Annotated in this window: 46 protein-coding genes and 4 pseudogenes (2 of these 50 running past the window's edge); 35 read left to right on the top strand and 15 right to left on the bottom strand. The window is 40.2% G+C overall.

From position 1 onward, the window contains the following. The 14 genes and pseudogenes from NSTCB13_RS08795 to NSTCB13_RS08730 form a co-directional block, all read right to left on the bottom strand. Positions 1-85, bottom strand: partial view of an aliphatic sulfonate ABC transporter substrate-binding protein gene (locus tag NSTCB13_RS08795; protein WP_448272035.1) — the start only. 923 nt of this gene lie to the left of the window's left edge; the window shows 85 of its 1,008 coding nt (coding positions 1-85); it begins with the start codon at positions 83-85; its stop codon lies off the left edge, out of view. Positions 86-541: 456 nt separating this feature from the next. Next, positions 542-1,405, bottom strand: coding sequence for a TauD/TfdA dioxygenase family protein (locus tag NSTCB13_RS08790; protein WP_448272034.1), 864 nt, complete (start codon positions 1,403-1,405; stop codon positions 542-544). Positions 1,406-1,442: 37 nt separating this feature from the next. After that, complete coding sequence (locus NSTCB13_RS08785) at positions 1,443-2,552, bottom strand: aliphatic sulfonate ABC transporter substrate-binding protein (protein ID WP_448272033.1); 1,110 nt, start codon at positions 2,550-2,552, stop codon at positions 1,443-1,445. Between the two features lie 356 nt (positions 2,553-2,908). Then, a complete protein-coding gene (locus tag NSTCB13_RS08780) occupies positions 2,909-3,910 on the bottom strand; it encodes an aliphatic sulfonate ABC transporter substrate-binding protein (RefSeq protein ID WP_448272032.1) in 1,002 nt (333 codons plus the stop codon). Between the two features lie 479 nt (positions 3,911-4,389). After that, a complete protein-coding gene (locus tag NSTCB13_RS08775; protein WP_448272030.1) occupies positions 4,390-4,698 on the bottom strand; it encodes a hypothetical protein in 309 nt (102 codons plus the stop codon). Further along, on the bottom strand, positions 4,655-5,212 hold the full coding sequence (locus NSTCB13_RS08770) for a class I SAM-dependent methyltransferase (protein WP_448272028.1): 558 nt from the start codon (positions 5,210-5,212) through the stop codon (positions 4,655-4,657). The genes NSTCB13_RS08775 and NSTCB13_RS08770 overlap by 44 nt, the downstream gene beginning before the upstream one ends. A gap of 96 nt (positions 5,213-5,308) precedes the next feature. Further along, a complete protein-coding gene (locus NSTCB13_RS08765; RefSeq protein WP_448272026.1) occupies positions 5,309-6,490 on the bottom strand; it encodes an acyl-CoA dehydrogenase family protein in 1,182 nt (393 codons plus the stop codon). A 265-nt stretch (positions 6,491-6,755) separates the two neighbouring features. After that, positions 6,756-8,238, bottom strand: a pseudogene (locus tag NSTCB13_RS08760) (amidohydrolase family protein). Between the two features lie 116 nt (positions 8,239-8,354). Then, positions 8,355-9,845: an amidohydrolase family protein gene (locus NSTCB13_RS08755; RefSeq protein ID WP_448272025.1), complete on the bottom strand. Its 1,491-nt coding sequence runs from the start codon at positions 9,843-9,845 to the stop codon at positions 8,355-8,357. 57 nt (positions 9,846-9,902) lie between these two features. Then, positions 9,903-10,058, bottom strand: a complete 156-nt coding sequence (locus tag NSTCB13_RS08750; protein WP_445629198.1) for a hypothetical protein — start codon at positions 10,056-10,058, stop codon at positions 9,903-9,905. Positions 10,059-10,114: 56 nt separating this feature from the next. Continuing rightward, complete coding sequence (locus tag NSTCB13_RS08745) at positions 10,115-11,170, bottom strand: ABC transporter substrate-binding protein (protein WP_445629197.1); 1,056 nt, start codon at positions 11,168-11,170, stop codon at positions 10,115-10,117. Between the two features lie 19 nt (positions 11,171-11,189). Next, the gene (locus NSTCB13_RS08740) at positions 11,190-11,519 is read right to left on the bottom strand and encodes a 4Fe-4S dicluster domain-containing protein (protein ID WP_104905538.1); all 330 of its coding nucleotides are present in this window, start codon (positions 11,517-11,519) and stop codon (positions 11,190-11,192) included. After that, the gene (locus NSTCB13_RS08735) at positions 11,516-13,183 is read right to left on the bottom strand and encodes an FAD-dependent oxidoreductase (protein WP_448272024.1); all 1,668 of its coding nucleotides are present in this window, start codon (positions 13,181-13,183) and stop codon (positions 11,516-11,518) included. The genes NSTCB13_RS08740 and NSTCB13_RS08735 overlap by 4 nt, the downstream gene beginning before the upstream one ends. A 510-nt stretch (positions 13,184-13,693) precedes the next feature. Further along, positions 13,694-15,506 (bottom strand): annotated as a pseudogene (locus NSTCB13_RS08730) (iron uptake porin). A 1,365-nt stretch (positions 15,507-16,871) separates the two neighbouring features. Between NSTCB13_RS08730 and ssuD the strand changes: the two are divergent. The 6 genes from ssuD (at position 16,872) to NSTCB13_RS08700 (ending at position 22,701) form a co-directional block, all read left to right on the top strand. After that, positions 16,872-18,020, top strand: a complete 1,149-nt coding sequence (gene ssuD / locus NSTCB13_RS08725) for an FMNH2-dependent alkanesulfonate monooxygenase (RefSeq protein WP_445629193.1) — start codon at positions 16,872-16,874, stop codon at positions 18,018-18,020. A 101-nt stretch (positions 18,021-18,121) separates the two neighbouring features. Beyond that, positions 18,122-18,949 carry an aliphatic sulfonate ABC transporter permease SsuC gene (gene ssuC, locus NSTCB13_RS08720; RefSeq protein WP_448272023.1) on the top strand — a complete coding sequence of 276 codons (828 nt, stop codon included), beginning with the start codon at positions 18,122-18,124 and terminating at the stop codon, positions 18,947-18,949. Between the two features lie 116 nt (positions 18,950-19,065). Beyond that, positions 19,066-19,836, top strand: a complete 771-nt coding sequence (locus NSTCB13_RS08715) for an ATP-binding cassette domain-containing protein (protein ID WP_445629191.1) — start codon at positions 19,066-19,068, stop codon at positions 19,834-19,836. A gap of 249 nt (positions 19,837-20,085) precedes the next feature. Further along, positions 20,086-20,589: a GNAT family N-acetyltransferase gene (locus tag NSTCB13_RS08710; RefSeq protein WP_445629190.1), complete on the top strand. Its 504-nt coding sequence runs from the start codon at positions 20,086-20,088 to the stop codon at positions 20,587-20,589. Between the two features lie 120 nt (positions 20,590-20,709). Then, a complete protein-coding gene (locus NSTCB13_RS08705; RefSeq protein WP_445629189.1) occupies positions 20,710-21,657 on the top strand; it encodes a D-2-hydroxyacid dehydrogenase in 948 nt (315 codons plus the stop codon). Between the two features lie 93 nt (positions 21,658-21,750). Further along, complete coding sequence (locus tag NSTCB13_RS08700) at positions 21,751-22,701, top strand: D-2-hydroxyacid dehydrogenase (protein WP_445629188.1); 951 nt, start codon at positions 21,751-21,753, stop codon at positions 22,699-22,701. A 202-nt stretch (positions 22,702-22,903) separates the two neighbouring features. Here NSTCB13_RS08700 and NSTCB13_RS08695 read toward each other — a convergent pair whose 3' ends face one another. Next, on the bottom strand, positions 22,904-24,103 hold the full coding sequence (locus tag NSTCB13_RS08695) for an acyl-CoA dehydrogenase family protein (protein WP_448272022.1): 1,200 nt from the start codon (positions 24,101-24,103) through the stop codon (positions 22,904-22,906). Positions 24,104-24,321: 218 nt separating this feature from the next. Here NSTCB13_RS08695 and NSTCB13_RS08690 point away from each other — a divergent pair, with 218 nt between their 5' ends. From NSTCB13_RS08690 to NSTCB13_RS08550, 29 genes and pseudogenes are all read left to right on the top strand, one after another. Then, positions 24,322-24,510 (top strand): hypothetical protein, encoded by a 189-nt coding sequence (locus NSTCB13_RS08690; RefSeq protein WP_448272021.1) that lies wholly within the window; start codon positions 24,322-24,324, stop codon positions 24,508-24,510. 1,953 nt (positions 24,511-26,463) lie between these two features. Next, on the top strand, positions 26,464-29,574 hold the full coding sequence (locus NSTCB13_RS08685) for a peptidase domain-containing ABC transporter (RefSeq protein ID WP_448272020.1): 3,111 nt from the start codon (positions 26,464-26,466) through the stop codon (positions 29,572-29,574). A 155-nt stretch (positions 29,575-29,729) separates the two neighbouring features. Next, on the top strand, positions 29,730-31,274 hold the full coding sequence (locus NSTCB13_RS08680; protein ID WP_448272019.1) for an HlyD family efflux transporter periplasmic adaptor subunit: 1,545 nt from the start codon (positions 29,730-29,732) through the stop codon (positions 31,272-31,274). Positions 31,275-31,449: 175 nt separating this feature from the next. Continuing rightward, on the top strand, positions 31,450-32,238 hold the full coding sequence (locus NSTCB13_RS08675; RefSeq protein WP_448272018.1) for a peptidylprolyl isomerase: 789 nt from the start codon (positions 31,450-31,452) through the stop codon (positions 32,236-32,238). A gap of 436 nt (positions 32,239-32,674) precedes the next feature. Next, entirely contained in the window at positions 32,675-32,923 is a 249-nt protein-coding gene (locus NSTCB13_RS08670; protein WP_448272017.1) for a hypothetical protein, read from the top strand. Between the two features lie 532 nt (positions 32,924-33,455). Further along, positions 33,456-33,683, top strand: coding sequence for a tetratricopeptide repeat protein (locus tag NSTCB13_RS08665; RefSeq protein WP_448272016.1), 228 nt, complete (start codon positions 33,456-33,458; stop codon positions 33,681-33,683). Next, complete coding sequence (locus tag NSTCB13_RS08660) at positions 33,649-36,549, top strand: tetratricopeptide repeat protein (protein WP_448272015.1); 2,901 nt, start codon at positions 33,649-33,651, stop codon at positions 36,547-36,549. Before NSTCB13_RS08665 ends, NSTCB13_RS08660 begins: the two co-directional genes overlap by 35 nt. A 71-nt stretch (positions 36,550-36,620) precedes the next feature. Further along, positions 36,621-37,034, top strand: coding sequence for a Nif11-like leader peptide family RiPP precursor (locus NSTCB13_RS08655; RefSeq protein ID WP_448272013.1), 414 nt, complete (start codon positions 36,621-36,623; stop codon positions 37,032-37,034). A 242-nt stretch (positions 37,035-37,276) separates the two neighbouring features. Then, a pseudogene (locus NSTCB13_RS08650) lies at positions 37,277-38,540 on the top strand (nif11-class peptide radical SAM maturase 3). Between the two features lie 6 nt (positions 38,541-38,546). After that, complete coding sequence (locus NSTCB13_RS08645) at positions 38,547-38,717, top strand: hypothetical protein (RefSeq protein ID WP_322670007.1); 171 nt, start codon at positions 38,547-38,549, stop codon at positions 38,715-38,717. Between the two features lie 108 nt (positions 38,718-38,825). After that, positions 38,826-39,317: a hypothetical protein gene (locus NSTCB13_RS08640; RefSeq protein ID WP_448272012.1), complete on the top strand. Its 492-nt coding sequence runs from the start codon at positions 38,826-38,828 to the stop codon at positions 39,315-39,317. Continuing rightward, positions 39,253-40,107, top strand: coding sequence for a calcium-binding protein (locus NSTCB13_RS08635; protein WP_448272010.1), 855 nt, complete (start codon positions 39,253-39,255; stop codon positions 40,105-40,107). The genes NSTCB13_RS08640 and NSTCB13_RS08635 overlap by 65 nt, the downstream gene beginning before the upstream one ends. Before the next feature lie 387 nt (positions 40,108-40,494). Then, complete coding sequence (locus NSTCB13_RS08630) at positions 40,495-42,492, top strand: tetratricopeptide repeat protein (protein WP_448272009.1); 1,998 nt, start codon at positions 40,495-40,497, stop codon at positions 42,490-42,492. Between the two features lie 50 nt (positions 42,493-42,542). Continuing rightward, positions 42,543-44,102 carry a tetratricopeptide repeat protein gene (locus NSTCB13_RS08625; RefSeq protein WP_448272008.1) on the top strand — a complete coding sequence of 520 codons (1,560 nt, stop codon included), beginning with the start codon at positions 42,543-42,545 and terminating at the stop codon, positions 44,100-44,102. Continuing rightward, positions 44,086-45,087 carry a glycosyltransferase family 2 protein gene (locus NSTCB13_RS08620; protein WP_448272007.1) on the top strand — a complete coding sequence of 334 codons (1,002 nt, stop codon included), beginning with the start codon at positions 44,086-44,088 and terminating at the stop codon, positions 45,085-45,087. Before NSTCB13_RS08625 ends, NSTCB13_RS08620 begins: the two co-directional genes overlap by 17 nt. A 3-nt stretch (positions 45,088-45,090) precedes the next feature. Next, a complete protein-coding gene (locus tag NSTCB13_RS08615) occupies positions 45,091-46,119 on the top strand; it encodes an NAD-dependent epimerase/dehydratase family protein (RefSeq protein WP_448272006.1) in 1,029 nt (342 codons plus the stop codon). A 19-nt stretch (positions 46,120-46,138) separates the two neighbouring features. Then, on the top strand, positions 46,139-47,404 hold the full coding sequence (locus NSTCB13_RS08610) for a methyltransferase domain-containing protein (RefSeq protein WP_448272005.1): 1,266 nt from the start codon (positions 46,139-46,141) through the stop codon (positions 47,402-47,404). Between the two features lie 39 nt (positions 47,405-47,443). After that, complete coding sequence (locus NSTCB13_RS08605; protein ID WP_448272004.1) at positions 47,444-47,938, top strand: sugar phosphate nucleotidyltransferase; 495 nt, start codon at positions 47,444-47,446, stop codon at positions 47,936-47,938. Position 47,939: 1 nt separating this feature from the next. Further along, positions 47,940-48,242: a hypothetical protein gene (locus NSTCB13_RS08600; RefSeq protein WP_448272003.1), complete on the top strand. Its 303-nt coding sequence runs from the start codon at positions 47,940-47,942 to the stop codon at positions 48,240-48,242. 11 nt (positions 48,243-48,253) lie between these two features. Next, the gene (locus NSTCB13_RS08595) at positions 48,254-48,892 is read left to right on the top strand and encodes a PIG-L deacetylase family protein (protein ID WP_448272002.1); all 639 of its coding nucleotides are present in this window, start codon (positions 48,254-48,256) and stop codon (positions 48,890-48,892) included. Positions 48,893-48,937: 45 nt separating this feature from the next. After that, the gene (gene rfbC / locus NSTCB13_RS08590) at positions 48,938-49,495 is read left to right on the top strand and encodes a dTDP-4-dehydrorhamnose 3,5-epimerase (RefSeq protein ID WP_445629171.1); all 558 of its coding nucleotides are present in this window, start codon (positions 48,938-48,940) and stop codon (positions 49,493-49,495) included. Between the two features lie 155 nt (positions 49,496-49,650). Further along, positions 49,651-50,535: a hypothetical protein gene (locus NSTCB13_RS08585; RefSeq protein ID WP_448272001.1), complete on the top strand. Its 885-nt coding sequence runs from the start codon at positions 49,651-49,653 to the stop codon at positions 50,533-50,535. Between the two features lie 35 nt (positions 50,536-50,570). Beyond that, the gene (locus NSTCB13_RS08580) at positions 50,571-50,879 is read left to right on the top strand and encodes an NAD-dependent epimerase/dehydratase family protein (RefSeq protein WP_448271999.1); all 309 of its coding nucleotides are present in this window, start codon (positions 50,571-50,573) and stop codon (positions 50,877-50,879) included. Further along, entirely contained in the window at positions 50,851-51,489 is a 639-nt protein-coding gene (locus NSTCB13_RS08575; protein WP_448271998.1) for an NAD-dependent epimerase/dehydratase family protein, read from the top strand. The genes NSTCB13_RS08580 and NSTCB13_RS08575 overlap by 29 nt, the downstream gene beginning before the upstream one ends. 168 nt (positions 51,490-51,657) lie before the next feature. After that, entirely contained in the window at positions 51,658-53,007 is a 1,350-nt protein-coding gene (locus tag NSTCB13_RS08570; protein WP_448271997.1) for a DUF4910 domain-containing protein, read from the top strand. Between the two features lie 396 nt (positions 53,008-53,403). Next, positions 53,404-53,571: a CopG family transcriptional regulator gene (locus NSTCB13_RS08565; protein ID WP_322662451.1), complete on the top strand. Its 168-nt coding sequence runs from the start codon at positions 53,404-53,406 to the stop codon at positions 53,569-53,571. A 665-nt stretch (positions 53,572-54,236) separates the two neighbouring features. Continuing rightward, a complete protein-coding gene (locus tag NSTCB13_RS08560; protein ID WP_448271996.1) occupies positions 54,237-55,895 on the top strand; it encodes a ShlB/FhaC/HecB family hemolysin secretion/activation protein in 1,659 nt (552 codons plus the stop codon). Between the two features lie 209 nt (positions 55,896-56,104). Further along, entirely contained in the window at positions 56,105-56,722 is a 618-nt protein-coding gene (locus NSTCB13_RS08555) for a Uma2 family endonuclease (protein ID WP_448271995.1), read from the top strand. A gap of 105 nt (positions 56,723-56,827) precedes the next feature. Continuing rightward, positions 56,828-57,671 (top strand): annotated as a pseudogene (locus NSTCB13_RS08550) (two-partner secretion domain-containing protein); it runs 1,632 nt beyond the window's last position.

Raw genomic sequence — 57,671 nt, 5'->3', positions numbered from 1 at the left:
CTGTTTTACTTTGAGATAGTGTATTAATTGGCGATAGTTGGTTTTGAGTATTTTTAGTTTCTTGATTACAACCAACTATGCTCATTGGTATAGTGATGCAAGCAGTAATTAATAAAGATATATGTTTAAGCTCAATTTTACATTTGGCTTCTATAAATTTAGTATTTAGGCTAGATTCACATACTATCTTAGTATTTTTGACTTTTGAGTGCAGAGGTTTATTGCTAGACAAATTTAGCCTTTGCAAAGATTTGAAAAGCCCCATAATATTTTTCTAGTTAAATTTAATAATTTTCGGATTAGCGCTTTTAATGAGTGCTAATAACTTTCATTTTCAGTCTAGAGTTTATCAAGTTTGGTCTAAAAATAAAGTATTCATGAACACTTGTTTTTAAACAAAAAATATTTTTTACTATTTTTGATTTACAAGTATAGAGTATGATATTTAGACAAGTTTTATTGGTCAAAAGTCCAGAATAACTTTTGACCAATAAAAGGTATATTTAAACGCCCATTAGCTTAATCTTCTGAGCTATAAATCCTAAAAGGGACGACTACCTGCAAGGCTAACCCGCTTTAATACTCGTCGCTCATTCGGATTGAATGCTTGACGGTAATGTAAGGTAGCTTGATTATCCCAATAGACAATATCGCCTACAGACCATTTGTGTTGGTAGTAGAACTTGGGTTGATTTAGATGTTGCCTCAATTGTTCAATCAGTTTAGATCCTTCTTCCGGCTCTAACCCGACAATTTCCACTTCTGTAGCAGCATCTAAATAAAGATGCTTTTTCCCACTCTCTGGATGGGTTCTAACTAAAGGATGGGGAAAGATCGGACTGATTAAAGGAATAGTTTTGTCTAAACGATACAAAGACCGGGGTGCATTCCGATCTCGCAAAAATGGGTTGTAGGTAATTAACTGTAAATCTGCAATCCGTTCTTTAGTGGCTTCATCTAATGCCTCATAAGCTAAATTGGTATTTAACCAATAAGTATCTCCACCATGAGTTGGTATTTCCAACGCATAAAGAAGCGACCCACTAGATGGGGTAGGAGTCCATTTGTGATCGGAATGGAAAGTAAGTTCTCCAGTACCGGTATAGCCACCATCGACATTGGAAATCGGAATCACCACCGGAGTTTCTCCTGGTTTAGAAGCCAATACTGGAGTTTCATCAGATGGTACAAAGAGTGCGCCAAAGTATAAAGAAAAGTTCAAAAGTTGTTCATCAGAGAGCTTTTGGTCTTTGAAGATCAAGATGTGGCGATCGCGCAGAGCTGCTTTAAGTTGTAATATGACTTCAGGTGCGATCGCTTGACTGGCATCAAGATTGGTAACTATCGCTCCCAAAGGAGCATCAATAGACCTAATTTTAACCTTTGTCAAAGTCGAGGTAGACATAATATTCTCCTGAATTTTAGTTTCTTCTTGGGGATAACTACTTATTCGCTAGAACCTCTGAAGGAGTAATTTTGGCGTACTCTTCAGGTGTCAAAAAACCGTCTCTAACATTTACCTTCTTGGGGATAAGCCCTAAGCTATACCACTTATCTGCAACTTCCTGTTGCTTAGTAATAGTTTTATCAGTGATTGGTAGCAACCCATAGTCATATTTTTTATGCATTATTTCTAGAGTTGGTGGATCTAGTTGAGTTACAGGAGCAAGCAGTTGTGCTACTTCTTTGGGATGATCCTTAGTCCAGATTTCTGCCTTTTCTAGTTCCTCTAGAAACACTTTGATAACATCAGGATGAGCCTGATAAAATTGGCGTGAAGTTGAATAAAAGTTGCCAGTATCCCGCAACTTCCCACCATCTGCTAAAACACGAGCTATTTTATTTTGTACATTTCTGGTAGCAAATGGCTCCCAAATATACCAAGCATCCACCTTGTTCTGACTAAATGCCGCATTTGCATCAGGCGGCGCTAAAAAAACTGATTGGACATCGCTCAGTTTTAGTCCGGCATCTTCTAAGGCTTTAACTAATAAGTAGTGACCGATAGAAGCTTTCTGGAAAGCTACTTTTTTACCTTTCAAATCGGCAACACTTTTAACAGGAGAGTTTACAGGAACTAAAAGTGAAATGGCTTTACCACTGGGGCGTGTAGTAGCTAGATAAACAAGAGGCGCTCCGGCTGCTTGTGAAAATACAGGAGGCGATTCGGCTGTAGATGCGATATCCAGTCCGTTTGCATTTAGGGCTTCTAGCTGTTGTGGTCCAGCCGCAAACTCAGGCCACTGTACTTTAAAACCCAGAGGCTCTAATCGCTTTTCTAAGGAACCCTGTTTTTCTAAAACTGCTAAAGCAGAAAGTTGTTTTGAACGTACAATCCGTACTACTTGCTTGTCAGTTGACTTCTGTGTAGTGCTAGATGCAGCTACAGATTCAGGGGAAGCTGCTGATGATTGCTGAGTGTTATTCTTGGCTTCACCACAACTCGATAAGACTGTTGATAGCATTAAGCAGTAGCCCAAAGCAAACAACAACGAACGACGCGTTGTTCTCTGGTTTTTTCTGAATTCAAACTTTCCTTTTGAAGCTGGCATAGGTTGTTTTCTTTATTCCTCGATCGGTGGTCAGAACAATTATGATTAATTACGGTCTAAATAACCAAAAAAACTCTTGTTTATTAATATAGTTGAAAATGATACTAATTAAATATTTTTAGCTATCAATATCTATCAATAAATCATGGAATTACTTGACATCAAGCTATTATCATCCTTTATTTTACATTATGCAAAGCTATTATAAGTAAAAGATTTTTTTGCACGAAACTATTGATTGGAAACAGCTATAGCAGACTGGAAAATAATTATCAAATACATCGAAAAAACAAACCAGTGCTAGGCCTAAATTTCCGATTGATTGTATTCTGACTTATGACTTATTTTTTAATAAATCAACTCTTAGGTTTCCATACTGCATCTTTGATTTGAAAATTTTTAGGAATCAGCTTTTGACTGTAGACAAGTTCAACTACCTGCTGTTGTTCAGCAACAAATTCATCAGTTATATCAAACACCCCTAAGATAGGTCGCCTTTCTAAAGCCCATTTCCAGACTCCTGGTTCTTGTCTAGTTTGCGCTGCCAACAAATTAGCAACTTCATTAGGGTTAGCTTTAGCCCATTCTTCTACTTTTCTTTGTTCTTCCAAAATTATCTTCACTAAGTCAGGGTGATTTTCAGCAAAATTGCGTGTAGCGATATAGTAGGCTCTTTGGGGAGCGACATCAGAACCTTTGGCTAGAACTCGTATTTCATTTGCTCGCTCTTTCCGAGCATAAAACGGATCGCTAGTAGGTAAAACATCAACCCTAGCACTTTCAAAAGCAACCTGACTTTCTGGAATAGTCAGGTAAACAGGTTGAATATCATTGAGAGTTAATCCAACACTTGCTATAGCTTTCAAAAGCAAATATTGCAGAGCAGTTCCTTTTTGGATCGCAACTTTCTTACCCTTGAGTTCCGCAAGAGTTTTGATTGGTGAATCCTTACGGACAATAACTGCTTGAGCGCCTGCGTTAGAACCAGTTGCAGCAACATAGACAATGGGATTATCACCAGCTTGAGCAAAAATTGGTGGTAAATTCCCAACGTTGCCAATATCAACACTGTTTGCAGCCATTGCTTCCATCATTGGCGGGCCGCCCCGAAATTCTATCCACTTGATAGCAATGCCATCAGCAGCAAAGCGCTTTTCCAAATAACCCTGAGCTTTGAGTAGGTTCAGACCAGGTGTACCACTCTGATGACCAATATTAATTACCTCTATTTTTTTTGAGCTTGCAGTAGTTAGTCCAACTTGCGGACTATTGTTTTGAGTGCTTAGAGAGTTACAGCCTGTAACTAACAAGAAAGTCGTAAATGCTAGCAAAAAATAACGAGCTATATTCGCAGGCAACCATGACTTTCTGTAGCTTATGAACATGATTCAATGTAATTTCTTGAGGTAAGTGGATATTTTTATTTTTTATTTTGTTAGACTGAATTTTTGGGAGGATTCAAATTTAAAAAATGATTATGTATTAATACAGTAGATGATTGGTTTTTAAAGACGCGATGAATCGCGTCTCTACAAGGGGATTGAAATTACCCGATCTGTATGGTTTATAGATATCTTGACCAATTTTGTAAAACCATTTTTATCATATTTAGGCATCATAAATAAGATTTTTTTAATAAATAAAAATATTTTTTGGAATGTTTAAAATAAAAAAGAGAGTGGGTATTACCCACCCTATAACGACTCGAGGAACTGAGAATTTAAGAGTTGAAAGGGCAAAATTTAGGAAGTGGAGTGAGTAGTGCCCACTCCAAGGGGGTGCTAGTGGAAGATTGAAACTTGTGAGTGAAACTCTGTCTTATTCGCGTTCAATTTTGCTAGTGCTTCCAAGCGATCAAAATTGTAGCTTTGAGTTCTTCTGTAAAATGTCCAGACGGCTCAACTGCTAGTAGCGCTTCTCTAAGATCCTTTTCAAATGCTGGAGCGTTATCGCCATAGAAAATTTTCAGAGAGAAGGCTGTAGTGTATAAATAACCTAGATAGCTATCGAGAGTCCAAGATTTTTCAAATAGCACTTCATAGTTTTCTTGACGAGCAAAAGCCGAATTGCCAATTACGACTTCATGAGGAGGATCGACTGGCTTACGAGTGCCTTGTCCTCGTTGTCCCAGTCCGGCGTTCTTCACCTAACCATTTCTTTACTACTCCAACAGCAGCTTGTTTCCAAGGTAAATTGCTTTCCCAAGGGTTATCACCAGTCTGAAGCAATGCTAATCCACCATCATCAGTTAGCAATTCATACAGGCGTTCAAGCACTAATTCGCGTTCCATCCAGTGGAAGGCTCTACCAATAGTGGTTAACTTAAATTTCCCTAAACTAGAGTCAATGAATTCTGCTCCTTGTTGTAACCAAGTGATATTATTTGCTCCGACTGCTGCTGCTTGCCGTTTAGCTTCTGCAATCATGTCGGGATCGGGATCGATCGCTACAACTTCTTCAAATTTGGTTCGCAGAGGAATTGAAATTAACCCTGGGCCAGTACCTAAATCAAGGAGTCGTCCTTGACCATTGAGATGAAATATTTCGGTTAGTTTATCGAATACAATCGGTGGGTATTTGGTTCTATATTGAGCGTAACCTTCTGCGGCTCCCTCAAATAAACTTGGGTCATAAGTGGGAAGTGTTTTTAGTTGAGTCATATCAATTTTGGATTTTAGATTTTAGATTTTGGATTTTGTAGAGACGCGATTCATCGCGTCTTTGGTGAATGTGGGAGATAACAGAACAAATGACACCTAAGAATATTGCGTAATAACTGGTAGCCGATCGTTGAGTACCCAATCACCGATCGCACGCAATTTGTAATCCACAGGATCGTGTAGGGTAAAGGTTCGTAAATCTCGCCAGTAACGATCAAACCCGTATTTGGTTGCTGTGGCGCGAGTTCCAGTAACTTCAAAGATGCGGTTGGTAATATCTATACCTACACGGGTCGCTAATGTCTTGGCTGCGGAAACTGCGATCGCAACTTCTCCTCTCTCTTGATGAGTCAGTTCTACATCCTTATCCCACGCTGCTTGTACTTTCTCTGCGGCTTGGTCAGCTAGAGCGATCGCAGCTTGAATTTCAACCCAAAAGTCTCCGTAATGATGCAGAATATATGGGTCTTGAGTAGCACTATCTACTCCTGATGTAATCCACGGTTGAGTAGTAGTTTTAGTATATTCACGAGCAGCAGCAAAAGCTCCTTTAGTAATTCCTAGATAAACGTTGGTTTTTGTTAGCTGGGCAATAATCCCAAGAAAAGTTGAGAAGGCACTATCATGGGGATTTGGCGGCCCCAAAATCTCATCTTTCTCTACTAAGACATTGTTAAATGTATAACTACCGCTATCAGTGCGGCGTTGCCCAATATTATCCCAATCTTGATTAGAAACTAACCCTTCCCTGTCTTTGGGAATTATAAATATGAAAGGCAATTCTACGCCATCTTCCAAAGCAGAGAATACCCGATAATCTGCAACAGAAATACCTGTACCAAAGCTTTTAACACCATTAACCCGAAAATTCTCGCCTTCTGGGTTAATCTTCAGCCTAGTATCTTTTGTATTGATAGCATTTGCCCAAAATAAGTTATTTTTAGCAGTTTCTCTATAATATTTTTCCTTTTGGGCTGGTGTGCCGGAAACGTGACCCAAAGCCGTTAAATTGAGATGATTACCATATAATTGACCAATTGAACCATCTGCTTTTGACAGTTTTCTGACAATTTTTAAAGCATCAATCCAAGTTGCACCAATGCCACCATATTGCTTGGGTACAATCAGTGGCAACAAACCACTTTCACGCAGTTTATTAATTTCCTCTTCTGGAACTCCAGCTTTAGCATCCCGTTCAACTGCGGATTGAGCAAGTTCCTTAGATAGAGAAGTTGCTAGGTCAATGTAATCCTTTGGTTTTGTAATATCTAGCACCATAATTAAATCACCTTTTGTAATTCGTAATTCGTAATTCGTAATTAAGGCAAACACAATTACTACAAACAGTTTTTAATTCGTTGCTCTATGAATGTGAGACAAAATATCCTTTCTCAATGCAGAATTTAGAGAAATGTAGAGTGGGCCTTGCCCACGCTACAAGTGAACAGAGGAAATGGAACATGGAACGTTGTAATTGTCCTTTGTCATTAGTCCTTTGTCTTTTGCAAATGACTAATGACTAATGACTAATGACTAATGACAGTTATTTTTTAGCCGCTAGATATTCGTTGGCGGCTTTCTCAACACCTGTACCCTTAAAGAAGTCTTGATTGAGACTGGTGTACAACTCTAAGGGATGGATTGAGAGGAAGTAGCGGAGGTCTTCTTCGGTAATGATTTCGCGTTCTGCCATTGAGTAAGCGTTGGCAGTAACGGCGGTGATATCAGGTACATCCCAGTGGCCGGAATCTGAACCCAAGAAGGCTTTAACGCGATCGCCAAAGGGATTAGCGGCACGATTAAAAGCTTGAGCTACACGGGTATCATCTGATTCTGTACCGAAGTAGAAATGATTCAAGAAGCGATCGCGCACATCTTCTGGCTTCTCTATTCCCGCTAGTTCAAATTCGTCGAGTTCCCCTGGATCTTCTGGCGCTAATAGTTGATGGTGGAATCCTAAACCATCACCAATTTTATCTAAGCGTCCATCTACTAGTTCGCCACCGTAGCGAGTATACAACTCTACTAATGCTTCCTTGTCGATAATCGCAGGATTGTTATTTGACAACAGATGTTGTTTGTTGCGGGTTTCCCAGTGCCAAATAATATCAGCATATAAACTAGCACCCCAAGCTGAACCACCTTCTAAGAAAGCGAACTTTAATTGTGGGAAGCGGCGAGTAACTCCACCAAAGAACAGCGATTTGCATAATGCTTCTGCTGCAAAGGCAAAGTGATTGATGTGATTATATTGGGCGTTGGTGACAGAACGCTGAGTTGTCCAACCTTGGCTAGAAGCGTGAGTTGTGGGTACAACTTTCAATTCTTGGCACTTAGCCCAGAATGGATCGTAATCATACTGGCTATCTAAGCCAAAGTTATCAATCCAAACTACTTCGTTAGCGACTTCTTTGCCGTATTTTTCAAAGGCAGGAATTGGACGACGAACATAACCGGGAATTTGAATTGCTTTGAGTCCCAGAACATTCACCGCATATTCTAACTCTTCAATTCCTTCTTCGGGAGTGTGCAGGGGAATGGCGGCGATGGGTGTTAAGCGATCGCTATAAGGGCGGAAAATATCAGCATGGTAAGTGTTAATTGCCCGACAAACAGCCCGCCGCATTTCTTCGTTGCCGATATTCGGGGCCATTGTTGCCAAATTGGGATACACAACGGCAAAGTCTGTACCTGCTTCTTGCAAGCGTTCGTGCAGCAACTTGGGCAAGCTAATAGTAGCCAAATTCAAAGTATTTTTGGTCGGACGACCCCCACCAGTTAGGGCGATTAGTGCGATAAGCAAAACGTTCTTCCCAACTTTGCTTGTACCACTTAAAACGGGAAGATCCTGGTAAATTTTCTTGGAAACGTTCGACAAGTGCAGTTCCACCAACTTGTTCTAAATAATCCAAGACTGCTGGTTCAAATTCTTGGGTATGTACATCAGTGTCAATGATTGGATAACCAAGTTTTTCCCGAATCTGAGCAGACCTGGTTTTTTGTGGACGGTCTAAAGCAATCGTCATGATAGTTTACCCTAAATTATTCAAATTTTTTATGGGCATTGAGATTAGGGGAGAGGTTACAGGTGACAGGGTATAGATTATTTCCTATAACCTGTCACCTCTAACCTGTCACCTCTTTACTCCCTAGCCCCTTTCCCAGCCAAAAATTCATCTGCGGTTTTCTCCACAGCCGTACCTTTGAAGAAGTCACGATTCAGGCTGGTGTACAACTCCAAGGGATGAATTGACAGGAAGTATTGCAAATCTTCTTCGGTGATAATCTTGCGTTCTACCATTGAATACGTATTAGCAGCGATCGCAGTAATATCAGGTACATCCCAATGACCAGAATCGGAACCTAAGAAGGCTTTGACGCGATCGCCATAAGGATTAGCTTTCCGGTTAAAAGCTTGAGCTACACGGGTATCATCCGATTCTGTCCCGAAGTAAAAGTGATTCAAGAAGCGATCGCGGATATCCTCTGGCTTGGTAACTCCTGCAACGGCGAATTCATCCAAATCACCTGGTTCTAGGGGAGATAATAAATCAGCGTGGAAACCTAAACCACTACCTAGTTGATCCAAACGACCATCTACTAATTCGCCACCGTAACGGGTATATAGTTCTAACAGTTCTTCGCGATCGATATTGGCGGGATTGTTATTTTCCACCAAATGGTCTTTATTGCGAGTATCCCAGTGCCAAATTAAATCAGTGTACAAACTAGCACCCCAAGCTGCACCTCCTTCTAAAAAGGCAAACTTGAGTGTGGGGAAGCGGTGAGTTACACCACCAAAGAACAGAGATTTACACAGTGCTTCTCCAGCCGATGCAAAGTGACCAATATGGTTGTATTGGTAATTGCTAATGGAACGTCGATTGATCCAGCCCATACCGGAAGAGTGGGTGGTAGGAACAACTTTTAGTTCTACGCACTTCGCCCAGAAGGGATCGTAATCATATTTACTATCCAAGCCAAAGGTATCAATCCAAATAGCTTCGTTGGCTACTTCTTCGCCATACTTCTCGAAGGCGGGAATCGGACGGCGGATATGTCCGGGGATTTGAATTGCTTTGAGTCCCAGTACTTTCACCGCATATTCCAATTCTGCGATCGCCTCTTCCGGCGTATGCATGGGGATAGCGGCAATTGGTGTTAAGCGATCGCTATAAGGACGGAAAATATCAGCGTGGTAAGTATTAGCTGCCCGACAAACAGCCCGCCGCATCTCCTCATGACCGATGTGTGGTGCCATCGTTGCCAAGTTGGGGTACACAACAGCAAAGTCTGTACCAGCTTCTTGTAAGCGTTCGTGCAGCAACTTTGGCAAACTAACGGTAGCTAAATTTAAGGGATCGTTAGTGGGACGAGTCCAGAAAGGAGGGCGGGCGGTGCGGTAAGTGCGGCGTTCATCCCAAGATTGCTTGAACCATTTAGAGCGAGATGCACCGGGTAAGTGTTCTTGAAAACGTTCTGCGATCGCAGTTCCAGCAACTTGCTCTAAATAGTCCAAGAATGCTGGGGGAAACTCTTGGGTATGCACATCAGTGTCAATAATCGGATAACCCAGTTTTTCCCGAATTTGAGCGGATCTAGTTTTTTTGGGACGTTCTAATGCAATAGTCATAGGTTCTACCTGATTTTTCAATTGGATTGGGTAGATAGTACTGATTAAGAAGGTTATCTACTTTCTTCTTACCAGCATTTTTTTGAAGAAGTTGGGATTTTTCTTTACATATAATGTGGCGAGATTAGTAAAGATAAAATCTCGATAATCAGCAAAGCTAATTATGTCCTTCTCCACAAACTTGTATATATTAGCTGCAACAGCAATAGTCATAAGACTTCCCTCAAAACTGAGGAGTATTATTGTGTAAAAAGCTAAAACAGATAAAATTAACGAGGCTGTTCTTTAGCAACCCAATCTGTTAATTTAAAGTCTGACTTTGCTAAACCCTGCGATACTAAAAATTTCTTTGTTCCCTCTAAAAGTTTCACACCCTCGGCTGGTAATGGTTCTTCTGATACCTGTTTGAGTGGGAATGATACTTTAATGATGTTAATGGGATATTTAGTAGTTTGAGCGTGATACTGATAATATTCTTCAGAATTAGCTTTTAAATCTTTGGCTGCTTCTGTCAGAATTGCATTAAATTTCTGTGGGAAATCAGGCTGTTTTGCTAGAAAGCTTTCGGTCGCCACAACTAATGATGTTCCTGACAAACCCTGATGATTTGCCGAAGAATCAATCACTGGAAACCCTTGCGATTTCAGAAAAGGCCCAAGATCGCTGGAAGTTGCATAAGCTGCTACATCACCACGTTCCAAAGCTGCTTTTGCCTCAGTAGTCATCAAATGGACAATTTTTACATCTTTGGCAATTTTAGCTTCAGCTAATAGACCCAGTAGGTATCTATGCATATAAGAGCCTTTTTGGGTAGCTATTTTTTGACCTTTCAGTTCAGCAAGCGATCGCGGGCCATTCTTTTTCGCTACTAACCAGGCAGTTGTATTAAATTGGCTAATCCTTAACAGTCGCGTTTCCTGACCCCTAGCTTTCAAAACTATCGCTGGTGTATCCCCTAAAGAACCAACATCTAATTGTCCAGCGACAAGCGCCTCATTTAGATTCGGCCCGTTAGGAAACCTTGCAAAAGTAATATTTTTAAATCCCGCTTTTTTCAACTCCCGTTCTAATATTCCTTTTTTCTTTGCCCAACCCAGCGATCCTGTAGGTTCTGAATTACCTACATAACCTATTCGTAGGGTAGAAATGTTATTAGATGCAACAGCATTATTGACATTAACAGCCTCAATAGATTGAGCAGATTTAGTTTCGCCTTGGCTACACGCTGTAGTTAGTAGCAGTAGGAAACAAGCCACTGAAGTTGATAATTTTGAAGAAAATTTATTTTTACTGATAGAACTTGTTCCTAATGTTAACGACAGCATGACTATTTTCTCCGCCGCACTATTTCATCTGCTTCAAAATTTGGAATGTTTGATCGGCTTTTGCTGTTGAAGTACGTTTATGTCCCCAACCGATGTTTTCCCGATAACTACCCAGTAGCCCAACTTCTGCCAATTCTGCCTCATTGACTGAAGTCGTTACATCACTTTCTGGTGCGACATAAAGAGCATCAACTGGACAGTACAATTCGCACATATAACAGGTTTGGCAGTCACTCTGTCGGGCAATGGTTGGCGGCGCATTCGGTACTCTGTCAAACACGTTAGTTGGACAAATATTCACGCAGATATTACATTCTATGCACCGCGACTCGCTGACCAACTCAATCACACTGCCACCCCTATTTTAGATTTTGGATTTTGGACTTCGACTTCGCTCAGTCGAACGATTTTAGATTGGGAAATATGTTCTGTATTGAGTAGTGGCTGAGTTTTCACCCAAACTCGATCTAATCCGCCACTAATCAGGTGATGTTGCTGGTTAGCATCAAGTTCGGGATAATCTTGATGTTTGTGCATCCCACGAGTTTCTTTCCGTTCAATGGCACTGCTGTACATCCACCGCGCTGTAGCTACCATTGCCGTAGCTTCTCGCGCCCGGATTAGCTCTTTATCTGATGTTACCTGGCTACTGCGAAGTTCTTGCCAAAGATGATTTAGCTTACTCAAAGACTCGGTTAAGCCTTGTTCTGTACGGAAATAGTTCTTTTCGTAAGGGAATACTTCAGCTTGGACTGCTTGAATAATTTCATCAGTTGCTAAGGAGCGATGCCTCCCACTTTGTAATCCTACCTCTCCAACTCCCTTAACTTGTCGTTGAGTTTTATGTTCTCCCAAACTGCGGCTATATTCAGCAGCCGATTTTCCTGACCAATAGCCAGAAGATATTGCCCAAGCCGCGTTATGACTACCACCGCCAGTAAATCCGCCACAAATCAGTTCCCGTGTAGCGGCATCTCCAGCCGCATAGAGTCCCCGTACAGAACTGGCACAACTCTCATCTACAATCCGAATTCCTCCCGTACCGCGCACAGTTCCCTCTAGGCGCAGAGTCACAGGGAAACGTTGGGTAAAGGGATCGATACCTGCACGGTCAAAGGGTAAAAAGAAGTTGGGCTGTGCTAAACGCATAGATGGCCGCATCGATTCCGCCGCTTTGTCTATGATGGCGTAAACTGGCTGTTGCAGTAATGTCTGGGCTATTACTGAACGTCTATGAGAACTTGCCCCTGGAATTACAGTACCGTCTTCGTAGGTGAAAGTTGCCCAATTATAAAACAGGGTTTTGGTAACTGAAGAAAAGGCGGGAGAGATGCCATAAGCATTAGAAAATTCCATACCCGACATCTCGGCTCCTGCTTCTGCCGCCATCAGATAACCATCCCCCGTCAGGACGTTGCATCCTAACGCTTTACTCAAGAATGCACAGCCACCTGTGGCGATAATTGTGGACTGCGATCGCACTATCCATTTCTCACCAGTTTGACGGTTTACACCTGTTGCACCAGCAACAGCACCATCGTCATCAACCAGTAATTCTAAGGCGGGGCTGTTGTCTAAAATCTTTACTCTGGCGCGTTGAATTTGCCGCCGCATCAGCCGCATATACTCCGGCCCTTGCAGCGATCGCCGGTAGGGTTTACCTTCATCATCGGTAGGGAAGGGATAACCCCACTCTGCTAACTGATTGACGTTTTCATAAGTCTGATTCAGTACCCGATCCATCCAATTGCGATCGGATAAAAACCCACCTAACGATTCCCGGCTCGCCTTTGCTGTTTCCCGTGCTTCTGGATCGGGTGGCACGTACCACACACCATTCCCAGATGCAGCAGCGCATCCAGTTGTGCCGCAATACCCTTTATCCACCAGGACAACTTTAGCTCCACTTGATGCAGCACTCCATGCCGCCCAAGTTCCAGCTGGCCCGCCTCCAATCACAAGTACATCTGCTTCTAAGTCGAGTTCAAAATCGTTTGTTAACGTCTTTAGCATCTACCATTTCCCTCCATCAATAAACTCTTAAGCTTCGAGTCTTCACCCCATCCATGCTGCAAAATAAATATTTAAAAATCTAGAAATCGCGATCGCTTAATACAGGTTCTTACTAGCTCTGATATTGCTTAATACATTATCTTGATCGATAAACCGTAGTTTAGACATAATAAAGTCTTTCACAGTTTTCGACAAAAAGCAAGTATTTTACCAAACAACTTCAAACGTAAATTTATGTAAAATCAACGGAGTTATCTTTCTCAAGAACTTGCTTTATAACGTCTTTTGTGTAGTGGTCGAATTTAAGTTCATAAAATACTTAAATTCGATAAGTTTGCCATAGTTTAATAAATTTTTTTAAACGGTTTTATCTAGATAGAAAAGACGCGAAATTGAATTGTCTTTGTCTTGCGGCACTAACATTCGCTCCCTTAAGACTCAAGAATCCCCGGACTTTTGATTAAACGAATGTAAGTCCTGTTTTTATTCAGTCCGGGGAGTGCGATTCGGTTAAAACCTAAAGACAGTACGAACCCAAGCAAATAAACTATCAGGATTGCTGGAATCCGAATCAGGCGCAGTAATCCAGATCAAACCTGGCGTCACCTCAATATTATCTCCGATTTTATATTGGTAGAATGCCTCAACGTGCAGAGAAGTATCTCTGTCCGCTTGTCCTAGACCTTTTCCCAAATTTATATTATTACTAAGACTGATGAGTTTTGGCTCCATACCAACTAAAATTCCCCCTAAAGCACCTTCACTAAATAGATCCGGGAATGCCAGTCCTACGGCCCAATCCATAGCTTCAGCATTTCCGCGCCCCAAATAGGTGTGTACCCCATAACTTACCCACCCATTGATTGCCAACTTGGAATTAATTTGATAGAACGCCTGTAAGCCATAAAGGTTGCCTAGAGTTGCTACTCCAGGCACGGTGCTGTTTACCAGGTTACTCCCGACTGCTGGGCCGAAATTTGTGCCGCTAAAACCTATGGTATTTGGTGGGCTATAGGTATTAACGTAAGTTGCCGCTACCCGAAAATTCCGATTACCGGAGTAGTATATTAACTGTGCTAAAGCTAAATATCTGCCTGTAAATAAACCGTTATTAAGTGTGGGATTACCGCCGTTTGGTGCGCTATACGCTATCCCGAATTGAACCTGTTTGCCTAATCCCTGGAGTATGGCAATTCCAGGGCCGCTATCTCCATAGTTATAGACCAAAGACCGCCGTGAAAATCGCGAAATCCCATTAGCACCAGTCGCAGAAGACGATTCAAAATATGGATTCACTGGACCAGAAAGACCCTATCTCACTAGCTCCATCAGACAAAGGATAAATGTTGACTTGGGTATTTGGAAAAGGTAAAAACCGATAGCGAACACCACTGAGAATAAGAGTGTTGCGTGCAAAAGTAATACTGGAATTATCAGCAGTTCTCCCCTCATAAGTTCCCAATAATCCAGCTCTTGTTTGTCCAAGTGATTCAATATTTCCACCTCCTATTGTTATACCTAGTGAATCTTTACCATTAAAACTGGTGTTTAACCGTAAAGTCGTTGAGCCTTGAAGTGTGAGATTGTTAGGTGCTGGTCTCTTAGTGACGACATTATTACCCGCCAGAAGTTCGCCAGCAACAATCTGAGCTCGACCTATAAGTTTGGTTGTGGTTGTAAACTGAGTTGATTCTAACTTCGCATTTCGTGCTTCCAGGCTATCTACGCGTCCCCGAAGTTGAGCGAGTTCTGGAGAAAATTGTTCTTGTAGTTTTTTGATGGTATCCAAGTCTTCCCGTTTGACTAAATCTGTCGTTGAAGTCGCTATTAGTTCATTGAGGCGATCTAAAGCTGCATTCAACCCAGCAGCAAATTCATAGCGCGTTAGGGAGCGATCGCCTTTAAATGTACCATCTGTATATCCTGCAATTACACCGTAGCGCTCAACTAAAGACTGTAATGCTTGAAATGCCCAATCTGTCGGCTTAATATCTGATAGTTGCGAGACGGATGTCACTTGTCCTGCTGCATTATTTGGAGCTTTTTTGTTAGCTGGCGGTGCAACTTGCAACAATTGTGAGACAGGTGTCACTCGATCTTGAAGCTCGTTTGGAGCTTTTTTACGAGTGACTGGTGCAATTGAAGTGTCTACTGTTTGATTGACAACTGCTTCTGGAGCTTTGTTCTCTTCTACAATAGTAGATACATCAGATTTAGGTAATTCCGCCTGACTTTTAGCTGGATGAAAAACCAGTATAGCTATAATATCTAGCACCGAAAGCAGCAACACTATGGATCTATAATTCCAGCGAAATTTCGACATGACTCCTTAACTCCTCAACCTTAAAGATGAATAAATTCGCCCTTGATTTGACATAAAAGACAAGACAAATCATTGCTCTAATGTTTTTACAAAACGATTAGAACATAGATTCACCCAGGCTTTAGCCGCTAAAAAAAGTGCAAAGTTCTGATAAGTATCGAAACCAGTACTAAGTAGTTAAATGTCCAATCCAAAATTCACAGCAAACTAAGAATTCTGACGTTTAAAATAATCCTAAAAACATCTAGAATCAGACAATGACTGCCTTAGCAAGAACTTCTCTACTTTTAAGGGAAACTCAACCACACGCTATATGAAATGATCCTTCTAATACATCCTAAAATCCTTTTTTTGAGTTATGCTGTATAAAGTTCATCAATGGCTATTGACATTGACTCAAGCTTGATCTAGATATTATTTGCCAATTAACATTAATTGAAAACACTATTTTCTAATCAGCTATATTTTGACAGCATCAATCGTTCGCTAAGTACGATAGTTCTATCGACTTACCGTACATTCGTAGCATTATCTTTGCATAGAGCTTGGTACAATGCAAGACCTAGTACTTTTTCATCAGGCGAAAATATATCAAAATTCTTAGCCATGAAGATGGCCGCCACTTTACTAAGCCTAAGTAAGTTGATATAGGAATCCGGTTTGATTTCTAAAATTATTTGTGTAGGGAGGTAACACTTCGACCGGCTCAGTGCAGCGCTAGGAACGGAGAACAGGGAGCAGGAAAGAAGCCTCTTGAAGTTGTGCTAAGTTTTTTCACGCAATTAAATACTAGTCCTATAACTACAGTGGCACTATTGAAAAGGACACTACTACGGCAAGGCGGAAGTCAAAAGTCCAAAGTGTCAGGGAATAAGCTTTTTAGGGATTTGAAATGGTTGCTCTATTTACGCCGTGGCGTATAGACCCATTGATAGCAAGGGCTAAGGATTTGCTAAAAGTGTATTTAACTTCCGCAGTAAAGTGGGAATTGCGCTCGAACCGAATTGCTGTTTGCTGAAAGCCAACCCAAGAACGCAAAGCTCGTAACCTTTATCCAAACACAGACTTAGAAAGTGCAAATTAGCAAGATTTCTGTCGATGAAACCAGAAATGAACACTTTCAAGTCGCAATAAATGTGGGTAATTGACACAAAACTTGTATTCTTCACGACAGCTATTGTTGCAAAAAAAGTGTCATGATTATTGGAATTGTGCGTAAAAACGTCAATCTTGTGGGCAGTTATTCTTTATGAATCGTTAATCTATCACTGGTGTTTTAAATAATTTCCTGTAAAATGCTGACTATAAACTACGGTAATTCGATCGATCTATCGTAGGAAAACCCTTGTACCCTGTCTGACACAAATGCAAATTCTCTGGTTTATTCCTACTGGATCTCATGACGGACGCTATTTAGGCACAGATATTGGCTCTCGTGTTGCCACACCTGATTATTTGCAGCAAATTGCCCAAGCTGTGGATAGTTTAGGCTACACAGGCGCATTGTTACCTACAGGGAGTTCTTGTGAGGACGCTTGGATAACCGCCGCCGCTTTTATATCTGTCACCAAGCAGATGAAGTTTCTGGTGGCAATTCGTCCAGGAATTACTTCCCCAGGTGCTGCTGCACGGATGGCAGCAACATTTGACCGAATTTCTAAAGGAAGATTGTTAATTAATGTAGTGACAGGTGGAGATCCGGTGCAGCTGGCTGGGGATGGCTTGCATCTTAGTCATGACGATCGCTACGATTTAACCGATGAATTTCTCAGAGTTTGGCGGGGTATCGTCAGTGGGGAAACAGTCGATTTTAAAGGAAACTACCTGGATATCAAAGGTGGTAAACTCTTATTTCCACCAGTTCAAAAACCCTATCCACCTTTGTGGTTTGGTGGCTCATCTGCTGCCGCCAAGCGGGTTGCTGCTAAACATATAGATGTTTACCTGACTTGGGGCGAACCTCCACAACAAGTGGCCCAAAAGATTGCCGAAGTTAAGAAATTGGCGGCTGAACAAGGCAGAACAGTTCGTTTTGGGATTCGCTTGCATGTAATTGTGCGAGAAACCGAGTCAGCTGCTTGGGATGCAGCCAATGAGCTAATTAAGTATGTGGATGAGGATGCGATCGCTAAAGCTCAGAAAGACTTAGCTCAATCTGATTCTGAAGGACAGCGGCGCATGAGTCAACTACATAGTGGCAGTCGAGAAGCCTTAGAAATTAGCCCCAACCTCTGGACAGGAATTGGATTGGTGCGGGGTGGTGCTGGTACGGCCTTAGTCGGAGATCCTGACACCGTTGCCGCTAGGATGCTGGAATATCGCAATTTGGGGATAGAAACATTCGTTTTCTCTGGATATCCCCATTTAGAAGAAGCGTATCGCACCGCTGAATTATTATTTCCCCGCCTACCTTTGCAAAGCGAACCTGCACCTTTAACACCACCAGTCTTGAGTTCTGTTGGCGACGATTTCGCCAATGAACAATTTGCGAAACAACTTACAAGTGCTTCATGACTAATTTGTAATTCGTAATTCGTAATTAAAGAGCAAATTACAAATTACGTTGGTGATGCTTCTAGATTCATCCTTTGGAACAATCTAAAATCCCAAATTCCATGACTATTACCTTTAAAAGCACCAAAAGCAAAAACAAGATATCCCTGAGCGAGGTGTTAGACAACCCGCAAGTTGAGAAAATAGTTCCTTGGATTGTGCCTGTTACCATATTAATTCTTTGGGAACTTGCTTCTAGAACTGGCTTACTTTCAACCAGGATTTTACCAGCCCCTAGTGGTGTAATCGCTACAGCAATTAAACTTGGCTCAACTGGAGAACTGTTCCAACATATAGGAATTAGTGCTGGGCGGGCGATATCTGGTTTTATAGTTGGTGGCAGTATTGGGTTCGGTTTAGGATTGCTCAATGGCTTTTCCCGTACCGCAGAAAAGTTATTGGATAGTTCCTTACAAATGCTCCGGACTATCCCTAATTTGGCATTAATTCCGCTAGTGATTCTCTGGTTTGGTATTGGCGATCAAGCTAGATTATTTCTAGTATCTATGGGGGTATTTTTTCCAATATATCTCAATACATTTCATGGTATCCGTAGTGTTGACCCTGGACTGATTGAAATGGGAAAAGTCTATGGATTAAAAACACCACAACTTCTGTGGCAAATTATTTTTCCAGGAGCTTTGTCTTCGATTCTCGTTGGTGTTCGTTTTTCGTTGGGGATTATGTGGCTGACACTAATTGTAGCAGAAACGATCGCAGCAGATTCCGGTCTTGGTTATATGGCAATGAATGCCCGTGAATTTATGCAAACCGATGTTGTGGTTTTGAGTATTGTAATCTATGCACTACTAGGGAAATTAGCAGATGCTGTTGCAAGAGGTTTAGAAAGAAAATTCTTGTCTTGGAACCCCAGTTATCAAAAGTCCTAAATGCTAAATTCACCAAAATCAAAGATTGAAAAATCTTGATTTTAAATGTAATTTCCTTTCTTCAACATCTCATCAAATAATTAAATTCCAATTGTTCTCAAAAGGAGGTTTTGCAAGTGAGTTCAAATGTACAGGGTACACAACTAAGTATTTTGGATTTGACGAAATCTTTTGGCAAGAAAACTGTTTTAAACTCGCTGAATTTAGAAGTTGAAGCAGGTGAGTTTGTCGCTATTGTCGGACGAAGTGGTTGTGGTAAGAGTACCTTATTGCGTCTTGTGTCAGGATTAGATAGAGCAACTTCAGGTGGAATACTACTTGATGGAGAACCACTACATAGACTCAGCCGCTCTGTAACAGTGATGTTTCAAGATCCCCGCTTGCTGCCGTGGAAGCGCGTTATTCAGAACGTAGGGTTGGGCTTAGAAGGTAATTGGCGTGAAAAAGCTTTGTGGGTACTCAATAAAGTCGGACTTAAAGATAGAGCTGATGAGTGGCCTTATGTTTTGTCTGGAGGACAACGGCAACGGGTATCATTGGCCAGAGCCTTAGCCAGTCAACCCCGTTTGTTGTTGCTAGATGAACCTTTGGGAGCATTGGATGCTCTAACTCGCCAAGAAATGCAGCATTTGATTGAAAACTTGTGGCAAGAGCGAAGATTTACTGCGTTTTTGGTTACTCACGATGTGGAAGAGGCTGTGGCGTTGGCAGACCGAGTGATAGTGATCGATCAAGGAAAGATTTCTATGGATTTACCTGTAAAACTTTCACGCCCGCGAGATCGAAGTAGCGAAGTGTTTATCAATATCAGAGAAGCTGTTTTAGAACGAGTAATGAGCAATGAAAATACTCAAGTAAACAACCAGTTATTACAGCTGAGTAGTTAAAATTTAAGCTTTTAGTAGTCAATCAATATTCAACTTGAGGTAGCTGCGGTAAATAGGCTACTTCGAGATTAAAACTTACCTATAGCAATAAAAAATTATTTATGAACACTCAAAATACCTCCCAACTCTCCTGTGTGCTGGTCTGGGTAATTTTTTCTATATTTACGAGCTAGATAAACTAAAATATAATCTATATCGCTTTATTGAAAATCAATAATACACAAATATTTATTATTGATATTTAATTTAATGATCGTCAAAAAATTAACAAAGGATGATGCAGAAGATTATAGACAGATCAGATTAGAAGCCTTAGAGCAAAATCCAGATTCATTTGGCACAACATATCAAGAAGAAGTAATTAAGACGATAGAACAATTTCGGGATAGAATTCCAGTAGATAACAACAATTTCATTTTGGGATGTTTTGAGGATAAACATTTAATTGGAATAGTCGCATTTAACCAAGAATCCAGAATAAAACTCCGGCATAAAGCACATATTAGTAGCATGTATGTTAAACAAGAATATCGGAGGAAAGGTATAGGTAAACTATTATTGAATAAATTAATTGAAAGAGCGAAAGCTATTAACGAAGTAGAAATATTATTACTTGATATTGTTAAAAGCAATTTTTTAGCCAAACCACTTTATTTATCGCTGGGCTTTCAAGTATATGGAACCGAGATAAGAGCGTATAAATATAATAACAAATATTTTGATATAGAATTTATGTGTTTGCAAATTAAATAATCAGCTTTGAGATATTAATAAATCTCATTATAATTTATCCTAAAAAATGATACTCGGTTTTTTGTCAAGCATAGGCAATTTCCAGATATAGCCTTGTAAATAAAGAAGAGGTAATCTACAATGAAGCTCATTTTGCCGCTCGATTTGGTTGCTGACATTGAGCCACATCTACCACCCAATACACAGATTGTACGAGTAGATGTTGAAGGAAATCTAGATGGGGATGCTAGCGATGCTGAAGTTTATTTCAGTTGGTTTTTATCGAGAAGTCCTATACTGCATAAAATACTAGAATCAGCACCAGCATTGCGTTGGCATCACGCACCAAATGCAGGGGTGAATCACATCCTGACACCAACTTATTTGCAAAGAGATATTATCCTCACTAATGGGGCTGGAGTACATGGAATTCCGATCGCAGAATTTGTCATTACTTACATACTGGCTCATGCCAAGCACCTGCCAGAATTATATGCTCTACAGGCTGAACGTCACTGGAAAAGAGGCTTTGCTATCCAAGAATTAACAGATGCAACCTTGCTAATTATTGGCGCTGGTGGTATTGGTCAAGAAATTGCCGCTCGTGCTAAACCCTTCGGCTTAAGAATTATTGGCAGTCGTCGTCATCCCCAGGAACTAGCAAATTTTGATAAAGTAGTAGGTGCTGATGAATGGCGATCGCTCCTGCCAGAGGTGGATTATGTAGTTATTGCAACACCTCTAACTCCCGAAACCAAAGAATTGATTGATGAATCTGTATTGCGGTCGCTCCCAAATCATGCCTACCTAATTAATATTGCTCGCGGCGGCGTAGTCGATGAATCAGCATTAATAAAAGCGCTCACAGAAGGTTGGATTGCAGGTGCAGCATTAGACACAGTTAACTCAGAACCGTTACCACCAGAAAGTCCTTTGTGGTCACTTCCTAACATCTTTATCACCCCTCATACTTCCGGTCATTCACCCAAGAGTAAACAGCGTTCAATAGCGCTATTTATCGACAATCTAAAGCGTTACCAAGCTGGTCAGCCATTAAGAAATGTAGTAGATAAAGAAGCAGGATACTAAACAATTAAAAATTAAAAATTAAAAATGCAGAGGTGCTGCCGATTGGTTGCACAATCCAAAATCCAAATCCAATATTGAATTAGGGAGTAGCTAATGGTGAAATTAATTTTACCCGATCATCTGATTGCAGATATAGAGCCACACCTACCATCTAATATCGATGTAGTAGAGGTGGATAGTGAAGGTAATCTCGATGGTGATGCCAGTGATGCAGAGATTTATGTCAATGGATTTTACCTGAAAACCTCTACTCTTGACAAAGTATTGACAGCAGCACCCGCGCTGCGTTGGCAACAGTCACCGAGTGCTGGCGTGAATCACATTCTCACGCCAACTTTTTTGCAAAAGGACATCATCCTCACCAATGGCGCAGGAGTTCATGCAATTCCAATTTCGGAATTTGTACTGGCATTTATGCTCTATCACGCCAAGAATCTGCGGAAATTGCAAACTTTGCAGAATGAACACACTTGGGTAAGAGGAGTGTTTCTCGAAGAGTTAGCAGACGCGACTTTATTAATTCTCGGCACAGGAAATATCGGTCAAGCGATCGCATCCCGTGCTAAAGCCTTTGGAGTCACAGTTTGGGGTAGTCGCCGCCATCCCGAACCCCTACCGAATTTTGATAAAGTTGTAGGCGCTGATGAGTGGCGATCGCTCCTCCCAGCCGCAGACTATGTAGTTATTGCGACACCATTAACCCCAGAAACTAAAGGCTCGATCGATGAAGCTGCATTGCGCTCTATGCGTCAGTCTGCTTACCTAATTAACATTGCTCGTGGTGCGATCGTAGATGAAGCCGCATTACTTACCGCACTACGTGAGGGCTGGATTGCGGGTGCTGGATTAGACACTGTTGCAACCGAACCTCTGCCGCCAGAAAGTCCCTTATGGTCGCTACCGAATGCCTTTATCACACCCCATTGTTCAGCCTTGTCGCCACGCCTCAGAGAGCGCATAGCACAACTATTTATCGACAATCTTCAACGCTACCAAAACGGTCAGCCCTTGCGGAATGTTGTAGATAAACAAGCAGGATACTAAATATTGGGCATTGGGTATGGAGAAGAGACAAGGGAGGCAAGAAAGAGGGGTAGACAAGGAAGAAACTTGTTGAATAATTCCTCTTTGTCCTCCTTGTCTCCCTTGTCCCCCTTGTCTCCCTACTCCCACTTCGGCTCCTTTCGACTTCGCTCAAGGCAAGTCGCTCAGTGACCACCTGCTCCTCTGCTCCTCTGCTCCCCAATCACTTAACTTTCAGCACCGACTTTCCTAAAGATTGACAAATAACATCATTTTGCGGCGTATGTATACGGCTGCACAAAACGTCACGGTAGTGACGCTCTAAAGGATTTCTTTTTAATAAACCAGGATTGCCAGTTAGTTCCAAGGCAATTTCTACAGCACGAATCGAGTTAGTTGTGGTGAGGTATTTAACAGCTTGTGCCTGTAATACTACGTTAGGCTCATACTTACCGTTGTCAATATCTTGAGCCAAACTATAAATCAATCTATTGTTAGCAAACAGTAGTGCTTCTATCTCACCCACGGCAGCTTGGAAGCGTGGCAGAGTTGCCAGTGGCTCTTGGAGATTAGAAGGCGATCGCTCCCAAAGATATTTAACAAGCCAGTCTCGCGCACTACTAGCAACACCGAGATATAAAGCACTCACTGTCAAACTGCCCCAAGTGGAAATTAGCGGATCGAAAGATGGCGCAGCAGATATTGGGTTGATATTTAGAGCATACTCTAAAGGAATTAATACATTCTCTAAAATGAGGTCATGGCTGCCCGTAGCTCTCATTCCCAAGTGATCCCAGGTTTCGACAATTCGCAAACCTGGCAGATCGCGCGGAACCAGAAAATTCCCAACTTGTGGTTCATCTTCAGTTGTCCGTGCCCAAACAACAAAATAGCTGAGGATAGGACTGCCTGTGGTGTATTGCTTATGTCCTGTTAAACGCCAGCCTTCTGTTGTTCGTTCGGCAATTGTCGCTGGCAATCCGCCTCTGGCTGGCGTTCCTAGCTCTGGTTCAACACGGGCAGCATTCAGCAGGGCAATGCCTTCGATTGATTCACGACACAGCCGTTTATACACTTCTGGATGCCAGCGACGGCTACGGGCTGCATGAGCATGTTGAAGATAGTGCATTGTCAGTACTAATGCGGTCGAAGCATCGCCACGTGCTATCCCTTCAATCACCCGACAGATAGTTGCCAAACCCAAATCCTGGCCACCGAATTCACGTGGAATGGTGAGGTTGAGTAATCCTGCCTCATGCAAAACTGTAAAATTCTCGAAGGGAAAGGAAGCATCTCTATCATGTGCCCCTGCGCGGGTGGCAAAATCTTTGGCCAGAGCCTCAACTTGGTCGAAAATATTGGGGAGAGTTTCTAAGCCTTGGGCTACAAAGGTGTCTGGCACTGCTTGCTCCAACTGTGACATAAGTACTCCTTCGTAATTCACTGTACTACTAAATCAGAGATGTTTTTCAATATGGAAGCATCTCAAGTTTGTAGGAATATCAATTTTTCGCACGACGCCAGTCTTCCCTCACCCCCAATCCTCATTGCCCTAACTGTATTACTTCTAATGCTTCCCAATGCCCCCGAAAATACTACTTAAAATCGACCGAGATTTGGTAATTAGTAGTTTATGTAAGTATGACACAAACTCCTTTCATAGAGCAAGCCAAGCGGAAAATTCAGCGATCGCGCCACAACTTAGAAACTGAATTCCCTAGCGGTTTAGGACTTACGCAAAATATCTCTCAAACTCTGATTTTTCAATGTTTTCTGTGCCTCTGCGGTTCGTTATTTCGTAACTTGTGCGTAAGTCCTATGGTCTTTTAAGCTAATCACCATTTAAATAAATCTTTGCGTTTGGAACCAAGCACGGAGAAACAAGCATTTAAATATTCTCTGTTGAGAGTAATATAAAGATCCCTAGATCGCACAGGGATAATTTTCTCATCAAGTAGATTTTCCAATGGATAAATATACAGCAACAGGATTGGCGATCGCAACTAAAGTGATATTGGTTGCTTTTATAGCGGTTCCTCTGCAACTGAGGTATAACTGGACTGGATATATTTTTTTTTAACTTTGAGGATGTACCTTATCTGATTAAGAACCGCTATGGATGATTTATCTATATTTTACCAAATCGATGGTGTTACACTTTGTCAGGGCACTGACTCTATAACCACCATTGAATTTATCCATTTATTATTACTTGACTCGATCGAATCGCAATCTTAGGTTTTAAAAGACGAATTTGCGATTTATTGTCATTTTTTGAACTATAGGCTCATTTAAACATGATGGTTATTTCTCAACTTCTATCAAGCTGTAATATGTATTGCTGCTATCCCTTTGATGGAAAAAATGCTAAGATTGCCTTAGTTAACTAGTGTGTGCGCCCGATCACAACATTAATGTGTTTTACCTCACAGCTAATTTAAACAACTTAAATATTATCTTTAAGCAAACAATAGTCGCCGTTATGGCTAGCATCATGTTATGCCACCTCGCTATTTAAAGATTTAATGTATAAATGGTTGTTAAATATATTTTTTTTGTTAAATATCATCTATTAGGTGACTTGTCAGAAAATTTACATTAAGAAACTACTAAAATATCTAAATTTAAGAACAGAAAGAGTGTAAGCTAATTATGTAAATATCATGTTTGTATGTAAATATGATGATGTTCGCAAGTCTCTTTTGGTTACTTGCATTTGTTACACTATAGGAGGTATAATACAAACGTTAAATAGCTTGCTAGATGCTCCCTAAAAGATACTAAGCAGTGCTGGAAAAAGATCCATTCTGGAATCTCCAAGCAAACTTAAGTAATATTTGTTTAAGTGTAATTTTGCTTAATTGGTAAAATACTACTTAAACAAAATTACGATGTGCTTTTATAGCTTTATAGTTTTATCGTCTTCTGTTTCCTGTAGCCTACTCAAAATCTTCTTTTGTTGCAGGTTGCACGATCGGGATAAAGCTATCCCGGAGACTATCCCCTAGACTCGCCAAAGTACTAGGGAATATGCTGGGAGCTAATTGCACATTGTCTAAATTTCTGATTAACACTACAACGTTAGTCAGATTTGTAGTTGTGGTTTTTTTGCTGTCAGGCTTTGTTCACACAACTGCTAATGAATTACGTTTTCACATAATTTAGGACTCAATGCAATTTCTAACTACAATTATGTCACACCATTTAAGTCAAGACAAGGCTGTTAAAAAGTTAGGAATGTCTGAAAACATTCTTTTAAAAATTCTTCCGATTCAGGTGTTGTTCAAGAGCATGAAATAACTTTCAGCCATAACATTGTCCTGAACTAGAAAAAACTTCAGTTTGTGATTGAGGAATGAAATACTTTGCATAGCTATTGCTACATACAGCAAATTAGATTGCGAAAATAATTCCTGTTAACGAGCGCTGACAACCACTGCTGATTGCAAAAATGAGCAATCCATATTTGTGCGGAGGCTGTCAATGCAGTTAGTTGCTTTTGAAGCTAAATGTCGTTAAACAAAGCTCTAGCTCGATATCCTAGCCTTTACACTAGTTATTGCCACATCAATAACTCGCTGCAACAACTTGTAGATTGCCTGCTCAATAAAAATACCTTGTATGTAAAAGATAGATGCTTTACTAGCATACTGTTTCTTTCTCAACTCTACTTTAATAAAGCTGAGAGTTTCCTCGGTGAAAATACGGGATTAAATAATATTTTTAATGAAGTTTTGAATTGGATTCCGACTGATAAGTAAATTTTTTTTTGGAGATGAAAAAATGCCACCAGTGCTTTCTGAGCAAAATGTGGGTGAAAGAATTTTGTACACTTTGGATACAAAACTCTCAGAAAAAGAATTAGAGAACTTCTTGGCAGAAATGGAAATTGTGGAGCCACCATCAGCAAAGCAATTCTGGGAATCTGCACAGGCGAATCCTGGTATATATATTATTCTTATAGGTAAAGTCCGACTATTAGATAGCTCTGAGAATTTAATTACTACCTTTGGTGCATGGTCTGTTTTTGGTGAATTGACCTTGTTTCCCGAAGCTAACTTTAGTCCTTATGTAGTTAGAGCTTCGACAAGCCTAAAACTTGGCTATTTCAGGCAAGAAGCATTGCAAAGGTTGATAGACAAGTATCCTAACATTCGCGATCGCCTATTTGCGCGTGCAGAACTTTGGGATTTGTTGTTGTTATGTCGCCAAGTATCGCAATTCCCACGCCATACATCACAAGTTTCAGGAATGCTCAAAGCCTTATCTTTGTTTGAGCGACATCAGTTAGACACTGGCTCACTAAATCCACAAATATCTGAAGATTCACAGTTGTGGTTATTATACAAAGGTCAACTGCGGCATTCTGAAGGCGATTCTTTGACACCAGGTACAATCTTTGCTCAACCAAAACAAGGAGATTGGCAAACAACGCAACCAACGATTGCTTACATTCTGAAAAACGACCAAATGCAAACAGCACTAGAATACTTCCCGGAGTTGGGGGAGTGGGCTTTTGGTATGAGTGTCAGCGAAACGGAATTAGAGACTGAAGACACAACGACCGGCTCAGTGCGTCGCAGAAGATTAGGTACTAGAGAAAAAACTTCCCAATCTCCAAAATCTAAAATTATTCCTTTTCCCCAAAGAGAGAAGCCGTCACAACAACAGCCAACAAAAAAATCACGTTTTTACTTTCCCAGTCCGAAAGTACAAATGGGGCATTGGTGGAAGCGGATTACCAAAAGCTATCCCTTCTATGCCCAACAAAGTGCAGCTGATTGTGGCTCTGCTTGCTTGGTGATGATTGGTAACTATTGGGGCAAACATTTTAGTATCAATCGCCTACGGGATATGACCAATGTCACTCGCAACGGTGCATCCCTAAAAGCGATGGCAGCAACAGCAGAATACCTGGGTTTTGCCACCCGTCCAGTGAAAGCTACTCTTGATAAATTAGCAGAACAGCCTTTACCTGCAATTGCTCACTGGGAAGGTAAACACTTTATTGTTGTCTATGAAATCACTCCTAAGCGGGTGATTGTATGTGACCCGGCTCTTGGTCAACGCAGTTTGACAAAAGCTGAATTTCAAGCAGGTTGGACTGGTTATGCATTGTTACTACAACCGACAGCTCTACTAAAAAGTGCTAAAGACGAAAGTAGAAGCTTCTGGAAATTTTTTGAGCTAGTCAAACCTCACTATCGAACATTACTAGAAATTTTCATAGCTTCGATAGTCATTCAATTATTTGGGTTAGTAACGCCAGTATTTACCCAGTTGTTGCTCGACAGAGTACTTGTGCAACGCAGTGTTCCAACCTTAAACGCCATTGGTTTGGGAATGATTGTTTTTGGGTTGTTTGGTGTTGCTGTCAACGGTGTACGGCAATATCTGTTATTTCACACTGCTAACCGCATTAGTATCGCCTTACTCGTAGGCTTCATCAAACATACCTTCCGTTTGCCCCTTGCTTATTTCGAGTCGCGTTTCGTTGGGGATATAATCTCGCGCATCCAAGAAAACCAGAAAATTCAGCACTTCCTTACTGGTCAGACACTCTCCATTGTCTTGGATATGCTGACATTAGTGGTTTATCTGGCTTTGATGTTCTCCTATAGCTGGCGGATGGCATTATTCGTGCTGTGTACTGTACCGCCATTTTTTATCTTGGCGCTGGCCAGCACAAGTATTTTGCGCCGCATCTCCAGAGATATTTTTAATGCAGCTACCAAAGAACAAAGCTATCTCATAGAATCCCTGAGCGGAATTCGTACTGTCCGCTCATTAGCAATTGAACAGACAGTGCGTTGGCGTTGGGAGGAACTGCTAAATGATTTAATCAAAAAAGACTTTAATGCTCAAATAATTGACAATCGCTTGCAAATTATCAGTGGTATCATCCACACCTTTGTAAATACTTCATTGTTGTGGTACGGAGCAACCCAGGTAATTAATAACGAACTAACTATTGGACAACTAGTTGCTTTCAATATGTTGGTGGGTAACGTCTTGAGTCCTTTCCAAAGGCTAGCTTTGCTGTGGAATGAATTACAGGAAATCGTGATTTCTACCGAACGGATTAATGATGTATTGGAGGCGGAACCAGAAGAAGACTTAGCAATTAAACCCCGTAAATCGTTGGGTAAACTTCGCGGTAACATTTGTTTTCAGAATGTTACTTTTCGTTATCACTCAGAAAGCGATACTAATGTATTAGAAAATCTCAACTTTGAAATTCAACCAGAACAGATGGTTGCAGTCGTAGGGCGCAGTGGTTCTGGAAAAACAACTCTCAGTAAATTAATTTTAGGTTTATACCCACCGACAGATGGCAAAATACTCATTGATGGTCACGATATCACCAGTGTATCTATGCGATCGCTGCGTTCCCAAATCGGCGTTGTAGACCAAGATACTTTTCTTTTTGGTGGGACTGTTCGCGAAAACATTGCGATCGCTAATCCAAATGCTTCTTCAGAAGAAATTAGCCAAGCAGCAAAATATGCTGGAGCCGATGAATTTATTCAAAAATTACCGATGGGTTACGAATCCGAAATTGGTGAAAGCGGCGGAATGCTTTCTGGTGGACAGCGACAACGCCTAGCTATTGCTCGTGCTTTGCTCGGAAATCCCCGGTTATTACTGTTTGATGAAGCCACTAGTCACCTAGACTCAGAATCAGAACGAATTATTCAAAACAACCTCAAAACAATTCTTAAAGGACGCACAAGTGTAATTATTGCCCACCGCCTCTCTACAGTCCGCAACGCGGACTTAATCCTGGTTTTAGATCAAGGTATTTTGGTAGAAAGCGGTACCCACGACGAATTAATCGCTAAAAAAGGTCATTATTACTACCTGAATCAACAACAGATGTCTCAAGTTAGTTGATGGGCATTGGGCAGTCTTTTTCTTCTCGACGAGACTGTGCGTAAACAATTTTGAATACTTCTCCTAGCAAAGAGGCTACGCCAACGACAAGCTCAGTACAAGTTTTGAATTGATTTCTTCCGCACTCCCCATCTACTGTTATTGGAAATAAAACCATGCCACATCCCAACAGATCGTCCCCACTCCCCCCAGATGAGCAAGATCAATATCAAGCTTACAAACAGCAAGAGGAATTGGTATTTGACGAGCAAACAGAGGCAGAAAATGAAAGTCAAGATTTGTACTACGGTACAGAAAAACTACTCGATGCCTTACCTCGAATTTGGACTCGTGGTTTGTTATATACGCTCATCGGCTTTGCTGGTCTATTCTTGCCTTGGGCAACTCTTTCAAAAGTCGATGAAACTGGTAGCGCCAGAGGGCGTATAGAACCTAAAGGCGCAACTCAAAAATTAGACGCTCAAGCTGGTGGAAGTGTCAAAGCAGTTACAGTCAAAGAAGGAGATACAGTTAGAGCCGGCCAGATTTTACTAGAACTGGATTCTGAGTTGCTACAAACGGAACTGCAACAAGTCCAGAGCAAATTGCAAGGGCTACAAAATCGGCAATCCCAACTGGAAATGCTGAAAAATCAACTTTTAATGTCAACGAATCTTTTAGAACAACAAAATAAATCCCAAGAATTAGAAAAAATGGCTCAAGTTAACCAGGTGCAGCAAAACCTGGATGCCAAACTGAGTAGCTATAACCTCCAAAAGTTAGAAAAACAATCATCAGTTAAACAAGCAGAGCAGCAAATTTCCAGCAGTCGCGACGATCAAGAATCGGCTAAAAAACTTTTGAGTATAAATTCTAAGCAAACTGAACGCTTTAGCACACTCGTTCAAGATGGCGCAGTTTCTCCAACCCAAGTTGATGAAATCAAAAAACAAGAGGAAGAAAGCAAACGACTTTATAAAAAGTCTCAATCAGATATTAAACAAGCTCAATTACGTTTAGCCCAAGAGCTAAATAATTATCAAGTAACCATCAAAACGTTGGAGTCTGATATCAAACAAGCAAAACTCCGACTGCAAGAAGAACAAAGTAGTTATAAAAGTACCACGCAAGCCGGACAACTGGCTGTAATGAAAAATCAGGAGCAGCTAAAAGATTTACAGGGACAAATAACAGCAACGCAATCAGAAATCGCTCAGACTAAAAGTCAGCTTACATCTATAAAAGTACAAATTCAGCAGCGCATGGTGCGATCGCCGATTAATGGGGTGATTTTTGAATTACCCACCACTAAACCAGGAGCGGTGGTACAAGTCGGTCAAAGGATTGCCCAAATTGCACCCGCAACAACAGACTTCGTACTCAGAGCCAATATGCCTAATCAGGATAGCGGTTTCTTGAAGGTAGGAATGCCAGTAAAAGTTAAGTTTGATGCCTATCCTTTCCAAGAGTATGGCATCGTACCAGGAAAAGTTACTTGGATCTCGCCTGACTCGAAAGTTAGCCAAACACCCCAAGGCAACATCGAAACCTATGAATTAGAAATCACCTTAGACCAGCAGTATGTCCAAAATGGCAACAAACGTATTCCATTAGGTGCGGGACAGACAGCAAATGCTGAAGTGATCATTCGTCAACGCCGAGTTATTGACTTTGTTCTAGATCCGTTTAAAAAACTGAAAAAGGGCGGTTTGGAGATGTAGTGAAAGATATCGCACCCAAATCAGGAAATAGGACAAGGGAGATTGGAGGAATAATTAATGCCGCGTGCTCACTTGCTCTGAGCAACTTGTACCAAGCGTTGCGAGGTAAGCCGTTCGTTTAGCGTCTCGCAGAGAAGGGATGCCCAATCCCCTGAATTATTGGAGATATAGTGTTATGCCCGACAATCTGACCATTTCTACCTCAGATATCATTCACAATCTTAAACTCTCCTGTCAGATACCTGCTGTTGTAGAAGCGATCGCATCGCAAAGTATTATTGCCGAAGCAGCTCAAGCGGCAGGAATTACAGTCACGCCAGAAGAACTACAGCAAGAAGGAGATAACTTAAGGTTCGCCAAGAAGCTTGTCAAAGCTAAAGACACCTGGTCATGGCTAGAAAAACACCACCTCTCTGTAGATCAGTTTGAAGAATTAGCCTACAACAACATCCTTTCGCGGAAGTTAGCGAATCATCTATTTTCCGATCAACTGGAAAAGCACTTTTACGAACATCAGCTAGATTATATCGCCGCCGTTACCTACGAAGTTGTCTTCGAGGATCGAGACTTGGCTTTAGAACTTTTTTATGCCCTAGAAGAAGGCGAAATCAGTTTTCCAGATATTGCTCGTCTATATATCTCAGAACCAGAAGCTCGTCGCGCTTATGGATACAAAGGACTCCGATACCGCAAAGATTTTCGTCCAGAGATTGCAGCCGCTGTCTTTGCTGCTGCACCACCAGAAGCTCTCAAACCGATAACGACTCCCAAGGGAGTGTATTTAATTTGGGTGGAAGAAGTCATTCAACCCCAATTAGATGAACAGTTGCGCCAAAAAATCATTACAGAATCCTTTTCTGATTGGTTAAAGCAACAAATCACCACGATGAAAATAGTGACTCAAATAGACTCAGACAGTTCACAAGAGGAATTAATAGATATGTTATACACCAAGACTAAATAATTTAATAATTTTCAAATGTTTTTGTCGCTAAGTATCTACCTAAGTTATGGAAGATTCCTTGAGGCTTCAAAAATGTTGCAGATACAGATTTTATTTACTTAAAAACTTAATATTTTTTACTTTTTAGTGTTTTGTGAATATATCTACAAAGTGCTGTATTTGCGTTATTTCAAAATTCAAGTTAATCGCTACAACTATTGCTAGGCAGTAATTATTTTAATTTCTGCTTAAATTTGTCATGCAGGTTTTTCTAACTTAAAATAGGACTAGATATAATGATTTTTCAACATAAATGTATTAGTTTTTTTAATCAAAAATCCTTCAAAAAAGTGTTGACTTTTTTGAGAAATAAAGTATATTAGATGTATAGCCAAATAAAACAAGTTGGTTATACCAAATATTCCCAACAACAGTTACAAATTTTAGGAGAACTCAAATGATTATTTCTGATCTGAACTACTTGGAAAATACCACTGAAGAAATTATTGGTGGTACTAAGGGTAAGGTAATTGTCATTGTTGTGCCCAAGCCCAAGCCCCCTAAATTCAACAGCGTTGCACAAGCTGATGCAGATGCTTCAGCAACCGGCGGCCTCAACAATGTAGCCGTAACCTATACTAACGCTACCGTCACTCCAAATAGTGCTACTGCTTCGTCATCAAGCTATGCTGCTACTTCTAACTAAAAGTAGTAATAATTAAACTCTACTTACAAAAAGTATTAACTTCTGCAAGTAGAGTTAGGCTCGAAAGCTTAGTATATTGATAAATGCCGAAGGCTCTTTGCTCATTTGAGCCTTCGGCTTTTACCAAAAATACACCCTTTGGTCTTAAAAAAATGTTTCTGCAATAAAGTTTTACAACTTAGAACATTTAATCCTCAACCCAATTACAACCTGTGTTATTTACCTGCCCTGAATTAAAACTCTGGGCTAATAGTCATAAGAGGAAAAAGTTTACCGTAGCCTTCAGCTTCTCGTAGACCCCCGAAAGGTAGAGAAGAGTAAAATTCCTGTTAATTAAGTTTAAGAAGTAACCAAGCAGACATGATATCAATCGATATCAGTTATAAGTTTCAAAAGCCTAAGTTCCTTGCAGATATTGGAACAAAAGACATTTTAAATAAAAAAGATTGTATTTATAGCCCATAAATAAAAGGATATAAGCTCCTAAATTTATTTATGGGGATTGTTAATTTTAAATTTGGAGCAAAGCGACGTGACGACAATTCCTGATGCTCTCCAACTCGCAAGTCAATATTATCAAAGTAAGCGCTTCACCCAAGCTGAAGAGATTTATCGTCAAATTATAGATGTAGATTCCCAACAGTCAGAGGCATTCTATGGATTAGGGTCTGCTGGCGCAGCAACAGGAACAATATCAGAATGCAGAACAATTTTTTCAAGCAGCCTTGCAATTACAGCCAGAAGCAGGGTCAATACATAACAGTTTGGGGTTTAGTCTGCAACAACAGGGTAAGCTAGAAGAAGCGATCGCCTGTTATGAAAAAGCACTCTTAATTCTCCCAGACAGCATAGAAGTACAAATTAATATCAAAAATATTCTTCACATTCAAGGTAAGCTGTCACCAGAAGAACAAGCTCACTACGCAGAGTTGAACGAGCAGTTTGCTTTAGGTAAGCAAAAGGCAGGCGATTTCAAGACAGCAGAATTATATTATCGCCAAGCTATTGCATTGCAGCCAGATTTGGTATCATCTCATACTAATTTAGGAGAAGTACTCCAAAAACAAGGGCGATTCAATGATGCCATCGATTCTTACCAACAAGCACTAAAAATTAAACCAGACTATCATTACGCCTATCACAACTTAGGGTATCTTTTCCAGGAAAAAGGAAAATTTGCAGAAGCAATAGAAGCTTATGAAAAAACTTTAAGCATTCAACCTGATTTTGCAATCACCTATAACAACTTAGGAAATATTTTTAGGGCACAAAATAAATTTGATGCTGCCATAGAATGCTATCAAAAAGCGATTAAAATTCGATCTGATATTGATTATATATATTCCAACTTGGGAACGGCATTGAGAGATGATAACCAAATAGAAGCAGCAGTCCAGGCATTTGAGCAAGCCGTAAAAGTAAACCCAAACTATAATATGGCTAAATTTGGTGCTTGCATGAGCCAACTACCAGTTATCTATTCTAATGTTGATGAAATTGCATTCAGACGAAATCAGTATCAACAGTATTTGCAAGATTTAGCTAAACATTATGAATTAACTAATCAAGAAGAACGGGCAAAAGCATCTGAAGCTGTGGGAGCATTTCAACCTTTTTACTTGACATATCAAGGTTTAAATGACCGAGATTTACAGCGAACTTATGGAGAAATGATTTTCCAGATTATGTCGAGTCGCTATCCCCAAGATTGCCAGCCGCTTGCTCTGCCAAATTTAGATAAAAATCAAAAGGTTCGTATTGGTATTGTCTCTGGATTTTTATCTAGTCATTCTAATTGGAAAATCCCGATTAAAGGTTGGGTAGAAAATATAGATCGAAATGAGTTTGAATTATTTGGTTATTATACTGGAGACAAAAAAGATTACTCAACAATGAGTGCCACCAAGACTTTTGATAAATTTGTTCAAGGTGTACGCTCAACTGAACAATGGTGTGAGGTAATTACAAAAGATCGATTACATATCCTGATTTTCCCAGAATTTGGGATGGACCCAATGGCGATCAAACTGGGTTGTCTGAGATTAGCGCCAATTCAAATGACATCTTGGGGACACCCTGAGACTAGTGGACTCCCAACTATTGACTATTACTTGAGCAGTGACTTAATGGAACCCGAAAATGCTCAAGAACATTATACAGAAAAATTAGTTAGATTACCCAATCTATCTATTCATTATCTGCCTTTAGCAATTCCACCCGAAGAAATTAAGAAACCAGATATAGGTTTAAAAGAGGATGATATTTTCTTCTGGTGTTGTCAGTCATTATATAAATATTTGCCTAATCATGATGATGTTTTCCCTTCTATTGCTAAAGAGCTAGTAAATTCTAAGTTTGTGTTTATTAAAAGCAAAAGTGAAGAAATCACAGAAAAATTTCGCCAGCGCTTAAATCATGCTTTTGCAAAATTAGGATTAGATTATCAAAATCACTGTTTGTTTTTGTCTTTCCTCCATGATAGGAAGTTTGCTGGAACTACAGCTTTAGCAGATGTCTTCTTAGATAGTATTGGTTGGTCTGGATGTAACTCCACGCTAGAATCTGTTGCTCATAATATTCCGGTTGTCACTTTACCAGGAGAACTGATGCGATCGCGCCATTCTCTAGCAATTTTACAGATGATGGGTATCGAAGAGACGATCGCTTCAAATAAATCAGAATACGTCCAAATCGCCATCCGTCTGGGGAAAGATGCTAAATATCGGCAATATATTTCCCAGCAAGTTGCAGAAAATAAACATAAATTATATGGTGATTTAAAGCCAGTCAGAGCGCTGGAAGATTTTATTTTGCAACTGGTTAATAAACCAAGACAATTTAACGCTAAAGATGTTGCTGAACTGTTTCAACTTGCACTTCAAGAGCATCGAGCTAATCGCCTAGATACAGCCGAACAGCTATATCGTCAGGTAATAGAAAAACAACCAGACTATTCAGAAGCATTATACAATTTAGGGATGCTGCTACAGCACAAAGGTGAGTTGCAAGAAGCTCAGAAGCATTTAAGTGCAGCTTCGCAAGTTCAGCCTAACTCCGTGAAAATTTGGTTTAGTTTAGGCAATTTGCTGCAAGGTCAAGGACAGTTACCAGAAGCTGAAACAGCTTACCGAAAAGCGATTGCTTTGCGACCAGATGCAGGGACAATATACAACAATTTGGGCTACACCTTGCAACAACAAGAGAAGTGGGAGGATGCGATCGCATCATATCAAAAAGCTCTGGAATTTCAGCCCAACTGCATAGAAGCAGAAATCAATTTAGCGAATGCGCTGTTTGCTCAAGGGAAGCTTTCGCCAGAAAAACAAGCCTATTACGCAGAATTGAATTATCAGATGGGCTTTGCCCAGCAAGAAGGAGGTGAATGGCAAACTGCTATTGCTTACTATCGAAGTGCGATCGCAATACAGCCTGATTTGGTAGATGCTCATTATAACTTGGGGGTAGTACTGCAAGAACAAGGGGAGCTAGAAGAAGCGATCGCTTGCTACCAAAAAGCTTTGGAGTTCAATCCCCAACACCAGGAAGCCAACATCAAATTAGGAGAGATTTACCAAAACGAGCAACAAAAAGTTACACAAGTGGACTCACTAAAAGTTTCTAGCTAAACGGATTATTTGATGCGATCGTCAATTACCATCAATCAAACTTCAACTTTCAAATTAAGGGGGTAAAATTTATGTCATTAACAATTTTCGAGAAAGTTAAAGAGTTCATAATCAGATTAGTTAAAGACGAGGCTTTTTACACTCAATTGATGAGTGATAAGATTGAGGAAGTGATAAAAGTCATGGAAGAAGGTGGCTATAATTTTTCTCAAGAAGAATTTGAAACAGCCTCAATTAAAATCTTGGAATTAAAAGAACTAGGTCAGTTTGACGACCTCAGTGAAGAGGAATTAGTAGGAGCCTTTGGCGGGCTTTCAAACACAGTCGTTCAGCCATTGTATGGTGTTGTAGTCTCACCTCCCGAAGAATGTGGAAAACCACCAGTTAAAAAATGTAAATGGATTCCTAAACCAAATCCAAAGCCAATAACTCCACCTATACAACCATTATATGGAGTAGTTGTTAGTCCAACAGAAGTACAATAACCCGATAAAACGATGAAGAAATAGAATGCGTTAGTTTACCCCTCTTTTGCCACTCTCGGAAAACAATAATCGCACCCAAATTCTGAGACTTTGAATGAATCCAGCTTTGAGAGTTTATTTTCTAACAGTAACTATTTTTAATTAAATAGCGGAAAGTGAAGCGGCAAAAGGGTTTTAGTAATTGGAGTTTCCCACTCTGACAAAAGAGGGTTATTTTGAGGGTTGAGATTGAGAGTTAACCTATGACACATCACCGCAAAAGCTACGCAGTTTGGGAAATTACCTTAAAGTGCAATCTAGCTTGTAGTCACTGTGGTTCCCGTGCAGGACATGAGCGCGCCAAAGAACTTTCTCCAGAAGAAGCTTTGGATCTCGTCAAGCAGATGGCAGAAGTTGGCATTAAAGAAGTTACTCTCATTGGTGGTGAAGCATTTCTGCGTCCAGACTGGCTGGAAATTGCCAAAGCTATCAACGAGGCGGGAATGTTATGTGGTATGACTACAGGCGGTTATGGCATTTCCTTAGAAACCGCTCAAAAAATGAAGGAAGCGGGAATTCGTACCGTCTCTGTTTCTATTGATGGCTTGGAAGTAACTCATGACCCGCCTGCGGGGAAAGAAAGGCTCTTGGAAATATGCATTTAAGACCATGAGTCATCTGCGAGAAGTCGGTATTTCTTTTGGTTGCAACACCCAAATTAATCGCCTCTCAGCGCCAGAGTTTCCGTGCATCTATGAGTGCATTCGTGATGCCGGTGCTCGTGCTTGGCAAGTTCAATTAACTGTACCAATGGGAAATGCAGCCGATAACGCAGATATCCTCCTCCAACCCTACGAACTGTTAAATATCTACCCTATGCTTGCGCGCGTAGCGCGTCGTGCTTACCAAGAAGGCGTGCAACTTCAAGCGGGAAATAACATTGGTTACTACGGCCCTTATGAACGACTGTTGCGGGGACGAGGAAAGGAGGATGACTTCTCATTTTGGCAAGGTTGCGGTGCAGGACTCTCCACTTTGGGAATAGAAGCTGACGGAGCGATTAAAGGTTGTCCCTCACTGCCAACTACTGCCTATACAGGTGGTAACATTCGAGAACAGACCTTGCATGATATTATCGAAGGTGCAGAAGAACTACGCTTCAATCTAGGAGCAGGAACACCTGAAGGTACAAAACACCTGTGGGGTTTCTGTAAAACCTGCGAATATGCTGAACTTTGTCGTGGGGGTTGCAGTTGGACAGCCCATGTTTTCTTTAATAAAAGAGGTAATAATCCTTACTGTCATCATCGCGCTCTTGTTCATGCCAAACAAGGTATGAGAGAGCGTGTAGTTCCCAAAGTAAAGGCGCAAGGATTGCCATTTGATAATGGCGAATTTGAGCTAATTGTCGAGCCTACAGATACTTTATTGCCAGCAAACGACCGATTACACTTTACTGCTGACAGCATTCAGTGGTCGGAAAGTTGGCAAAAAGAACCCGATCTTTATTACTCTATCGTGAGATAATAATTTATGGCAGAAAATTCCGAAATTAACACAATTTCAGCGGAAAAAACTGACCTTGAGTCATCACCATCTCAAGAATTAGAGAAAATCCCACTACTTCCACGTTCCGCTTGGAATAGTCAATTAACCTATTTCAAAGTGTTGTTAAAAGCGAAGCAAATCCTGGATAAAAGCTAACAGGTTCATTAGGGATATCAAGAGATTTAGCTCGTAAATTAGGAGAGAATTACTCCCCAAAGATTTACGTGCAAATTTGTTAACTCACAAAATAAACACAGGTTTTTTATGGCATCAAGAATAAGTCTAACACTGACAGTTCCAAAGTTACTTTCTTTCAATGGTAGAACTAATCTCAACAATAGACCCGATCCCAAGCCCGATCCTAGTCCTAATTTTGTTACCGCTGAAGGGGATGCTACTTTTTCTAACTATAGTGAAAGTGCTGCAAGCATTTTAACTGCTACTCAGGCAGATACCTTAGTTAAAGGTGGTATAACTGCTGCAATTGCTGAGGCTCAAGCAAGTTTCGATCCAACTTTTTCATCACTTTTCACTAAGTCCGCTGTAGTGGGATTAAGTGGTCAATTTGAAGGTACTTCCAACAGCGAAGCAAAGGTACTTGCTAGTTTTGCGGTTGGTCGTAATGAAAGCTTCTCTTTTGATTTTTCAGCAGATTTAAAATTGGCAGCTAAAGAAATTGAAAATCCTGACGTTGAATATAACAAGGGGTCAGTCGACAACAACTTTTTTAGTATTAGATACCACAAATCCCAATAAAGCCAAAGTTTTAGATTATTTTGGCATCCAGGGTAAATTAGTCTCGTCCGATCAAATCGGGGATCTAACATTTGGTCGTAGTCGCAATGTCACAATTGACAGTCGTGATAAAGATGATGATATTGATGGCGACAATGGTACTGATTTCCTCAATGGTAGTGCTGTTGGTAGTTATGAACGGAATTTTAATCGCAATACCAACTTAACTATAGTCAAAATTAATACTACTTCTGTTGAATTGGCAGGAGATACTTTAATCGGCAACCTGGGTAAAGATGTTATCTACGGCACGATTCGGAAGGATAATCTGACGGGAACCAACGGGGCAGATAAACTTTATGCTAGCTTAGGGGATGATAAGCTATCTGGAAAAAGAGGTAATGATAACCTCGACGCCGGCCAAGGTAATGATTCGCTAGATGGTGGCGAAGGCGATGATACACTCTATGGCGGTAAAGGCAATGATACACTCTATGGTGGTAGTGGTAATGATGTCTTAATTGGTGGCGAAGGTAATGACACATTTACTTTCAAACGTACCGATACCTTGTCGAAAAAAGACTTTGATGTAATTCAAGATTTCCAGGTTGGTGTTGACAAGCTTGTATTAGATGGCTGGGGAAGTCGAGGTAACATTACAGATACCAGCGATGGCGCTCTTCTCACCTTAAATACTTTGTCTATCGGTAATACTTTGTCTATCGGTAATATTTTGTCTATCGGTAATAATCCTCAACAAAGCATACTATTTTCAAACGTGAGTGCAAGCGATCTCAGCTCGATAATATAATTTGCTTAAGGCTAATTGCTCGTTTCATTTCCTAACAGACTTTGATTGACAAGCATCTCAGTCAAAACAATCGGGTGAGTAAAAAAAATCTGATTGTACAAGAAAATGTCGATACCTTTTCTGGGAGAGGTTTTGCCAACAGCAAACCCTATGGTGTACGCACTGAAATTACTTGACTTGGTAATGTTCGATCGCTAGCTTCAAGCTTATTTCTCGTCCATACTGTTGACAAAATCTCTCCCTTATTTTAATTAAATAGCCTTGCTTGATTAACAGGCAAAAATAGGGAAAATATTTTATTAATAGTTATCACTTATGTTCTGAAATTATAGTAATCTATAACAATATAATATCAAATTCAAATATAGTTATAGATACTACAGGGTTATGAATACTACAAATATTTCAGAATCTAAAGTTAAATCTCTTATTCAAATTGCGGTGCAAAAGCATCAGTCAGGTGACAAGGATGAAGCTGAATTGCTAAATCAAACAGAAGTAGCTGAAATCCTGGAACTAGCTGTTCAACAGCAACGAGACAATAGTTTATTGGAGGCAGAACTGCTGTATAGTCAAGTTCTGGAAAAACAACCCGATAACCATGAAGCTTTATATGGATTAGGGATGTTAGCGCAGCAGATGGGGCAACTCAAAACTGCTGAACAGTGGCTAAGTGCGGCTTCACAAATTCAACCAAATTCTGTGAAAACTTGGTTCAGTTTAGGTAATTTGCATTTAGTTCAACAACAGTTTTCCGAAGCAGAGAAAGCTTATCGGCAAGCTTTAGTTTTATTACCTAATTCATTACCAATTTACAACAACTTGGGTTATACTCTGCAACAACAAGGATTATTTGAAGAAGCAATTAACTATTATCAAAAAGCTTTAGAGTTAAAGCCAGACTTTATCGAAGCAGAGACTAATTTGGGCAATGCGTTACACGCTCAAGGTAAGCTCTCCAGCGATCGAGAAATCTACTATGCACAATTAAATAATCAATTGGGTGTTGCCCGGAAAAAAGCAGGGGATCTGAAAAATGCTGTTACTTGTCACAAGCAAGCGATCGCACTACAACCAAATTTGTTAGAAGCCCATTATAACTTGGCTTTGGCGCTGCAAGAACAAGGAGAATTAGCAGAGGCGATCGCATCCTACCAAAAACTTTTAGAACTTAATCCCAACGATGGAAAAGTATACCTCAATTTAGGCAAAATTTATCAACAACTCAACCAATTCCAAAAAGCTGTTTCTGCCTATCGACAAGGATTAAAGCTAATTAATCCTCACTATGCCAAAGCGTTAGTATCTAGTGAGGATGCTGAAATTCCTCAACAAGCACCAGTCACGCCCTCAATTCCCCAAAAAGAGGTAATTGTAGGAGAATACAGCTTTCCAACTATTCCAACCGTAGCAAATACAAATAAGCGTCCTTTCTGGAGTGTGGTGGTAACTGTATATAACCGCATAGATTATCTACTCGAATGCCTTGTGAGTGTATTGACCCAATGGCAAGGAGAAGAGCAGATGGAAATCATCGTCATGGACGATGCTAGTACAACGCCAGTATTTGAACTGGTGAATAGTATCGGACAAGGAATAATCAACTACTATCGCAATCCGCACAATCTCGGTTTGCCAGGAAATTGGAATGCCGGAGTTGCTCTAACTCGCGGTCATTGGGTTCATTTACTGCACGACGATGATTATATTCTCCCAGGTTTTTATTCTCGGCTACAAGAAAGTCTAGAAGGGTCTTCAGATTCTGTAGGAGCCGCTTTTACAGGTTATGAAAATATTAACGAAAAAGGGGAAGTAATTTTCAGCCAACAAATCTATGGACAGCGAGGAATTGCCCAAAATTGGTTGCAAATTATTGGAGTTAGTAACTCATTGAATATGCCTGCTGTAGTGATTCGTCGAGAAGCACACGAACAATTGGGCGTATATCATCCTGAACTGACTTATACAAGCGATTGGGAAGTTTATAAACGCATTGCCTCTGTTTACGATTGGTGGTGTGAACCAGAAATTTTAGCTCGTTACCGCGAACATGCTAACAATGTCACCAGCCAACTGTTACTCTCTGGGAAACAGATGATATCCATCCGCCGTGCAATTGAAATTTCAAAGAGTTATTTTCCTATTGAATACTCGGCACAAATTACCGCCCAATCCCGGAGTCATTATTTTCTTTATTGTCTAGAATCGCTGATAATTCCCCTACAGGCTGGGAATCTGGCTGGAGTTTGGCAAGGGTTAGAAGAAGCTTTAAAAATAGATCGTAGCCCGGAAGCAGTGGCAAAGTTATTCCGGTGGTTAACACAAGAACAAGCAGCTCCTCTGCGTGAAGAAATTGCCTCAAGATTGATATCACTTCCTTTATAAAGACTTGTTTAGGAAAAAGCAAAAATTTTCGAGTTTTGGACTAAAAAACTATGTCAATTAGTCAAGTTGAGCATCCTACTATAAATACTTCATCTTTTGAGCCACAAAATCGACAAGATGGGATCAGCGGTCTGATGCGAGTTCGTAATGAAGAGGAATTTTTGGCACCAACGATCGAATCTTGGATTGATTATGTTGATGAATTGGTAATTGTGTTTCATCAGTGTACAGACAAAACTCCTCAAATAATAGAGGCATTTACACAAAAATACCCTCAGAAAATACGGGCTTTTCATTACTTACCTCACGTCTATTCGTTTAGTACAAAAGAACAAGTTGAATTGGATGTAAACAACATTCATTCTTTCGTTTTTTATTCTAATTTTGGTCTAAGTCAGACGCAGTATAAAATTTGCGTTTATATCGACGGCGATTGCATAGGTATTCCTGATAAATTAAAAATTATTTATAATTATTTGAAGCAAAATCCTCTGCAAAATACAGCCTTATTTTTTTCAGGAGTAAATTTATATCAACGTCCAAACGATCCCAACTACTACACAAATTTAAAATGTGTTGCTTCTGGTGATGGAGATGTGGCATATTGGACAGTTTCACCACAAAATATTTTCGATAAAAATGCCAAAATTCCATTCTGTGAAGCAATTCAATTTCAAGGCATCACACCTTATTATTTAGGCTTTATTTTCTGGCACACACATTGGTTAAAGAAGAACGCATTTTCGAGAAATGGCGGCAGAGAATTAGATGGTGAGCTTTTAGAAAAACTGAACGATATGGAGAAAAGAAATAGAGATAAAGAATTAATTTTATTATCTCCAAAATTTAAGCAAGAAAATAAAAATTTTCAAAATATTCCTTACCAAAAGTTTCTCTTGTATTTCGATTTTGCTTCTCTGCCTGATGTAATAGACCTAGAGTCCAAGCTAGTAGCAAGACATAATAACTTGGGTTATACTTTAGAACAACAAGGTAAGTTTGAGGAAGCAGTTACTTGTTATCAAAAAGCCTTAGAACTTCAACCCAACTTTGCCGAAGCAGAAGTCAACTTAGGCAACGCCCTAAACGCCCAAGGGAAACTATCAAAAGCTCAACAAGCAGACTACGCGGATTTGAATCAGAAATTTGCACATTCTTGCACGATCGCAGGGGATTTGAAGAAAGCAATTAATTATTATCGTCAAGCGATCGCTCTTGACCCAAATTCGCCAGAGACATATTATAGCTTAGGCAACATCCTGCAAGAAGAAGCTGAATGGTCAGAAGCGATCGCCTCATATCGCCAAGCCCTAAAACTCAATCCCTTAAACTGGAACATCTACATTCGTTTGAGTCAGGTTTACCAAGCTCAAAACAAGAGAGCAGAGGCGATTTCTGTGTATCGTCAGGCATTAACTTTACTCAATCCTCACTATGCCAAAGCCGTATCTGCTTACTTTGATGCTGCCATCACTCCAGAAATCCTCGTTACTCCCCCGATTCCTCAAAGTGAGGTTACTGTTGGCGACTATCAGTTTCCAGCAATTCCACCTGTAACAGACCCCAGACAAACCTCGACCATTTTGGACTGTAGTGATTCCGGTATATAACCGCACCGATTATCTCCTGGAATGTCTGGCTAGCGTCTTAGTGCAATGGCCTGGGGCAGAGCAGATGGAAATTCTGGTAATGGATAATGCCAGTACAACACCGTTGTTCGATCTAGTAAATAGTATTGGGGGAGGAGTAATCCGCTACTACCGCAATCAAGAAAATATTGGTGGAGCGAGAAATTATAACGCCGGGATTGCCCTAAGTCGCGGTCAGTGGGTGCATGTTCTCCATGATGATGACTGTGTACTTCCAGGTTTTTATGAACGCCTCCAGCAAAGTCTGGCAACTTGCCCAGATACAGTTGGGGTTGGTTGTACCGGTTTTGAATATATGAACGAAAAAGGAGCAACGATCAACACAGGAGAAGTAGTTTCGGTGTATGGAGAACACAGAGGCATCATGACAAATTGGCTGTCCCAGATTGGTGTCTGTGGTCTAGTAACCATACCTGCAATAGTCATTCGTCGAACCGCTTACGAACAGTTAGGAGGGCATTACCCGCACTTAACTGAAATTTCTGACTGGGAAATATTTAAACGCTATGCTGCTAATTACGATTGGTGGTACGAACCAGGCATTTTGGCACGTTATCGCGAACATACCCAAAAATTGACATCTGCAAATTGGCTTTCTGGAAAGATGCCAAAAGCTATCCGCCATGCGATTGAAATTTCTGATACCTATTTTCCCATTGAGCAGCGCGCCAAGATTACCGCCCAAGCTCGCAGCCAAAATTTCAACTATTGTCTGACACGAGCAGCAATTCCTCTCCAGGTGGGCAATATCGCCGGAGCTTTGTCTATACTGCAAGAGTCCCTCAAAATAGATCGCTCCCCACAAGCAGTAGCAAAGTTATTCGCTTTGTTGACTCAAGATGAAGCCGCTCCCCTACGCGAAGCAATCATTGCTAAGTTGCTATTAGCACCTATAGACAATATTCCTACTGAATTAAAACCCCCACAAACTGCGATCGCACTATAGGATATGAAAATACTTGTAACTGGAACTGAAGGTTATATCGGCTCATTATTAGCTCCCCTCTTGATCCAACAAGGTCATGAAGTTATTGGTTTAGATACTGGCTTTTATAAAGTAGGTTGGCTATATAACGGCACCAAGGTAACTGCCAAAACCCTCAACAAAGACATCCGCCACATTACAATAGAAGACCTACAAGGCGTAGAAGCAATAGTTCACATGGCAGAACTCTCTAACGATCCTTTAGGTCAGTTAGCCCCTGATATCACCTACGATATCAACCACAAAGGCTCAGTACATATAGCGAAACTGGCGAAAGCAGCCGGAATCCAACGCTTTGTCTATACTTCATCATGCAGTGTCTATGGTTTTGCCACTGAAGACTACGTTAGCGAAGAGTCCGCCATCAATCCCCAAACAGCTTATGCCAAATGCAAAGCACTTGTCGAACAGGATGTGAAACTCCTTGCTGATGATGGCTTTTCTCCCACTTTTCTCCGAAATGCTACAGCCTATGGCGCTTCTCCCAGAATGCGCTTTGATATTGTCTTAAACAATCTAGCCGGTTGGGCATGGACAATTAAAGAAATCAAGATGAATAGCGACGGTACACCTTGGCGTCCCTTAGTGCATTTATTGGATATCTGCAAAGCAATTATCTGTACCTTAGAAGCTCCGCGCGATCTAATTCACAATCAAATTTTCAATGTCGGCGATACAAATAGCAACTATCAAGTCAAACAAATTGCTCAAATAGTTGCAGATGTCTTTACAGATTGTCAATTGAGCTTTGGTAAACACGATCCTGATAACCGCAGCTACCGGGTTTTATTTAATAAAATTAACGAAAATTTACCAGGATTCAAATGTGAATGGGATGCCCATCGCGGTGCCCAACAACTATATAATGTCTTCCAGCAAATTGATATGGATAGAGGAACATTTGAGTCTAGAGGCTTTACTCGCCTGAAACAATTAGAATACCTCATTCGCACTCAGCAAATCGATCGAGATTTCTTTTGGCAGACTGTTTAAAAATTTCATATAATAAGTTATGAATTTACTTCAGCCAACAAATAATCAATTAATAACTGGTAACTGTCTATTCTGTGGGACAGGCTTACACCATACCTTCGTAGATTTAGGTATGTCTCCTCCCTGCGAAAGTTATCGTAGTCTCAAACAACTCAATGAAGTAGAGCCATTTTATCCTCTGCATGTCTATGTTTGTGAGAAGTGTTTTTTAGTTCAACTCCAAGAATACATTAGTCCAGAAAATATTTTTAGTGACTACGCTTACTTCTCTTCCTACTCTGATAGCTGGTTACAACACGCCAAACAATACGTTGATTTAGTAGTAGAACGTTTCCAATTAAACCAGGAAAGTCAGGTCATAGAAATTGCTAGCAATGATGGCTACTTACTGCAATACTTTGTTGCCAAAAACATCCCGGCGCTGGGAATAGAACCAGCAGCAAATGTTGCTGAGGTAGCAATTCAAAAAGGTATTCCTACAGTTGTCAAATTTTTTGGACAGGAGACAGCAAAAGAACAAGTCGCTAAGGGCAAACAAGCAGATTTATTACTCGGAAATAATGTCCTTGCTCATACACCATATCTCAATGATTTTGTCAAAGGGATGAAAATTATCCTCAAACCGCATGGTGTAATTACTATGGAGTTTCCCCACCTGATGCGGTTAATCGAGGAAAATCAGTTTGATACTATTTACCACGAGCATTTCTCTTATTTTTCTTTTCTTACCGTAGACAAGATTTTTGCTGCTCACGGTTTGACAATTTTTGATGTAGAAGAATTAACTACTCATGGTGGTTCTTTGAGAATTTATGCCCGCCACAATGAAGACTCTTCTAAACCCGTTACTCAGCAAGTATCAGAACTGAAAAATCGAGAAGAAGCGGCTGGTTTTACGCAATTAGAATACTATTTTTCCTTTGGAGAAAAAGTTAAAGAAACTAAACGCAACTTATTAGATTTTTTGATCGAAGTTAAACGAAAGGGAAAATGGATTGTTGGTTACGGTGCTCCAGGTAAGGGAAATACTCTCTTAAACTATTGCGGTATCCGTACAGATTTCCTTGACTATACAGTAGACCGCAATCCTTATAAACAGGGTCAATTTTTACCAGGCACTCATATTCCGATTTTTCATCCAGACAAAATTGCCGAAACCAAGCCTGACTATATACTAATTTTGCCCTGGAATCTGAAAAATGAAATTATGACACAAATGGCTTACATTCGGGATTGGGGAGGTCAATTTGTTGTACCAATTCCGGAAGTTAATGTCTACTCTTAAGTATTTAATATTTTTGCTCGTCAAAAAGGGGTAAGTGACATGAAAGTAGTTTTATTTTGCGGTGGTTTAGGAGCCAGAATGAGAGAATATTCAGAAAGTATTCCTAAGCCAATGGTGAATATTGGTTATCGGCCAATATTATGGCATGTCATGAAATATTATGCTCACTATGGGCACAAGGATTTTATTTTATGTCTTGGTTACAAGTCTGACCTAATTAAAAGCTATTTTTTGAATTACAATGAATGGCTTTCTAATAACTTTAGCCTTTCCAATGGAAGCAAAATTGAGTTGTTTAATCGAGATATTCAAGATTGGAATATCACATTTGTAGATACAGGGTTAACTGCCAACATTGGTCAAAGATTCAAAGCAGTAGAAAAGTATCTAGAAGGAGAAGAAGTATTTTTAGCTAACTACAGTGATGGTTTGACAGACTTACATTTACCAACGTATATCAATAATTTTTATCAGCGTGATAAAATCGGTAGTTTTTTGTGTGTCAGACCCAAGCCAAACTTTCCACTTAGTTGATATGCAAGAAGATGGTTTGGTAAAAAATATCCAAGATGTAAAGCAATGTGATATTTGGATTAATGGAGGATATTTTATCTTTAAAAAAGAGATTTTTAACTACATAAATTATGGTGAAGAACTTGTCCTTGAGCCTTTTCAAAGATTGATTGCTAAAGAAGAACTTTTTGCATATAAATACACTGGCTTTTTCGGAGTAATGGATACGTTTAAAGAGAAACAACAGTTGGATGATATGTATGCTCAAGGTAGAAGACCTTGGGAAGTTTGGGGAGATCAACAAGTACAAGTCGACCATATATGATCCAACTGAGGTTGAATAAGACAGAAGAATCTGAGTACAAAATTCTTTGTCTCGGTTCTCATTGTGATGATATCGAGATTGGTTGTGGAGGCACAATCTTAAAGCTGATAGAGAGTTATCAAGATGTTATTATCTATTGGGTTGTCTTTAGTTCTAATGAACAAAGAGCAGAAGAAGCAACTGCAAGCGCTAATCTATTCTTAAAAGAAATCCCAATCAAGAAAATTATCATTAAAAATTTTCGAGATGGCTTTCTGCCTTTTGCAGGAATAGAGGTAAAGGAATGTTTTGAACAGTTGAAGCAAGAATTTTCACCAGATATCATCTTTACTCATCATCGAGACGATCGCCACCAAGATCACCGCTTAATTTCTGACTTGACTTGGAATACTTTTAGAAATCATTTAATTCTAGAATATGAAATACCCAAATATGATGGTGATTTGGGTATTCCTAATTTCTTTGTTCATTTAAATGAAACACTCTGCCATCGAAAAATTCAATATATTTTGGATGCGTTTGCTACCCAAAATAATAAGCAGTGGTTTACAGAAGAGACTTTTCGTGCAATTCTCAGAATTCGTGGGATTGAATCCAATTCACCGAGTAAATATGCTGAAGCATTTTACTGTCGAAAAATGTTTTTCTAAAAAATTAGAAAGAATTTTAATTTCTTTTCATAATTTGTAATATTTATGATCTTTACTGAAACTAAAATAAAAGAAGCATTTATTGTTGATTTAGAACTGCACCAAGATATTCGGGGCTTTTTTGCTCGGAGTTTCTGTACTCAGGAATTTCAAGATCGTGGCTTAAAACCTACTATTGCCCAATGCAATTTATCTTTTAACTATAAAAAAGGAACATTGCGGGGTATGCATTATCAAATGCCTCCTTCTCAGGAAACAAAATTGGTGCGTTGTATCAGGGGAGCTATTTATGATGTAATTATCGATTTGCGTCCAGATTCTCCTAGCTATTTATCTCATATTGGTATAGAGTTAACTGCTGAAAATCGTCTTGCTCTCTATATCCCAGATAGGTGTGCTCACGGTTTTCAAACTCTCAGCGATGAGACGGAGGTGATGTATCAAATGGGTGACTTTTATGCACCAGAATATGCTGGCGGGTATCGCTATGATGACCCAGCTTTTGGTATTGAATGGCCTCTATCTGTGACTGAAATTTCTGATAAAGATCGGGCTTGGAGTTTATTTGAATCGAAAGAAATTGTAACGCCTACGGTAATGTAAGACTTTTAAGAGCAATTTAAAAATATATACTTGCTGAGTAAATATAGGATTAGGAACGCACAGAGGCACAGAGAGACAGAAAATCAAAATTTGAAAAATTTTGATTTTCATACTTAACACTGTGTTCAAACTTTGTTACAGCAAATGAGGGCGAAGTGAGTACAATTTATTTTGATTCGATTTTTAGTGATGAAATCAGACGCAAGCATCTTTATAATGGACAAATGTTTGTCTTTTCTCCTTGCGCCAGTGCGATCGCTCTATGTGATTTTGCTCGTGGCATGGTTGAAGAAGCATTTGCCCCTTTAGATCCCAGAGAAGCACAACATAGCTTGCCTGTAGAGAAATACGTTGATATTTTAGCACAACTCAAGCCAGCTTTTATCCATCACCCTGAATCTAAACAACTTATTCAAGGCATCTTGAAAGAAAGTGGATGTGACTTGAACAAAACGTATTTCGATGTACCTCGCCTGAGAACAGCAACCAGCGATCGCTATCTGACTGCTGGCATTGCTTACGCTTTCCATCCTCATCGTGACACCTGGTACTCTGCTCCTCAGTGCCAGATCAACTGGTGGATTCCCGTCTATGATATTACCCCAGAGAATGCAATGGCATTCCATCCGCGCTACTGGAGTCAACCAGTTAAGAATACCTCAAGAGATTATAACTACGCTCAGTGGATTAAAGAAAGTCGCAAAAATGCGGCACAGCACATTCAAACAGATACGCGCAAGCAACCCCATGCGGAAGAAACTTTAGAAATGGAGCCGCAATTGCGGTTAATTACACAAGTCGGTGGCATGATTCTCTTTTCAGGAGCGCAGATGCACTCCACTATTCCCAACACATCAGGATATACCCGTTTTAGTATTGACTTTAGAACTGTACATTTTGATGATGTCATAGCTCAAAAGGGTGCGCCAAATATTGATTCAGCTTGTACAGGAACTTCTTTAGGCGACTTCTTACGAGGCACTGACTTCTATCCGATTACTGACACATTGTTGTTGTCTACAACAAACAATCTCTTGTAGAATAACTTTTGTTTTCCCAACTCCAGTCTGTATAAATGGTGAACTCTGTTGAAAAATTGTCTGGACAAACAATACTAATTACAGGTGCTAGCGGATTTCTAGGATCTCATTTAGTCCGTCATTTATGCCACGATGGTGCAGAAGTACATGCTGTTTCTCGCAGTTTTCATCCTTCTGATATCCGCAGCTTGCGATGGTGGCAGGGTGACATGGAAGACATTAAGTTTGTTCACAATCTTTTCCACAGCATTAAACCTGACCCTCATCTTCCATTTATCCGGTCTTGTAACAGCAGTTCCGAATCTAGAGTTCATATTGCCTACCTTTCACAGTTTACTGACTAGTACTATTAACTTATTGACGGTAGCTGCCGAAATTGGTTGTAGTCGCATTGTGTTAATAGCTTCTTTAGAGGAACCAGAACAAGATCGTCCTGAAGTAGTTCCTTCTTCTCCTTACGCTATTGCGAAATTTGCTAGCAGTACTTATGGTCGGATGTTCCATCGACTCTATCAGACACCTGTAGTTCTTGTTAGACCCTTTATGACCTATGGGCCAGGACAAAATGTGTATAAAATCATTCCTTCTGTTATTCTTTCCTTGTTGCAAGGGCAAGCTCCAAAACTTAGTAGTGGAAAGCGTCAAGTTGATTGGATTTATATCGATGACGTAATTGCAGGACTTCTGGCTGCAACACAAGTTCCTAGTATAGAGGGTTGTACATTCGACTTAGGTTCGGGAGAACTAGTACCCATTCATGCAGTTGTGTCCCAGCTTATTAATCTGGTTAACCCTCAAATCCAGCCTCTATTTGGTGCTTTACCTGAGCGGCCGATGGAAAGAATAAGAGTAGCTGATACGACTTATACATACGATAAACTCGGTTGGCAACCTTCAATTCCTCTAAATAAGGGCTTGGAATTGACTGTAAATTGGTATACAAAACATCATTAAAAATTCAAAATTCAAAACTTGTACTGAGCTTGTCAAAGTATTCAAAATTAAAGACAGTTTGAGTTGAAAATTTAAACCCTAACTCAATTGATACTATGTGTAGACATAAAGATACCCCTTGATTTCAGGATAAAAGATTAGATACACAAGTTAGTAAGGATTCTATTTATGGTTGCAGATATTCAGAATATTAATTTAGTCGAGCTAAAAAATTCTTTGAACTTAAAGGATATTAGTCTAGAAATTTACCAACTAATTTCTGATTTATATCCCATTTGCCGTAGTATTACAGGTAATGGTTTTAGAGAAACTTTAAAAATTCTCCAGCAGTATATTCCTTTGTCAGTTCATGAAGTGCCAACCGGAACAGAAGTATTTGATTGGACAGTTCCTAATGAGTGGAATATTAAAGATGCCTATATTAAAAACTCTCAAGGTGAAAAGATTGTAGATTTTACTAATTCAAATTTGCACGTTGTTAACTATAGTATTCCTATACATCAAAAAATATCTCTTCCAGAACTTAAATCACATCTATTTACACTTGTTGATTATCCTAATTGGATTCCTTACCGAACTTCATATTACAAGGAAAGTTGGGGTTTTTGCCTGACTCATAATCAGTATTTGCAACTAGAAGATGAAGAATACGAAGTATGTATTGATTCTTCTTTGCAATCTGGTTATCTGACTTATGGGGAGTACTATATTCCAGGAGACAGTACTGATGAAATTTTAATTTCTTGCCATGCCTGTCATCCTTCACTGTGTAATGATAATCTTTCGGGAATTGCGATCGCTACTTTTCTGGCTAGATATTTAAGTCAAACTACACCAAGATATTCCTATAGATTTCTTTGGATTCCCGGAACCATTGGCTCAATTACATGGTTGGCTCTCAATGAAGCTCAAGTCAATAACATTAAACATGGTTTGGTATTAACTTGTTTAGGAGATGCAGGCAACTTTACTTACAAAAAAAGCCGTAGAGGTAACACTGAAATCGATAAAGTTGCTGCTTATGTACTCAAAAATTCCAAACAAGATCACAAAATTATAGATTTCTTCCCCTATGGTTATGATGAGCGACAATATTGCTCGCCTGGATTTAATTTAGCTGTAGGTTGCTTCATGCGATCGCCTCATGGTAGTTTTCCTGAATACCATACCTCAGCAGACAATTTAAATTTCGTTCAACCCCAATATCTAGCCGAGTCATTCTTTCAATGTCATTCGATGTTGCATATCCTCAACAACAACGAAATCTACTACAACCAAAATCCTAAATGTGAGCCACAGTTAGGTAAAAGAGGAATATATCGGGCAGTTGGTGGTAACAAAGATAGCGGGCTAAATGAAATGGCAATCCTATGGGTTTTAAATTTATCTGACGGTCAGCATACTTTATTAGATATTGCAGAAAAGTCGGGAATGTCATTTGATGTAATTAAATCTGCTGCCGATACATTATTAACACATGACTTATTGAAGAAGAATTCAGAAGTCAGAATGGGCTAAACCTTAGCTATCCGCTAACAAAAGTCAGAATCAATGTTAACAATTAAAACCAACTAAGCACAGCTAACGCTGATTTCGTAGCGAATAGACTCAAAACTTACTTTGCGCTCCTTTGCGCTATACTCTGTGTCCCTCTGCGTTTCAACGTTCTGTGAGAATACTTATTTTGTATTCATCTATTTAATATTATTTTTACATCCTATTTATAATTACTGCTTAGAAAGTAGCTTAACTTTATAATCTAGAACATACTTCATATTTTCGCTATTGCTGGGAAAAATATCCTATTTAACTTCATGATTACTTGAACTAAATGTCATTACTTATACCATTGTAAGAGCAGTTTAGATGATTGATATTAGAGAAGTAGTTTCAAAAACATACCTTGTCTAGTTCATGAATAAAAAATGGGCTGTTAAACGACTTACAATCAATCTCACATCAGGCGAGGCACAGAAGCTTGAACAATACTGTTCAACCACTGGCAGACCAGCAACTGATGTAATTCGGGAGTTAATTCGCTCTCTTTATCCTAAAGATGAAAAAGCCTCTGAAAGCTCATGAATCAAACTGCACAAAAGTGAAACAGGATAAGTACATTTTAATTTGTCAGTGAAATATGATGCTTAACAGTTATCAGCTAACAGTGAATCCCTATAAGTAAAGTTAGGGAATTTAAATCAGAATACTCTCTTACAAAGTTCAGAGCCGAGGAAATCTTCGCTCTGACTTTTGCTTTGGACATTGTGCAATCATTTTGATACACTTGCATAATTAAAAATATCAAATTAATTGAATAAAAGGTAGAATTCAGCATCAAGATGTTCTTACTAACTTGCTTACTTATAGCGGTAGTGAGTCTGCAAGTGTTTTGTAAACCACCAAATTTCAAATTTTGTGGCTGTTTTTAAGCAGTAATTTATCCATTTTTTCGCGCAAAATACCCTTATTGTATCTGGCTCTCCTCCTGAACTATTTTTTGACAATTAGTAATATTACTGATCTTTTCGGAAAATTTTTAAGTTAGATATAGTACTTACCACTTATTTACTTATACTTTCCAAAGTATTAAGAATTTAATCCCTAATTTATTTAATTACAAATAATGATTAAAAAAACCTTGGTTATAAATCAGCCAAAGGTAAGCAAGTTCGTGGGCGAACTGAGGATTTTTGCTGGATTTATAACACTCAGCTTTGCGATCGCCGCAATATTGTGTAACTATCAGGATGCAATCGCCCAAACTCCTGAACCTCAGACGTTACCCGCAGGGTCAGTTAGACGATCTTCCTGAGACTCCGTTACCCTCGGATGTACTACCCAAGCCACCAGACGAAAATCAATTGCTTCCATCCCTAAAACTACCGAATCAGCCGATTCTGGAGCAGAATGACCCTAATACCAAATTTCGGGTCGATCGCATTGAAGTTTTGGGCAGTACAGTTTTTAAAGCAGAACAATTTGCCGCTGTCACAAATCCCTTTGTGGGACGGGAACTGACATTTTCAGAGTTGTTGCAAGTTAAAGATGCCATCACCAAACTCTACACTGATAACGGCTATGTCACCACAGGCGCATTGATTGCACCGCAGACAATAGAAGCTGGAACAATCAAAATTCAGGTGATTGAGGGTAGTTTGCAAGAAATTAAGATTGTCGGTAATAGGCGATTACACACTCAATACATTCGCGATCGCATCAAACTTGGTGCGGGAAAACCCTTAAATGTACCGCACTTAATAGAAAAGCTGCAACTACTCCGTCTCGATCCGCGGATTCAAAACCTGTCAGCCGAGTTGCAGACAGGCGTGCAACCGGGAACCAATGTGTTGCAAGTGGAGGTTAAAGAAGCAGAAACTTTTAAACTGGCAGCAAGCCTGGATAATGGGCGATCGCCAAGTGTCGGCAGTTTTCGCCGGGGAGTGGATCTGCAAGAAGCCAATTTATTGGGCTTAGGCGATACCCTGAGTGTGGGATACGCCAATACCGATGGCAGTAATACAATTGATCTCAACTACACGCTGCCGATTAATGCCCACAATGGCACTGTATCCTTCGGTTTTAGCCAGGGATGGAACCGTGTGATTGAAAAACCATTCAGTGTCCTTGATATTCAGTCAAATACCCGCTCTTACGAATTGGGCTATCGGCAACCACTGATCCAAAAACCAACCCAAGAGTTGGCAGTCGGGCTATCGTTCTCGCGCCAGGAAAGTCAAACTGAGTTGGGTATTGATAACATTGGGCCGTTTCGCCTCTCCCCAGGTGCAGATGCGAACGGAAAAACCAATATTTCTGCCCTGCGCTTTTTTCAAGAATATACTCAGCGAAGCAACCAGTATGTTTTTGCGGCGCGATCGCAATTGAGTTTTGGTGTAGATTGGTTCGATGCAAATATCAGTGAGAATGAACCAGATAGCCGCTTTTTCGCCTGGCGAGGACAGGCGCAGTGGGTACAGCAATTAGCACCAGATACTCTATTTTTAGCTAGGGGCGATTTCCAATTGGCAACAGATTCCTTAGTGCCTTTAGAGCAATTTGGTCTAGGTGGACAGCTAAGTGTACGGGGCTATCGCCAAGATGCATTACTCACAGATAATGGCTTGTTATTTTCGGCGGAATTTCGAGTCCCAATTGTCCGCGCTGCCAAAATTGGCGGAGTGCTGCAACTGACACCCTTCATTGATGTAGGTAAAGGCTGGAATACCAAAGGCGAAAATCCATCACCGAGTACGCTTGTTAGTACTGGGTTGGGGCTGTTATGGAAACAGGGTGATGACTTCTTGGCCCGCATAGATTGGGGCATTCCTTTGATTTCAGTGGACGGGGAAAGGCGATCGCTCCAAGAAAATGGCTTGTACTTTTCACTGCGTTATTCCCCGTTTTGAAGCGAGCGTTTCAAAACTATACTGTTTTGGGCAACCTAAAATACAAGGTATAAATAAAGGCTTGGTCTGGTATCGCAACGCCCAGGGCAAAATTGAATTAATTGCGGCTCAACCAACCCATGTACAACCATCTTTAACCTGCACTGCAATGCCAAACTAATAATCAGCCTCGATGTTGAAAATGCTAAAGTCAAAGCGGAGGTTTTGATATGGCTCAAGCTTTAACTCAACTATTTACCTTTGAAGAATTTATCGAATGGCTGCCAGAAAATGCTGGAAAGCGTTATGAGTTACACGATGGGATAATTGTTGAAATGTCTCAGCCAAGCGGAAAACATGAGAAAGTTACGGGATTTTTAGCAGGAGAAATTACCGTTGAATATAAACGCTTGCAATTACCATATTTTATTCCCAAAACAGCATTAGTAAAACCACCAAGGAAATCATCTGGTTACTTACCGGATGTAGTTTTAATCAACGATGCTAATTTACATAACGAGGAATTGTGGGAAAAAGAATCTACCGTGACTCAAAGCCAATCAATTCCTTTAATTATCGAGGTAGTGAGTACAAACTGGGAAGACGATTATTACACCAAATTAGGGAATTATGAAGTCATGAAGATTCCCGAATATTGGATTGTTGATTATGCAGCTTTCGGAGCCAGAAAATTTATCGGTAATCCTAAACAGCCGACCATTTCTATTTATCATCTCGTTGATGAAGAATATCAAGTAGCGCAATTTAGGAATTCGGAACATATTATATCCCCTACTTTTCCAGATTTAAAACTGACTGCTAATCAAGTTTTTAATTGTACTTTGTAGAGCTTTTTTGGGTATTTTAAAATACAAAGTATCAATAAAGGCTTGGTGATGAGTACGACCCCTCTTTGGTTAGTTCTATGTAGTGGAATAGTACCATTAATAGTAATGCCACTTCGGTGCGGCTTTGCGATCGCTCAAGTAACTCTTGATGGCACCTTCAACACCACTGTCTCTCAAAGTGGCAATAACTTCACCATCAACAACGGGAATCGAGTTGGCAACAACCTCTTCCACAGCTTCAGCCAATTCTCAATTCCTACCAACGGCTCGGCTTTCTTCAATAATGCCGCAGATGTGCAAAATATCTTCAGTCGTGTCACAGGTGGTAGTGCGTCTAATATCGATGGATTAATCCGTGCCAACGGTAGCGCCAATTTATTCCTGCTCAATCCTGCGGGTATTTTGTTTGGGGCCAATGCCCAACTGAATATTGGTGGATCGTTTGTTGGTACAACTGCAACCAGCATTAAGTTCTCTGACGGGGTGGAGTTTAGTGCTACCAACACGACACCAGCCCCTTTGTTGACGATCAATGCGCCAGTTGGCTTACAATTTGGTAGTAATCCAGGAGCCATTACCGTCCAAGGATCGGGACACAATGCCCAATTAGGCGACTCACTTCAGGTTTCTGGATTAAACCTCGGTACTAGAGGATTACAGTTGCAATCTGGAAAGACACTGGCATTGCTGGGTGGGAATGTTGCCTTAGATGGAGGATTGCTCTCCGCACCAGGAGGGCAAATAGAATTAGGTAGCATCACTAACGGAAGCGTTGCCCTCAATTCCATCCCCGAAGGATTTGCACTGAGTTATCCAAATGCTGCGAGTTTTGGCGATATTCAGATAACTCAACGAGCTTTAGCATCTACACGCGACCTCAGTGGGCAAAGGGGAGGAGCCATCCAAATTCAGGGTAAACAGGTCAGCATCCGAGATGGTTCGCTGATAT

The organism is Nostoc sp. DSM 114160, assembly GCF_053470305.1.
This window is presented reverse-complemented; position numbering and strand designations above follow the sequence as displayed.

Coding starts and splice junctions, on each gene's coding strand:
- NSTCB13_RS08790 (WP_448272034.1), bottom strand. CDS start 1,405: ATGTCTACCTCGACTTTGACAAAGGTTAAAATTAGGTCTATTGATGCT.
- NSTCB13_RS08785 (WP_448272033.1), bottom strand. CDS start 2,552: ATGCCAGCTTCAAAAGGAAAGTTTGAATTCAGAAAAAACCAGAGAACA.
- NSTCB13_RS08770 (WP_448272028.1), bottom strand. CDS start 5,212: ATGACTCAACTAAAAACACTTCCCACTTATGACCCAAGTTTATTTGAG.
- NSTCB13_RS08765 (WP_448272026.1), bottom strand. CDS start 6,490: ATGGTGCTAGATATTACAAAACCAAAGGATTACATTGACCTAGCAACT.
- NSTCB13_RS08755 (WP_448272025.1), bottom strand. CDS start 9,845: ATGACTATTGCATTAGAACGTCCCAAAAAAACTAGATCCGCTCAAATT.
- NSTCB13_RS08750 (WP_445629198.1), bottom strand. CDS start 10,058: ATGACTATTGCTGTTGCAGCTAATATATACAAGTTTGTGGAGAAGGAC.
- NSTCB13_RS08745 (WP_445629197.1), bottom strand. CDS start 11,170: ATGCTGTCGTTAACATTAGGAACAAGTTCTATCAGTAAAAATAAATTT.
- NSTCB13_RS08735 (WP_448272024.1), bottom strand. CDS start 13,183: ATGCTAAAGACGTTAACAAACGATTTTGAACTCGACTTAGAAGCAGAT.
- ssuD (WP_445629193.1), top strand. CDS start 16,872: ATGCAAATTCTCTGGTTTATTCCTACTGGATCTCATGACGGACGCTAT.
- ssuC (WP_448272023.1), top strand. CDS start 18,122: ATGACTATTACCTTTAAAAGCACCAAAAGCAAAAACAAGATATCCCTG.
- NSTCB13_RS08710 (WP_445629190.1), top strand. CDS start 20,086: ATGATCGTCAAAAAATTAACAAAGGATGATGCAGAAGATTATAGACAG.
- NSTCB13_RS08705 (WP_445629189.1), top strand. CDS start 20,710: ATGAAGCTCATTTTGCCGCTCGATTTGGTTGCTGACATTGAGCCACAT.
- NSTCB13_RS08700 (WP_445629188.1), top strand. CDS start 21,751: ATGGTGAAATTAATTTTACCCGATCATCTGATTGCAGATATAGAGCCA.
- NSTCB13_RS08695 (WP_448272022.1), bottom strand. CDS start 24,103: ATGTCACAGTTGGAGCAAGCAGTGCCAGACACCTTTGTAGCCCAAGGC.
- NSTCB13_RS08690 (WP_448272021.1), top strand. CDS start 24,322: ATGACACAAACTCCTTTCATAGAGCAAGCCAAGCGGAAAATTCAGCGA.
- NSTCB13_RS08685 (WP_448272020.1), top strand. CDS start 26,464: ATGCCACCAGTGCTTTCTGAGCAAAATGTGGGTGAAAGAATTTTGTAC.
- NSTCB13_RS08680 (WP_448272019.1), top strand. CDS start 29,730: ATGCCACATCCCAACAGATCGTCCCCACTCCCCCCAGATGAGCAAGAT.
- NSTCB13_RS08675 (WP_448272018.1), top strand. CDS start 31,450: ATGCCCGACAATCTGACCATTTCTACCTCAGATATCATTCACAATCTT.
- NSTCB13_RS08670 (WP_448272017.1), top strand. CDS start 32,675: ATGATTATTTCTGATCTGAACTACTTGGAAAATACCACTGAAGAAATT.
- NSTCB13_RS08655 (WP_448272013.1), top strand. CDS start 36,621: ATGTCATTAACAATTTTCGAGAAAGTTAAAGAGTTCATAATCAGATTA.
- NSTCB13_RS08645 (WP_322670007.1), top strand. CDS start 38,547: ATGGCAGAAAATTCCGAAATTAACACAATTTCAGCGGAAAAAACTGAC.
- NSTCB13_RS08640 (WP_448272012.1), top strand. CDS start 38,826: ATGGCATCAAGAATAAGTCTAACACTGACAGTTCCAAAGTTACTTTCT.
- NSTCB13_RS08630 (WP_448272009.1), top strand. CDS start 40,495: ATGAATACTACAAATATTTCAGAATCTAAAGTTAAATCTCTTATTCAA.
- NSTCB13_RS08625 (WP_448272008.1), top strand. CDS start 42,543: ATGTCAATTAGTCAAGTTGAGCATCCTACTATAAATACTTCATCTTTT.
- NSTCB13_RS08615 (WP_448272006.1), top strand. CDS start 45,091: ATGAAAATACTTGTAACTGGAACTGAAGGTTATATCGGCTCATTATTA.
- NSTCB13_RS08610 (WP_448272005.1), top strand. CDS start 46,139: ATGAATTTACTTCAGCCAACAAATAATCAATTAATAACTGGTAACTGT.
- NSTCB13_RS08605 (WP_448272004.1), top strand. CDS start 47,444: ATGAAAGTAGTTTTATTTTGCGGTGGTTTAGGAGCCAGAATGAGAGAA.
- NSTCB13_RS08600 (WP_448272003.1), top strand. CDS start 47,940: ATGCAAGAAGATGGTTTGGTAAAAAATATCCAAGATGTAAAGCAATGT.
- rfbC (WP_445629171.1), top strand. CDS start 48,938: ATGATCTTTACTGAAACTAAAATAAAAGAAGCATTTATTGTTGATTTA.
- NSTCB13_RS08580 (WP_448271999.1), top strand. CDS start 50,571: ATGGTGAACTCTGTTGAAAAATTGTCTGGACAAACAATACTAATTACA.
- NSTCB13_RS08570 (WP_448271997.1), top strand. CDS start 51,658: ATGGTTGCAGATATTCAGAATATTAATTTAGTCGAGCTAAAAAATTCT.
- NSTCB13_RS08565 (WP_322662451.1), top strand. CDS start 53,404: ATGAATAAAAAATGGGCTGTTAAACGACTTACAATCAATCTCACATCA.
- NSTCB13_RS08560 (WP_448271996.1), top strand. CDS start 54,237: ATGCAATCGCCCAAACTCCTGAACCTCAGACGTTACCCGCAGGGTCAG.
- NSTCB13_RS08555 (WP_448271995.1), top strand. CDS start 56,105: ATGGCTCAAGCTTTAACTCAACTATTTACCTTTGAAGAATTTATCGAA.